At 69.0% G+C, this 57,671-nt stretch carries 50 protein-coding genes and 5 pseudogenes (1 of these 55 cut by a window edge); 23 read left to right on the top strand and 32 right to left on the bottom strand.

All coding sequences use genetic code 11. The features are described from left to right. The 6 genes from CU044_RS29980 to CU044_RS29950 form a co-directional block, all read left to right on the top strand. On the top strand, positions 1-92 hold the 3' end of the coding sequence (locus CU044_RS29980; RefSeq protein WP_129771881.1) for a DUF1048 domain-containing protein. It extends 235 nt beyond the left edge of the window; 92 of the gene's 327 nt are visible here — the last part of the coding sequence; the start codon falls outside the window, past its left edge; its stop codon occupies positions 90-92. A gap of 179 nt (positions 93-271) precedes the next feature. Continuing rightward, positions 272-1,273 carry an ATP-binding cassette domain-containing protein gene (locus tag CU044_RS29975; protein ID WP_193564111.1) on the top strand — a complete coding sequence of 334 codons (1,002 nt, stop codon included), beginning with the start codon at positions 272-274 and terminating at the stop codon, positions 1,271-1,273. Then, the gene (locus CU044_RS29970; RefSeq protein WP_129771880.1) at positions 1,270-2,061 is read left to right on the top strand and encodes an ABC transporter permease; all 792 of its coding nucleotides are present in this window, start codon (positions 1,270-1,272) and stop codon (positions 2,059-2,061) included. The genes CU044_RS29975 and CU044_RS29970 overlap by 4 nt, the downstream gene beginning before the upstream one ends. A 1,380-nt stretch (positions 2,062-3,441) precedes the next feature. After that, a complete protein-coding gene (locus CU044_RS29955) occupies positions 3,442-3,900 on the top strand; it encodes a hypothetical protein (RefSeq protein ID WP_240045933.1) in 459 nt (152 codons plus the stop codon). Between the two features lie 463 nt (positions 3,901-4,363). Beyond that, complete coding sequence (locus tag CU044_RS38835) at positions 4,364-4,501, top strand: hypothetical protein (RefSeq protein WP_165371998.1); 138 nt, start codon at positions 4,364-4,366, stop codon at positions 4,499-4,501. Positions 4,502-4,848: 347 nt separating this feature from the next. Next, positions 4,849-6,045 (top strand): IS110 family transposase, encoded by a 1,197-nt coding sequence (locus tag CU044_RS29950; protein ID WP_240045932.1) that lies wholly within the window; start codon positions 4,849-4,851, stop codon positions 6,043-6,045. A gap of 155 nt (positions 6,046-6,200) precedes the next feature. On the opposite strand, the gene CU044_RS29945 is transcribed toward CU044_RS29950, so the two are convergent. Beyond that, positions 6,201-6,437: a hypothetical protein gene (locus CU044_RS29945; RefSeq protein WP_129771879.1), complete on the bottom strand. Its 237-nt coding sequence runs from the start codon at positions 6,435-6,437 to the stop codon at positions 6,201-6,203. A gap of 210 nt (positions 6,438-6,647) precedes the next feature. Here CU044_RS29945 and CU044_RS29940 point away from each other — a divergent pair, with 210 nt between their 5' ends. Beyond that, the gene (locus CU044_RS29940; RefSeq protein WP_240045931.1) at positions 6,648-7,928 is read left to right on the top strand and encodes a peptidoglycan DD-metalloendopeptidase family protein; all 1,281 of its coding nucleotides are present in this window, start codon (positions 6,648-6,650) and stop codon (positions 7,926-7,928) included. Between the two features lie 166 nt (positions 7,929-8,094). Here CU044_RS29940 and CU044_RS29935 read toward each other — a convergent pair whose 3' ends face one another. From CU044_RS29935 to CU044_RS38830, 8 genes are all read right to left on the bottom strand, one after another. Beyond that, a complete protein-coding gene (locus tag CU044_RS29935) occupies positions 8,095-9,477 on the bottom strand; it encodes a zinc ribbon domain-containing protein (protein ID WP_129771877.1) in 1,383 nt (460 codons plus the stop codon). Next, positions 9,474-10,073 carry a phage tail protein gene (locus tag CU044_RS29930; RefSeq protein ID WP_129771888.1) on the bottom strand — a complete coding sequence of 200 codons (600 nt, stop codon included), beginning with the start codon at positions 10,071-10,073 and terminating at the stop codon, positions 9,474-9,476. The genes CU044_RS29935 and CU044_RS29930 overlap by 4 nt, the downstream gene beginning before the upstream one ends. Positions 10,074-10,135: 62 nt before the next feature. Further along, positions 10,136-12,094 carry a putative baseplate assembly protein gene (locus tag CU044_RS29925; protein ID WP_129771876.1) on the bottom strand — a complete coding sequence of 653 codons (1,959 nt, stop codon included), beginning with the start codon at positions 12,092-12,094 and terminating at the stop codon, positions 10,136-10,138. Beyond that, complete coding sequence (locus tag CU044_RS29920) at positions 12,094-12,537, bottom strand: GPW/gp25 family protein (protein ID WP_129771875.1); 444 nt, start codon at positions 12,535-12,537, stop codon at positions 12,094-12,096. Before CU044_RS29920 ends, CU044_RS29925 begins: the two co-directional genes overlap by 1 nt. Continuing rightward, on the bottom strand, positions 12,537-14,339 hold the full coding sequence (locus CU044_RS29915; protein WP_129771874.1) for a VgrG-related protein: 1,803 nt from the start codon (positions 14,337-14,339) through the stop codon (positions 12,537-12,539). Before CU044_RS29915 ends, CU044_RS29920 begins: the two co-directional genes overlap by 1 nt. After that, positions 14,339-15,061: a LysM peptidoglycan-binding domain-containing protein gene (locus CU044_RS29910; protein WP_129771873.1), complete on the bottom strand. Its 723-nt coding sequence runs from the start codon at positions 15,059-15,061 to the stop codon at positions 14,339-14,341. Before CU044_RS29910 ends, CU044_RS29915 begins: the two co-directional genes overlap by 1 nt. A gap of 3 nt (positions 15,062-15,064) precedes the next feature. Beyond that, positions 15,065-15,502 carry a phage tail protein gene (locus tag CU044_RS29905; RefSeq protein WP_129771872.1) on the bottom strand — a complete coding sequence of 146 codons (438 nt, stop codon included), beginning with the start codon at positions 15,500-15,502 and terminating at the stop codon, positions 15,065-15,067. Between the two features lie 135 nt (positions 15,503-15,637). After that, positions 15,638-15,787, bottom strand: a complete 150-nt coding sequence (locus CU044_RS38830; RefSeq protein WP_165372001.1) for a hypothetical protein — start codon at positions 15,785-15,787, stop codon at positions 15,638-15,640. Positions 15,788-16,373: 586 nt separating this feature from the next. On the opposite strand from CU044_RS38830, the gene CU044_RS29900 reads away from it, so the two are divergent. Then, the gene (locus tag CU044_RS29900; protein ID WP_129771871.1) at positions 16,374-18,113 is read left to right on the top strand and encodes a hypothetical protein; all 1,740 of its coding nucleotides are present in this window, start codon (positions 16,374-16,376) and stop codon (positions 18,111-18,113) included. A gap of 931 nt (positions 18,114-19,044) precedes the next feature. On the opposite strand, the gene CU044_RS38825 is transcribed toward CU044_RS29900, so the two are convergent. From CU044_RS38825 to CU044_RS29885, 4 genes are all read right to left on the bottom strand, one after another. After that, a complete protein-coding gene (locus tag CU044_RS38825; protein ID WP_014153881.1) occupies positions 19,045-19,203 on the bottom strand; it encodes a DUF6760 family protein in 159 nt (52 codons plus the stop codon). After that, positions 19,200-19,682 carry a hypothetical protein gene (locus CU044_RS29895; protein WP_129771870.1) on the bottom strand — a complete coding sequence of 161 codons (483 nt, stop codon included), beginning with the start codon at positions 19,680-19,682 and terminating at the stop codon, positions 19,200-19,202. Before CU044_RS29895 ends, CU044_RS38825 begins: the two co-directional genes overlap by 4 nt. Then, complete coding sequence (locus CU044_RS29890) at positions 19,682-20,125, bottom strand: phage tail protein (protein WP_129771869.1); 444 nt, start codon at positions 20,123-20,125, stop codon at positions 19,682-19,684. The genes CU044_RS29895 and CU044_RS29890 overlap by 1 nt, the downstream gene beginning before the upstream one ends. Before the next feature lie 77 nt (positions 20,126-20,202). After that, the gene (locus CU044_RS29885; RefSeq protein WP_129771868.1) at positions 20,203-21,831 is read right to left on the bottom strand and encodes a phage tail sheath subtilisin-like domain-containing protein; all 1,629 of its coding nucleotides are present in this window, start codon (positions 21,829-21,831) and stop codon (positions 20,203-20,205) included. Between the two features lie 333 nt (positions 21,832-22,164). Between CU044_RS29885 and CU044_RS29880 the strand changes: the two genes are divergently transcribed. Further along, on the top strand, positions 22,165-23,682 hold the full coding sequence (locus CU044_RS29880) for a hypothetical protein (RefSeq protein WP_129771867.1): 1,518 nt from the start codon (positions 22,165-22,167) through the stop codon (positions 23,680-23,682). A 93-nt stretch (positions 23,683-23,775) separates the two neighbouring features. Here the strand turns inward: CU044_RS29880 and CU044_RS29875 are convergent, their stop codons facing one another. The 3 genes from CU044_RS29875 to CU044_RS29865 form a co-directional block, all read right to left on the bottom strand. Then, positions 23,776-26,013, bottom strand: coding sequence for an ATP-binding protein (locus CU044_RS29875; RefSeq protein WP_129771866.1), 2,238 nt, complete (start codon positions 26,011-26,013; stop codon positions 23,776-23,778). Beyond that, entirely contained in the window at positions 26,010-26,696 is a 687-nt protein-coding gene (locus CU044_RS29870) for a DUF4255 domain-containing protein (protein WP_129771887.1), read from the bottom strand. The genes CU044_RS29875 and CU044_RS29870 overlap by 4 nt, the downstream gene beginning before the upstream one ends. 307 nt (positions 26,697-27,003) lie before the next feature. Next, positions 27,004-27,642, bottom strand: coding sequence for a response regulator transcription factor (locus tag CU044_RS29865; RefSeq protein WP_129771865.1), 639 nt, complete (start codon positions 27,640-27,642; stop codon positions 27,004-27,006). Between the two features lie 136 nt (positions 27,643-27,778). On the opposite strand from CU044_RS29865, the gene CU044_RS29860 reads away from it, so the two are divergent. The 4 genes and pseudogenes from CU044_RS29860 to CU044_RS39110 all read left to right on the top strand — a co-directional run. Next, positions 27,779-30,844 (top strand): LuxR C-terminal-related transcriptional regulator, encoded by a 3,066-nt coding sequence (locus CU044_RS29860; protein ID WP_129771864.1) that lies wholly within the window; start codon positions 27,779-27,781, stop codon positions 30,842-30,844. A 523-nt stretch (positions 30,845-31,367) separates the two neighbouring features. Then, positions 31,368-31,532 carry a hypothetical protein gene (locus CU044_RS39825; protein ID WP_240045930.1) on the top strand — a complete coding sequence of 55 codons (165 nt, stop codon included), beginning with the start codon at positions 31,368-31,370 and terminating at the stop codon, positions 31,530-31,532. Beyond that, positions 31,529-31,717 (top strand): hypothetical protein, encoded by a 189-nt coding sequence (locus tag CU044_RS39820; protein WP_240045929.1) that lies wholly within the window; start codon positions 31,529-31,531, stop codon positions 31,715-31,717. Before CU044_RS39825 ends, CU044_RS39820 begins: the two co-directional genes overlap by 4 nt. Before the next feature lie 238 nt (positions 31,718-31,955). Further along, a pseudogene (locus tag CU044_RS39110) lies at positions 31,956-32,470 on the top strand (transposase); the annotation flags it as partial. Positions 32,471-32,623: 153 nt separating this feature from the next. Here the strand turns inward: CU044_RS39110 and CU044_RS39105 are convergent. After that, positions 32,624-33,001, bottom strand: a complete 378-nt coding sequence (locus tag CU044_RS39105) for a nuclear transport factor 2 family protein (RefSeq protein WP_193564110.1) — start codon at positions 32,999-33,001, stop codon at positions 32,624-32,626. A 203-nt stretch (positions 33,002-33,204) separates the two neighbouring features. Then, complete coding sequence (locus tag CU044_RS29845) at positions 33,205-33,594, bottom strand: hypothetical protein (RefSeq protein WP_129771863.1); 390 nt, start codon at positions 33,592-33,594, stop codon at positions 33,205-33,207. Positions 33,595-33,664: 70 nt separating this feature from the next. Here CU044_RS29845 and CU044_RS39815 point away from each other — a divergent pair, with 70 nt between their 5' ends. Beyond that, positions 33,665-34,213 carry a hypothetical protein gene (locus CU044_RS39815; protein ID WP_240045928.1) on the top strand — a complete coding sequence of 183 codons (549 nt, stop codon included), beginning with the start codon at positions 33,665-33,667 and terminating at the stop codon, positions 34,211-34,213. 346 nt (positions 34,214-34,559) lie between these two features. On the opposite strand, the gene CU044_RS29835 is transcribed toward CU044_RS39815, so the two are convergent. From CU044_RS29835 to CU044_RS29790, 10 genes are all read right to left on the bottom strand, one after another. Beyond that, entirely contained in the window at positions 34,560-35,405 is an 846-nt protein-coding gene (locus CU044_RS29835; RefSeq protein ID WP_129771862.1) for a class II fructose-bisphosphate aldolase, read from the bottom strand. Then, positions 35,383-36,327, bottom strand: coding sequence for a 1-phosphofructokinase family hexose kinase (locus tag CU044_RS29830; protein ID WP_345790162.1), 945 nt, complete (start codon positions 36,325-36,327; stop codon positions 35,383-35,385). Before CU044_RS29830 ends, CU044_RS29835 begins: the two co-directional genes overlap by 23 nt. Next, positions 36,315-37,298, bottom strand: a complete 984-nt coding sequence (locus CU044_RS29825) for an ROK family protein (RefSeq protein ID WP_129771861.1) — start codon at positions 37,296-37,298, stop codon at positions 36,315-36,317. The genes CU044_RS29830 and CU044_RS29825 overlap by 13 nt, the downstream gene beginning before the upstream one ends. After that, positions 37,291-38,241 carry an SIS domain-containing protein gene (locus CU044_RS29820; protein WP_129771860.1) on the bottom strand — a complete coding sequence of 317 codons (951 nt, stop codon included), beginning with the start codon at positions 38,239-38,241 and terminating at the stop codon, positions 37,291-37,293. Before CU044_RS29820 ends, CU044_RS29825 begins: the two co-directional genes overlap by 8 nt. A gap of 68 nt (positions 38,242-38,309) precedes the next feature. Continuing rightward, positions 38,310-39,245, bottom strand: coding sequence for a carbohydrate ABC transporter permease (locus CU044_RS29815; protein ID WP_129771859.1), 936 nt, complete (start codon positions 39,243-39,245; stop codon positions 38,310-38,312). After that, positions 39,245-40,126 carry a sugar ABC transporter permease gene (locus CU044_RS29810; RefSeq protein WP_240045926.1) on the bottom strand — a complete coding sequence of 294 codons (882 nt, stop codon included), beginning with the start codon at positions 40,124-40,126 and terminating at the stop codon, positions 39,245-39,247. The genes CU044_RS29815 and CU044_RS29810 overlap by 1 nt, the downstream gene beginning before the upstream one ends. 268 nt (positions 40,127-40,394) lie before the next feature. Then, positions 40,395-41,666: an extracellular solute-binding protein gene (locus CU044_RS29805; RefSeq protein WP_129771857.1), complete on the bottom strand. Its 1,272-nt coding sequence runs from the start codon at positions 41,664-41,666 to the stop codon at positions 40,395-40,397. A gap of 869 nt (positions 41,667-42,535) precedes the next feature. Next, positions 42,536-44,221, bottom strand: coding sequence for a beta-N-acetylhexosaminidase (locus tag CU044_RS29800; protein ID WP_240045925.1), 1,686 nt, complete (start codon positions 44,219-44,221; stop codon positions 42,536-42,538). Between the two features lie 513 nt (positions 44,222-44,734). Further along, positions 44,735-45,523: a DeoR/GlpR family DNA-binding transcription regulator gene (locus CU044_RS29795; protein ID WP_129771855.1), complete on the bottom strand. Its 789-nt coding sequence runs from the start codon at positions 45,521-45,523 to the stop codon at positions 44,735-44,737. Positions 45,524-45,762: 239 nt separating this feature from the next. Continuing rightward, positions 45,763-47,304, bottom strand: a complete 1,542-nt coding sequence (locus tag CU044_RS29790) for an amidohydrolase family protein (protein WP_129771854.1) — start codon at positions 47,302-47,304, stop codon at positions 45,763-45,765. 347 nt (positions 47,305-47,651) lie between these two features. Here CU044_RS29790 and CU044_RS29785 point away from each other — a divergent pair. Next, positions 47,652-48,361, top strand: a pseudogene (locus tag CU044_RS29785) (IS5 family transposase); the annotation flags it as partial. A gap of 9 nt (positions 48,362-48,370) precedes the next feature. Here the strand turns inward: CU044_RS29785 and CU044_RS29780 are convergent. Further along, entirely contained in the window at positions 48,371-48,973 is a 603-nt protein-coding gene (locus CU044_RS29780; RefSeq protein ID WP_205124120.1) for a TetR/AcrR family transcriptional regulator, read from the bottom strand. Positions 48,974-49,189: 216 nt separating this feature from the next. Between CU044_RS29780 and CU044_RS29775 the strand changes: the two genes are divergently transcribed. Together CU044_RS29775 and CU044_RS29770 are read left to right on the top strand one after the other, a co-directional pair. Further along, positions 49,190-49,639, top strand: coding sequence for an amidohydrolase family protein (locus CU044_RS29775; RefSeq protein ID WP_205124119.1), 450 nt, complete (start codon positions 49,190-49,192; stop codon positions 49,637-49,639). Then, a complete protein-coding gene (locus CU044_RS29770) occupies positions 49,636-50,490 on the top strand; it encodes an alpha/beta hydrolase-fold protein (protein ID WP_129771852.1) in 855 nt (284 codons plus the stop codon). Before CU044_RS29775 ends, CU044_RS29770 begins: the two co-directional genes overlap by 4 nt. Positions 50,491-50,541: 51 nt before the next feature. On the opposite strand, the gene CU044_RS29765 is transcribed toward CU044_RS29770, so the two are convergent. Beyond that, a complete protein-coding gene (locus CU044_RS29765) occupies positions 50,542-51,486 on the bottom strand; it encodes an alpha/beta hydrolase (protein WP_193564109.1) in 945 nt (314 codons plus the stop codon). A gap of 100 nt (positions 51,487-51,586) precedes the next feature. Between CU044_RS29765 and CU044_RS29760 the strand changes: the two genes are divergently transcribed. Further along, the gene (locus tag CU044_RS29760) at positions 51,587-51,994 is read left to right on the top strand and encodes a helix-turn-helix domain-containing protein (RefSeq protein ID WP_026219708.1); all 408 of its coding nucleotides are present in this window, start codon (positions 51,587-51,589) and stop codon (positions 51,992-51,994) included. Between the two features lie 800 nt (positions 51,995-52,794). Further along, positions 52,795-53,073 (top strand): annotated as a pseudogene (locus tag CU044_RS29755) (IS701 family transposase); the annotation flags it as partial. A gap of 78 nt (positions 53,074-53,151) precedes the next feature. Here the strand turns inward: CU044_RS29755 and CU044_RS29750 are convergent. Next, positions 53,152-53,700, bottom strand: a complete 549-nt coding sequence (locus CU044_RS29750; protein ID WP_129771850.1) for a DUF302 domain-containing protein — start codon at positions 53,698-53,700, stop codon at positions 53,152-53,154. Here CU044_RS29750 and CU044_RS29745 point away from each other — a divergent pair. Beyond that, positions 53,699-54,980, top strand: a pseudogene (locus CU044_RS29745) (transposase). The gene CU044_RS29750 and the pseudogene CU044_RS29745 overlap by 2 nt on opposite strands. 73 nt (positions 54,981-55,053) lie before the next feature. Further along, positions 55,054-55,191, top strand: coding sequence for a hypothetical protein (locus CU044_RS38820; protein ID WP_165372000.1), 138 nt, complete (start codon positions 55,054-55,056; stop codon positions 55,189-55,191). Between the two features lie 81 nt (positions 55,192-55,272). Here CU044_RS38820 and CU044_RS29740 read toward each other — a convergent pair. Further along, positions 55,273-55,544 (bottom strand): annotated as a pseudogene (locus tag CU044_RS29740) (DUF6112 family protein). A 199-nt stretch (positions 55,545-55,743) separates the two neighbouring features. Between CU044_RS29740 and CU044_RS29735 the strand changes: the two are divergent. Then, positions 55,744-56,190: a hypothetical protein gene (locus CU044_RS29735; RefSeq protein ID WP_129771849.1), complete on the top strand. Its 447-nt coding sequence runs from the start codon at positions 55,744-55,746 to the stop codon at positions 56,188-56,190. Positions 56,191-56,281: 91 nt separating this feature from the next. After that, a complete protein-coding gene (locus CU044_RS29730; RefSeq protein ID WP_129771848.1) occupies positions 56,282-57,547 on the top strand; it encodes an IS701 family transposase in 1,266 nt (421 codons plus the stop codon). Positions 57,548-57,671 lie beyond the last annotated feature (124 nt).

Raw genomic sequence — 57,671 nt, 5'->3', positions numbered from 1 at the left:
CGTTCTGCGACGATCTGATCAAGGACTCACGCACCTACGCGGACGTCTATCAGGAGTCCATCAGCGGGGAATCCGGCACGGCCGAGATGTAGCACTCGTCGCCTCACACCAGTCGACTCAGCCCGCACGCGCGGTTCGTTCGCCTCGGCACAGCGCGCATAGATGCGGGCCGACCGGCCACCAGATGCCGCCGCGGATCCTGCCCACCGAGGTGGTCGAGCAGGTCTCCGGCGGCGGGTCGCTCCACACCATTTTCCGGAAGGAAGTCACCATGCCTTCATCTGTCATGCCCACATCCAGACAGAAGGACGGTCACCCGTCGCCGACCGCCGTCTCCGCCGTCGGGCTACGCAAGTCGTACGGCGGCAAGACCGTCCTCGACGGCATCGATCTGCGCATCCCGGCCGGGTCCGTGTTCGCGCTGCTCGGCCCGAACGGCGCCGGCAAGACCACCGCCGTCAAGATCCTGTCCACGCTCATCACCGCCGACGCCGGTGACCTGCACGTCGGCGGGCACGACCTGGCCACCGACCCACAGGCGGTCCGTGCCGCAATCGGTGTCACCGGGCAGTTCTCCGCCGTTGACGGCCTGATCACCGGCGAGGAGAACATGCTCCTCATGGCGGACCTGCACCACCTGTCCAAAAGCGAGGGACGACGGGGCGCCGCCGAACTCCTGGAGCGCTTCGACCTGGCAGAGGCCGCGAAGAAGCCCGCCTCGACCTACTCCGGCGGCATGAAGCGCCGCCTCGACCTCGCGATGACGCTGGTCGGCAACCCGCGGATCATCTTCCTCGACGAGCCGACGACAGGGCTCGACCCACGCTCCCGCCACAACATGTGGGGCATCATCCGCGGCCTCGTCTCCGACGGCGTCACCGTCTTCCTCACCACCCAGTACCTGGATGAGGCCGACGAACTCGCCGACCGCATCGCCGTGTTGAACGACGGCAAGATCGCCGCCGAGGGCACCGCCGAGGAGCTCAAACGGCTCATCCCGGGCGGGCACATCCGGCTCCGCTTCACCGACCCGGTCGCGTACCAGTCCGCCGCTGACGCCCTGCGCGAAATCACCCGGGACGACGAGGCACTGTCGCTGTCCATCCCCAGCGACGGCAGTCAGCGCGAACTGCGCTCCATTCTCGACCGGCTCGACTCCGTCGGCATCGAGGCCGACGAGCTGACCGTACACACCCCCGACCTCGACGACGTGTTCTTCGCCCTGACCGGCCCGGCAAACGTCCCCAACCAGCCCAAGGAGAACGTGCGATGAGCTCCCTCCCGCTCGCTGTACGCGACTCGAACACGATGCTGCGCCGCAACCTCCTGCACGCATGGCGCTACCCATCCGGGACCCTGAACCTGCTGCTCACGCCGATCATGATGCTGCTGCTCCTCGTCTACATCTTCGGCGACGTGATGAGCGCCGGCATCGGTGGCGGCGGCGCGGACCGCTCCGACTACATCGCCTATATCGTCCCCGGCCTGCTGCTGATGACCGTCGGCAGCACCGTGATCGGGGCCGCGGTGTCCGTCTGTGTGGACATGACCCAGGGCCTCACCGCCCGCTTCCGCACGATGGCGATCTACCGGGGCTCTCTGCTCGTCGGGCATGTCGTCGGCGGCGTGCTGCAGTGCGTGATGAGCGTGGTCCTCGTCGGCGCCGTCGGGGTGGCGATGGGCTTCCGGTCCACGGACGCCACGGCACTGGAGTGGATCGCGGCGTTCGGGCTGATCACGCTGTTCGCCCTGGCGCTCACCTGGATCGCGGTCGGCATGGGAGCGGCCAGTCCGAACCCCGAGGCGGCCGGCAATATGGCCATGCCGCTGATCCTCCTGCCGCTCATCTCCAGCGCCTTCATCCCGGCCGGTACGATGCCGGGCTGGTTCCAGCCGATCGCCGAGTACCAGCCCTTCACCCCCGCCATCGAAACCCTCCGCGGCCTCCTCCTCGGCACCGAAATCGGCGCCAACGGCTGGATCACGGTCGTCTGGTGCGTCGGCCTGAGCGCGCTCGGCTACCGCTGGTCGACGGCGCAGTTCAACCGCGACCCGAAGTAATCGAGACGACCGCATTGGTCGCCTCCCGCACCTCATCTCGTCCGGTCCGCGTGCAGATCCGCACCCATATGCCCGGCCGGTGGCGGGGCCGATCGCCCTGGCCCTTGGCGGGCTGGCTCTTGCCCGATCTCGGCACACCCCACTGCCCCCGTCCGGGCGCTTGGCAGTTGGGCCGTGCTTCCACCAGGTCTGATCGCCGTGCCGGGTGACTTCGCCGATACCCGTGCCCGCTGTACACCAGCCCCTCTGCCGTCCAGCCCGACAGGTGATCACGGGGCGGCGGAAGGGGCTGTGACGTGGGGCGGGATCTTGGTGTGGACGGGGTGGTGGACCACTTCACCCTGGCAGCGACGAGGCGGGCTGGTTACGGAACAAGACCAGTGCCACCAGGCTGTGCTTCGCCGTCCAGCTCAAGTTTTTGACCTGGCGCACCCGGTTTCCCAAGATGCGTCTGGAGCTGCCGTCCGACGCCGTCGAGCACGTCGCCAAGCACGTTGGCGTCGCCGCGGCCGAGCTGGGGTTCTACGACTTCACCTCCCGCGCCGCGAAGCGACACCGCAGCGAACTGCGAGACCTGACCGGCTGGCACGAGTGCACCACGACCGACCAGGTCAAGCTCGCCTCGCAACTGCAACTGGGGGACATGATCTGGCGAGAGGAACGCCGCGAAGAGCAGGTGCGGGCCGAGCTGATGCGGCAGATGTGCGAGGAACTGATCGAGCCGCCGACCGCAGCCCAGATCAACACGGTCATCCGCTCCGCGAGACCGGTTCGGTGTACGTCATCCGCTCCAGCATCGTGGGCCGCCCGTCCAGCAGGCGCAGCCGCAGGAGTTGTCGTACTCGGCCACCTCGTCGCCATCGAGGTAATCACAATCGCTGGACACAGTGTTCTCCTCGGTAGGCGGCTGCCACCCGCGACCGCCGTCAGGACTTGCGACCGGCGAGCCGCATGCCGTGATGCGGCGCGTCGAAGCGCACTCCTGAGCGTGGCGGTCCGACCGTCGTGCCGATGCCTTGGAGAGTGCGCTCACCTTGGGGAACACAAGCAAATCTGTTTGCTTTTACGGCAAATAACCGGCCCGCTCCCGGCAGATCTCCGACACCCGCCGCGGGTAGCCACCCGGGGGAACGAAGGCGCCGCCCCCACTAGTCGGCCTTTGCCTCGCGACATTCCGGGCATCGGCACCATGCCGTCGGTGGGTCGAGAGGGACCGTGATCGAGCGCCGGATGCATTGTCTCTCACGCGGGTGCCGGCCGTTCCTCAATCCATGTTGTGCAGGGCGTCTCTTTGGGTGAATAACTCGTTGGAATCGCCCGGCGCCCCTCGGGCCACTTCATGGTGAGGCGGAGGAACCACCAACAGGGAGGAACGGAATCATGCATTCGATGCGTATCGGAGCGATCCTGGGAGCGGCGGCGCTCACCATGGTGACCGTCCCGGCGAGCGACGCGCAGGCGGTGACGATCGCCTGCGGCGGGGGTGCGTCGACCGGTCGCGTCTCCGTCCACGGCTGTATCAGTTCGGAGACGGGAGGCATTGACAATCCCTTTCGTCACGTGACGGCGTACGTCAAGCTGAAGAACACGGGAAACAGGGCGTTGACCGTCTCGTACGAGGCGTTCGGGATGGTCGAGGGTGCCACCGGCTGGACGAAGATGGGCAACAGTCGCACCAACGTCGGGCCGGGCCAGGAGTTCGGCCCCGAAGCGGTGGGGACCGTGACCCGATGGGTGTGCCAACCGGGCAAGAAGGTCTCCATCCGCGTACATGCCCAAGCCGCCGGTGCCGCCTGGAGCGCGTGGTCTCCCGCGTCCACGAAGCAGTGCACCACCTGAGCACCTGACTCAAGGGGAAACCTTCACATCACCGACGACCGAAGCCGGGCGCTGCTGGAGCGCGCGGCCGGCGCCCTGGTCGACGACTGTCAGGCAGGCCGGTGGCTGCCGTACCAGGACGAACAGCATTGGGCGCAGCGCCTGGACTCCGCGGCCTGGACTCGGCGTTCGGTCAAGCAGGCGTTGCGCGACACCACGGAACACGTCCGGGCCGGTCGCCTGAGGCGCGCGGTCGAACGGTTGCCACCGCTGCTCGCGCTCGTCGACGACGGAGACCGGTCGCCGCACTCGGCCCGCCGGCTCCTGGACGTCCTGGCCACCGGGCCGGCATAGCCGGCGCGGCCGAGGTTCGTCGTCCTGGCGGGCGGTTTCAGGAACATAGCCTCACGTGAGGTCGAGTTTTTTGAAACCGCCCGTCCGTCGTCGTCCGGAGCGGTGTGTGGGGGTGTCACATCCAGATGCCGTGCCTGCCCGAACATCATCGTCGGAGACGCGACTGAGCACCGGGAAGCTGACCATCGAGCGCGTCTACCTGATCACCAGCCTGAGCGTCTTCGACGCCACGTGCACTGAACTCGCCACCTACATCAGAGGCCACTGAGGCATCGAGAACCTCCCGCACCACGTGCGCGACCGCACGTTCCGTGAGACCAGCCTCAACGGACTACAGACTGACACGCCCCTTGTTGTCGCCTACAACGATGCTGCCCCGGCTGCGGCGAGTGCGTGCATGAGGTCGGGTACGCCCTTGGCGGTGGTGTAGGGGCGGAATGAGGGGAGGAGGTCGCGGGTCATGGCGACGCAGCAGCCTCAGTACGAGCCCTCATCTACGCATCGTACGAGCTCCAGGGCACGTGCGTGACTGGTTTCGTGCTCGTTCACCATCAGCGGTAATCGCCTGGATATCCCTGTTCCTTGTAGGGCTTGTAGGCGTCGAGAATCCGCCGGGTGCCCATCCCAAGCGTTTCGGACCGCTGGCCGAAGGAGGGCGCGAGTACGGGTACGTACCTGTCGCTGGAAGGGCGGCAATGGGGGGACGGCCGCCTCAACAGCGAACCCAAGCTCCGCGAGGTCTTCGGAAAACTGCAGGCCAAGCACGGGGCCGTCCTCGTGGTGGTCGACCAGCCGGCCTCGATCGGTGCCCTGCCACTGGCGGTTGCGAGGGACATGGGCTGCCCGGTCGCCTGCCTTCCGGGCCTGACGATGCGGCGGATCGCCGACCTCTACCCGGGCGAGGCGAAGACAGATGCGAGGGACGCGTTCGTCATCGTGGACGCCGCCCGCGTCATGCCCCACACACTCCGCTCGGTCGACCTCGAGGACGAGACCATCGCCGAGCTGGAGATGATCGTCGGCTTCGACGACGACCTTGCCGGCGAAGCAACAAGGATCAGCAACCGGCTGCGGGGCCTGCTCGCCCAGATCCATCCGTCGCTGGAGCGGGTCCTGGGGCCGCGAGTGCGGCATCCGGCCGTGCTCAAGCTCCTCGACCAGTTCGGTTCCCCGGCCCAGATCCGCAAGGCCGGACGACGGCGACTGATCACATTGATACGTCCGAAGGCACCGCGGATGGCCGAGCGGCTGGTCGAGGACATCTTCACCGCGCTGGACGAACAGACGGTCGTCGTCCCGGGCACGGACGCGGCCGCACTGATCGTCCCCAGCCTCGCCAGCTCGCTCCAAGCAGTGCTTGACCAGCGAAAACTCCTCGCTTCGAGAATCGAGGAACTGCTGGAGGCACACCCTCTTTCGAAGGTCCTGACGTCCACGCCGGGGATCGGCGTCAGGACCGGAGCACGCATCCTCATCGACGTCGGCGACGGATCCAGCTTCCCCTCCGCCGCCCACCTCGCCGCCTACGCCGGCCTCGCCCCGGCGACCCGCAGCTCGGGTTCCTCGATCCGCGGCGAACAACCCTCCCGGCGCGGAAACAAGCAGCTCAAACGCGCCTTCTTCCTCTCCGCATTCGCAGCCCTCGCCGACCCGGCCTCCCGCACCTACTACGACAAGATGATCAGCCAAGGCAAGCACCACAAGCACCACACCCAAGCCCTCCTCTGCCTCGCACGACGACGAGCCGACGTGCTCTTCGCGATGCTCCGCGACGGCACCATCTACGAACCCCAACCCGCCCCATCAGCTTGACCGAAGACATAGGGGCACCCCCCTGCGCGTATCTCACTCCCCATGAGCTACCTGAGCCGGCAGGCTGCCGTCCAGGCCAACGGGTCTGCTCCCCCGATCGGTGAGCTCACGCGACGCGACGCGACCTCCCCTGCCCGTGAATCGCGGACGCGCCATCAGGGAGCCGATGCCGAGACATCGAGCTGCCGGTCGACCTCGGCCCTGATCGCATCGAGGGTGGCCGCGAGGCGTTCGAGTGACCGGGGCAGGAGCCGGGGCCCACGCTGCCAGCCCCGGGAGCCGAAGACTTCCCATACCGGATCGGTGAGATCGACCAGCAGCTCGGCCTTCCGGTCGTCCTGGCGCTCGGAGATCACCACCGCGCGGGCGTGCGTCACGTAGGTACCGATCATCGTGCGCAGGACGTGGAATCAGATCGACCCCGCCAGCACCAACCATCCACCACACTCAACTGCTGGCCGGATCAGCCGCCGCGCTCGGGGACTGGCCACCGGACGCAACTCCCCCTGCAACTGACTCAGTTGGGCTCCGAACCGGCCCATCGCCGGGGGCGCGGGGTCCGTGGGGGCCGCCCGGTAGGGGCTACCGCGGCGGATGGCATAGTGAGGCTCACCGCGACGGTCGACGTAGGGGGTGTCGGGCCTGTGAGGATCGCCCGCTGGATGGTACCGGTCATCGTCGGGGTCGTGGTGACGCCGATATCGATCGGAGTCGGAGCCGTGCTGCTCGGAAGCCTCGACGACAATGAGGCGGCCGGTGGAGACGTACCCGCGCCGACGGGCACCGCGCTGAAGGCGGGCGACGTGGGTGTGCCCGTCATCTACGCGAAGCTCATACGCGACGCCGCGGCCGACTGTGACGACAAGCTGCTCACCGCGCCCGTGCTGGCCGCGCAGTTGAAGCAGGCAAGCAACTTCAACCCGAGGGTCCGCTCGGTCGCGGCCGACGGACCGGCGGACGGCGGGGGCTCGCTGACGGACCCGCGGACCGAGGAACAGCGAGCAGCGGAGAACAACACGGAGACGGACAAGAAGACGGACGAAGAGAGTCTCTCCGAGGAAAGCCTTCGCGGCGAACTACCCGCCGAGGAAGGCTCGTTGGGCGACGAACTCTCCGACGGGTCGCGGGCCGACCGGCCCGTCACCCGAGGTATCACGCAATTCTCCGACGCCGACTGGGAGACCGAGGGGGTCGACGGCAACAACGACGGTGTCAGGGACATCCTCGACCCGGCGGACGCCATACCGTCACTGGGCAAGAAGATGTGCGGACTCCTGCGTACCGCCAAGAAGAACCCCGGATACCGGGGCGCCCCCCTGGAACTGGCCCTGGCCGGGCACCACGTGGGCTGGAAGACGGTCGAGAAGTACGGGGGTGCGCCACGCGCGAGCGGGGCGGATGGGGCGACCTACGAGTACGTCAAGGCCGTCGTGAAGTCCGCCCCCCAGATGGTCGTCCCCGTCGGCGGCAAGGTGGCCGGCGGCTGGTCCCTGCCTGTTGAAGGAGTGGCCGGCACCCCGTACCACCAGCGGGGCTCCTCCTGGTCCACCGGCGTGCACACCGGCGTCGACTTCGTGGTTCCCACCGGAACGCCGGTCCAGGCCATCGGCCCCGGCGAGGTTGTCACGGCCGGAGCGAGCGGCGATTACGGCAACCAGGTCGTCGTCCGCCACGAGGGCGGTACGTACAGCCAGTACGCCCATCTCTCCGAGGTGAAGGCCGTCGTCGGCCAGAGCGTCCGGGGCGGCACGCTCATCGGCTGGTCCGGCGCGACCGGCGAGGTCACGGGGCCGCATCTGCACTTCGAGGTGCGCACCGGACCCGCTTTCGGGTCCGACATCTCCCCCGTCCCGTACCTGCGTGGCAAGGGCCTGGTCAGCTGAGGACGGACTCGACGGCGTCTCGGCGGCGGTGGGCTTCGGCGGGGGCCGACCCACCGGCGCCCTGGCGCACGGACTGCTGAACACGTCCGCCTCCCCGACCTGACCTTCGGCAAAGGTCTGTCGGGGAGGCGGGTCTGCCCGTGTGGAGCGGCGGTGGGCCGGGGGCCTACGAGCCGCTGCTCGTGGCGCGGGTGAAGAACTCGATCTCGGCTATCGAGACCTGCTTGTCGGTGCCGACGTTGAATGCCGAGCGTATGACGAACCGTACGCTGATGACGTTCTGCGCCCGGAACTTCCGCTGCTGAGGGCCGCTGACCTGGTCGAGTGTGATGTGGCGCGTGGTCTTCTTGCCGTCGGACGTCGTGATGACCGCGTCCATCCGGTGCGGCAGCGCGGCCTCGGTCAGGTCGGGCGCCTTGGTGGAGATGCCGGACGTGATGAGGATGTCCAGCAGACGGGTGGGTTCCTCGAAGCGCGCCTCGACCCACTCGCCCTCGGCGCTCCCCGAGATGCCGGGACCCCACCAGCTGTTGCTGACCTTGTCGAAGATCAGCTTCGGCGGGTGGCTGCCGAAGGAACGGGACGCCGCGGCGGAGTCCGGCGTGATCTGGGCCCGCTTCGAGAAGTGGTCGCGCGCCACGTTCCACGCCGTACTCACGTTGAACGCCGCGTAGATCACCAGCCCGAGCGCGAGGCCGTAAGCGATCCAGCTGAAGACGCGGCCGATCCCCCGGCGCGTCCTCGGACGGTCGCCCGCCCACGGCGTCGGGCCGTTACCGAAGTCCCACATCCGGCGCCACCAGGGGCGCCGGGCTTCCGTGACACCGAGGCGCCGCGCGAGGGACATGCCGCAGCGCCGGCAGAAGTGCCGGTCGGGGCGGTTGCCGACCTCGCACCAGGGGCACGGGGGGCCGGTCTCGTCGGCGGGTTCGCCGCCGGGGGCCTGGATCCGGGGGCGGGCGGCGGCTGGCATGCCCGGGAGGACCGGGGCGACTTCCGGTACGGGCGCGGCGCGCTGGTCGGCGACCGGTACGAGCAGTGCCCTGGCCCGCGCGCTCGCGTCCGGGTCCGGGGCCGGGCTCGCGGCGGCCGGGGAGGCGGTCGTCGCGGCGGGGGTCACCGGGATGGTGGGCAGGGTGTCGTCGTCCTCGGACGGCACCGGAGGCGAATCGGCGCGTACGGGCTCGCGAAAGGGCTCCTGTACGGGCTCGTGCGTGGAGTCGCGCTCGGGTTCGTGTACGGGTGTGCGCACCGGTCCGTGTGCCGGCTCGCGCACCGGGTCCGCCCAGGCATCGGCATCCGCATCGGCCGGCGTACCCCTGCCCGCGCCCGAGCCGGGAGCGTCCGCGGCGCCCTGCCGACCTGCCGCACCCGCATCCCGTGCCCGTGTGTCCGGGGTCCAGCTCAGTACCGCGCCGCAACCGTCGCAGAAGGACTGCCCCGGAGTCGGCCGCGTGCCGCACTCGGCGCAGTGGCGTGGCTTGTTCCCCGTGTCGCCCCCGCCCTCGGAGGAGGGTGGCGTGGAGGAGGAAGCCTGCTGACTGGTCACCTGTCGGAAGTCCTTTCGGCGGCGGTCACCTGGACCGTGTAGGGCATGTGGGCGGGGCGAGACGCCGCTACGAGGCGCTCCAGCCGGTACTCGGCAGCGGGGCCGGGCTCCGGCAGCCGTACGGTGACGTGCAGGTGCGGGCGGCTCTCGCCGGGGACCGGGCCCAGGGGCCTGGCGTCCCAGGTGGCCGCGCCGCTCTCGGTGATCTCCGGCTCCACGCCGAAGGCGAGCCGTACCGCTTCGGACAGTCCGCGCCGGGTGCCGCGGATGCGGTGCAGCCGTACGGCGGCGGTCAGCGCGGCGCGCAGCGCGACCGTCGCGTCCGTGTCCTGCGGGTGGCCGGTGGCCGGTGCGGTGAGCGGGGATTCCGAACCATCGCGGCCTGCGGGTCCGTCGGCGCGTCCGGCCGCGTCGTGCCCCTCGGTCTCCGCGCCCACCCAGCTGCCGAGCCAGCGGGTGAAGTCGACGGGCGCGAGCGACGGCATGAAGTAGGCGTCCAGGCAGTCGAGCACGTTGTGGAGCGGCGCGAAGACCTCGTCGATACCCGCGACGAAGCGCTGGGCGAGATCGTCGTCGGCGAACACCGCGGGCAGCATGACGCCCAGCGGGGCCGAGGAGCCGAGTCCGTCGACGGAGCCGCGCGCGCTCCCACTCGTGGTCACGACGCGTCCCCGATCACCCGGACGCGGTGGTCGAAGGAGAAGACCAGCGCGGGGGGTTCGAGATCGATCCGCTCGGTGGGGTCACCGCGTCTGCCGCTGAGCGGGTCGGCGGGGTGCAGCAGCACCTCGTCCACCAGCTCTACGCCGGGCACCCGTTGCAGCACCGCGAACACCTCGCCCGCCTGCACCGGGCGGCCGAAGGGCCAGCCCGTGCCGTGCGCTCCCCCTGTCAACGGGTCGAGATGGCGGTACAGGGCGTCGTGCGCCTGCCGCCTGACCCGGTCGGTGTCGGTGCCGCGGAACGCGTGCACGGTCGCGACGACCGTGACCCCCTGGTAGAACGGCGGTCCGACCGCGAGCCGGGTGCCGATCAGCCGCCGCTCGTCCAGGTACCGGGTGATGCGCCCCAACAGGGCGTCGCCCGGCACGAGTTGTTCGAAGCGCAGCCGGCCACCCGGATCGGAGACGGCCTGCGGGACGACCAGTACCCGTACGGCGTGGGCGCCGTGCTCGTCCGGCTCGGCCGCGAGGCAGGTGATGCGCGCGGTCTCGGGCGCCGCGCGCCGGGCGAGTTCCTCGTAGTCCCGCAGGGTCACGGCGCGGTCCTGCGCACTCAGCGCGATGGGCGCCCTGAGCTTCGCCTCCTCGACGGTCTCGCCGTCGACCCCGCCGCGCGCGGCTTCCCGGTTGACGACGTCGGAGACGTACGGGATGGAGTCGCGCAACACCTGGATGGCGCCCCTGGCGACATTGCCGGCCTTTCCGCCGCCCGTGCGGTAGCGGCGGGCCCGGACGGGCGCGCCCTTGGGCGGTACGGCCCCGTACTGGCGCAGAGTGCCGTCGGGTTCGCGTACGGACGGGCCGAAGGCGATCTCGCCGGTGGTCGCGTCCAGGGTGATGTGCCGGTCGGTGGGACCCGATGCGGCGAAGTGGCCGACGGTCTCCCAGTCGACCCAGCCGTCGCGCTCGGCGATCTGCAGGAGCAGCGGCTGCGCGTCGCCGACGACGGGGCTGTTGGCCAGCCGCAGCCGATGTCCCGGCAGCCCGGTGGACTCCCCCAGCGATTCGTCCCGCACCGTCTCGGCGTGCACGACGCCGGTGGTGCCGCCGATGCTGAACGCCTCGGCGGAGCGAATGGTGGGCGAGGTGGTGTAGAACGGCCGGCCCTGGTCCGGCTCGGTGACCCGGCAGCGCAGCCAGCCCGCCTCGCGCCGTCCGGTGCGGGAGAGCGCGTGGCCGCCGGGGACGTGCAGCACGACCTCGCCGGGGCGGTTGAGTCCGCCGGTGGTGTCCCGGTCGACGTCGCAGGCGGCCCAGCCGTCGGCGGTCCACGCCTCCCAGGCGAGCGGCGGCTGCCTCGGGTCGACGCCGACACCGTCCACCTGGCTGTCGAGCTCCAGGACGACGACGCACTCCGGTACGGCGGCGCTGAGCCCGAACAGCATGAGGTCACCGGGGCGCGGGGCCTCCGTGAAGCAGTGCACGTCCGTGGACTCGGCGAGGTCCGATGTGCGGTCGGTCGCTTCCTGTCCGGAGGGCTGGACCACGAGATACGACAACTCGCATGGCACCACGGTGAGTTCACGCTCGGTGGCGAAGACCACCGCGTCCTCGGTCTGGGTACGGACCGTGGCGACCTCGGTGCCCGTCGCCAGTACGACGGGCTGCTGTTGCGGCGCCGACAGCCAGAAGGTGACGTCGGCGCGCGCGGCGGAGGGCGGGAAGAGGGTGATCCCGATGAGGTCCAGGAACGCCAGGTGGTTCTTCTCGGGCACCCGGTTGAGCCGGTACACGATCTGGTCGGCCATGTGGGCGACCGTCTCGACGAGGGTCACGCCCGGATCGGAGACGTTGTGGTCGGTCCACTCGGGGGCGCGCTGCTGTATGTAGCGCTTGGCGTCGTCGACGAACTGCTGGAAGCGCCGGTCGTCGAGGTTGGGAGAGGGCAGGGCCATCAGCGGTCGCTTCCAAGGTGCTCGTCGGACGTGCCGGACCCCTCGGGCCCGTCGTGGGAGGGGATCACGTAGAACGGGAAAACCAGACTGCGCGGGTTGTTGGTGCCCGTGATCGAGTAACGGACGTCGATGAAGAGCACGCCCTGTTCCGATCCTGCGGTCACCGCGACATCGTCCACCTCGATGCGCGGCTCCCAGCGGTCGAGGCAGCTGTGCACCTCGTGCTGGATGCGGCCCGCGGTGGCCTCGTTGACGGGGGCGAAGACCATGTCGTGGATGGCGCAGCCGAATTCGGGGCGCATCGGCCGCTCACCAGGCGCGGTGGACAGGACGAGCCGGATGGCCTCCTCGACCTCGCGTTCCCCGCTGACCAGGGCGATTCCGCCGGTGGGGCTGATACGCATGGGGAACGCCCAGCCGGAGCCGACGAACTGTTCTGCCATCAGACTCCTCCTACTGTCAGCACCGGCTTGAAGTTGGAGGTCAGGATGCCGCTGGATTTGATCGTGGCCGCTTCCAGACCGATATTGATGCCCGCGGAGATCTGGAGCGAGACACCGGCGCTGATGTTCATCGGTCCGCCGCTGCGGATCGTCAGGGAGCCCACCGCGTTCAGCGAGAGGTTGCCGCCCGCGTTGATGGCCACGGCGCCGGTGCCTCTGATGGAGACCTTTCCCTTGCTGTCCACGACGATCTCGGTCTTGGTCCGGTCCAGGTTGATGGTGAGCCTGTTGTCTCCGGTGGAGAGCCGCACCCCGCGCTTGAGGCCGACGCTCTGGTCGAGCAGGTCGACACGGTTGTTGCTGCGGTCGGACAGGGTGCGCCGGGTGACGTTGCCGCGCGTCGCGTCGTACACCGGCACGTCGACCGGGTCCGGCTTGTCGACGCCGTTGTAGAGGCCGCCGATGACGTACGGGTGGTCCAAGGCGCCGCGGTCGAAGGCCACCAGCACCTCGTCGTCCACGTCCGGGGAGATCATGCTGCCGCCCTTGACCCCGCCGAGTTGGACGGTACGGGTCCAGTCGCTGACGTACATGTCGTCCAGCCACGGGAACTTCAGCTTGACCCTGCCCTGACGCAACGGGTCCTTGATGTCGGTGACCAGGGCGTTGGCGACGCTCGGCAGCCTGGCCGGACTCCCCGCGCCGCCTCCGGAGGCGAGCCCGTACAGCGAACGCCACTGCCGCCCGCTGACGTTCAGGAACGTCTGGTAGTGCTCCTGGTCGCCGAAGGTGTGGCGGGCGGCCGTGACCGTGTACTTGCCCTGGAACGGCTTGCCCACGTCCTTGAGGGTGACGGCCAGGCCGGGACGCAGTTCGGTGTTGCCGCGCGCCGTGATCTCCACCTCGGCGAAGGAGGAGGTCACATCGCCCGCCAGGGCGTCGGCCGCGTGCTTGACCTCGTCCAGCTTGTCGTAGGGCGTGTCGGTGTGGACGAGTTCGGCCTTGCCGAACGACTTGGACACCTCGGCCGGCGTCGTACCGATGGCGAAGCCCGAGTTGTCCAGGGCGGCTGACTTGGAGACGAGGGGCTGCTTGGTGGTGACGTTCCAGCCACGCGCCTCGACAGCGGTCACCTGGTCGGCCGAGGTGACCGCCGCGCGACAGCGCAGGATGTCCTCGCCGCCCTTCAGAAGAAGGGCGCTCTTGTCGCTCGGCATGCTCTCGGGGGGAGCCATGGCCGCGTGTTGCCGCTTGACGAACTGGAACTTGCCCAACGAGTTGATGGACATCACCATCTCGTTCTCGTCCGCGAGCCGCTGGACGAAGTCCCAGTCGGTGACGTTGGCCTGGCTGATGAACTCGTACTGGCCCTTGGTCCGTTGGGTCTTGCCCATCGGAATGCCGTTCTTGCGTGCCAGTTCGACGGCGATCTCGGTGGCGGTCTTGTTCTTGTACGCCGCGACCCTGAGCTGCCGGAGCATGCGGTGGCCCTTGTCGTAGCCGCGGATGACGGTGAACGTACCGGTGCGGTCGTAGTCGGTCTCCAGCGCGGTGACCTCGCCGGTGATCAGCGGGGTGCCCTTGCCGTCCGAGAGGGGCGAGATGACCACGGGCACGCCGATCTCGACATTCAGCTTGGAGAGGACGTCCTTCTTGTCGTCACGGAAGCTGAGCTGGAACGCGCCGGGGACCCCCGCGCCGAAGTCGACCCAGCCCTCCACCAGTTTCTTGTCCTCCGGGGACGTGAGCTTCTTGCCGGCGATCTTCACCGACAGGATGTTGGAGAAACCGATGTCGGACATCAGGCGCCGACCTCTTCAGCGGCGGGAAGCATCAGTTCGACACCGGGTGTCAGCACCTTCGGGTCGTCGATGTCGTTGGCCTCGGCGATCGTGCGCCACTCGGTGGCGTCCCCGTACTCGCGCCAGGCGAGGAGCTGGAGCGAGTCGCCCGCCACGACCCGGTGCACCCGGCGGGTGGTGAGCGCGCCGGAGGTGGGGTTCTGACCGGGAGTGCTGCTCGGGATCTCGTGCAGATTCACCTGGCAGGCGGCGCGGATCGGCATCCCATTGGTGTTGAAGAGGGTGTACTGGGCTTCCACGGAGCTGACGTAGGCGTTGAAGCGGGCGGTGGAGAAGGCGCCCCACTCGAAGATCACCCACGGCGTCGACGGCTGTTTGGCCGCGATGCTGGCGCTGGTCGTCTCGCAGCAGGAGAACAGCGCTTCGACCTTCTTGCGCACATCGCTGCTGTCCGGGTTGTCGGAACGGTCGAGGAAGATCTCCACCGTCATCTCCCGAGGCTCGGGACCCATGAACTCCGGTACCGCGCCGTCCCGCACCGCGGCGGTGGGCGTGGTCTTCCACTGGGCCCTGCGGGTCAGCGACAACTGGGACGGGTTGAAGTCGAAATTGAACGTCTTCATCAGTGCGCCCGGACGGGTGCTGCTGCCGATCGGCGGCTGATGGATGGCGAGCGTCGCCCGTACCAGGCTGTCGCCGATGCCGAAGCTGGAGAGGTTCATCGGCTACGCCTCCCCCGCGTCCGTGAACCCGTGATGCGCGATCTCCAGGACCTCGGTGGCCACGGCGGGGCTCGCCGGATCGAAGGAAGGACCGCGCCAGCTCACCGGGAGTACGTCGATCAGCCCCCACTGGGCGACCATCGAACCGTCGGCGCGCAGCGCCGCGATCTGCCCGGTGGGCCGGGTCACGCCCGTGGTGACGGAGGAGATCCACTCCGCGACCTTCGCGGTTTCCTCGGTGAGGGGGCGGGTCAGCGTGATGTTGGAGAAGGTGACACGGGACGGCAGCTGCCAGACGAATCCGTTGTTGCCGCCCTCCTGCCGCTGCTCGATCTCGACCTGGGAGGAGAGCCCTTCGCAACCGTTGAAGTTGCCCAGGCTCTCACCGTCGATCGTGAGGTTGAAGAAGATGGTGGAGCCTGCGTCGAGTTCCGTGGGCATCGGGTGGGGCCTTCCTGCGGTTCCACATGCGTGGGGTCGGGGTCCGGCGGGGTCGGTCTTGCGGAGGTCGTGGGCTTACGGGTGCACGGTTCACGGGCCGGATCGTGTGCCTCGGCTCGGCTCCCGCGGGGCCGGTCAATGGCGTGGGTCGCGCAGCTTGCCGATCCGCTCGCGGTCGAGCCGTAGTTCGGTGCGCAACAACCGGGTCATCGGCCCGATCAGCCGGTGGACCAGCTCGGCCATCTGGTCCTCCTCCAAGTCACGCGGTTTGAACTGACTGGTCACGGAGGGCACGGGCCGCTCCGGAGAACTCCCGCCGCCACTGCTGCTCCGTTGCACCGCGACGGACGGGGCGCGGCTCGGCGCGGATACCCGCACGGGCGCGGGTGCGGGTGCCCGGGGTGGCGGCGGAGGCGGCGGTGGGGGCGGTGGGGGCGGAGAGGGCCGCGCGTCCAGGTTCGCGGACGACCTCTGGACAGGGAGCGCGGCGGCCGGAGCGGGCCGCGCGGGCACGAGGGACACGACAGGGCTCCGGTCAGGTCCGGCCACGGAGGTGGCGGGAGCATCCGTCACCGAGGTACGGGCGATCCCGCCCGGAATGGGCGGCGCCGACGCGGACATGGATGCGGAGCGCTGAACGACGGGGAATGCCTCGGCCACACCATGGAACTGGTGTCCCGCGTTGCCGGGTTGCACAGGCGCGGACGCTGTGGCGGGAGCCACCACGGGGTGGGCGGAGTGGGCGGCTGTCCGCGAAAGCGGACGGAGGGCGGCAGGCGGCGGCGTCGACGACGATGCGGAACGCTGTACGGCGAGCCGGGGAGCTCCAGCGGTGCCGATGCCCGTGACCGCGGGTGCACCGGCGTTGCCCGTGGCCGCACTTGCCTCGGCGACGGCCCTGACGCGGTGCGGACGCACGGCGTTCGGGGCGGTCCTCGGGTCGCTCGTCGGCGACGGCGTGAACCCGGCGGCCGTGACCGGCCGTGACGAACCCACCAGCGGGGCGACCCGCGTCGGCATCGGCCTCGACACCGAAGGCGCGTCGGCCGACGCCAGGGGCACGGCTGAGGTCGCGGACACAGCGGGCGACCGCACCACGGACGGCAGGGCGGTCGTCGGAGCGACAGGGGTGCGGGAGGCCGGCACGGATGTGGTGCCCGAGGCAGAGGCGGAGGGAGAAGCGGAGGCGGGGACGGGGGCCTGGGCCGAGGGCCGGGGCCGTGCCGAGGCCGGGGCGAGGGACGACCGCCGCGCGGGCGACGCGCCGTCCGGACGGCCGGATCCCGCCCCGTCGTTCACGGCGGGCAGCACCGGCTTCCCCACCGCAGAAATGGGCTTGGAACCGGGCGCGGGACCGGCGCCGACCACGGGCACCGACCGTGTGGAACCCACCGGCGAGGTGGGCGGTGCTGCCCGCTGGACGAGCGGCTGGGCGGCCGACCGAGCGGCTCCGTGGCCGCCCGTGACCACGGGGTGTGTCGAACTCGCCGACGGAGTGGTCCTGTTGGCGCCGCCGCCACCGGAACCCGCCGGCGGTCGAACGGAAACACCGGACACCTGCGCGCCACCGGTGGCCGCCGGGGCGACGGCTGCGGGACCGGAGCCGCGAACCACCGCCGGACGCGTGGGGAGCGAGAGATCACCGGTACGGGCACCGGCTGCCGGTGCGGCGAGCCGCTGCACCGGGATCGGACCGCTGGTCTTCCCGGTGGGATCGGCCACCACCGCGGAGTCCGCACGCGTCGGTACGACGGGCTGTCCAGCGGCGGTGCCGGACCCCGGCACCGCGCCGCTCGCAGCCGTACCGGAGCCGGAAGAGCGGGAAGTCTCGGGCGACTTGGTGGAGTGGGAGGAGTTCGAGGCACCAATCCCGGAGACCGAACCAGCCCCGGAGACCGAACCAGCCCCCGCACCCGTCGGCCGACTCCCACCCGACGACGCACCGTCAGACGCGTCGCGCCGCTGTACGGGCAGCGCCGGTGCGGGAGGAGTGGCGGGCACGACGGGTGTGGCAGGCGTCGCGGGCCGCGAGGACGGCCGTACGGACGGTGGCACCGGGGCGCCCACAGGCCCGCCGAGCGTCGGTGAACGCTGTGCGGGGGGTGTGCCGCCGGAAGCCGGGGCGCCGGTCGGCCGACGCGCCGCCGGGGAAGCCGGCGGGTTCGCCGCCCGACCGCCGACAGGCCCACGAAGCGGAGCGCCCAGCTTCGGCCGGACGGCCGGACGAGGTGCGGGCGCACCGGCGCCCGACGTACCTGCTCCCGACGCGACGGCCGGGCGCGTAACAGCTCCTGGCCCGGCCGCCGGTGTCCTCTGTACAGGCGGCGTTCCGCCGTTACCGCCACTGCTGGACGCACGCGCCGGCCCCGACGCCGCTTCGCCCCCGGAACCGCCCGGAGGCGGGACGGCGAGCGTTGCGGGCCCTTGCGGGGCCGGCCGCACGACGGACCCTGCGATGCCACGACGCCCCCGCACCGGTGAAGTCCGCGAGGTGTCCGGCGCCGGTGACGCGGGCGGAACCGCCGGTCCCGGCAACGGAGGCCCGAGCAGCGGGCGCCGGGGTGGCGTGGCGCTCGCCGGTTCGGCCGCCCGACCGGGAGCATTCGCCTGACGTCGTTGTACGGGAAGTGCGGAGGTGTGGGCGGGGGGTGTCCGGTCCGCCGGCGGCGCCGCCTTGGGCGCCCGCGTCGGGCCGGGCCGCCGGGGGCCGGACCCCGGCGGTTCGATCCGCGCCGACCCGCCGCGCGTGCCGTCCTCGTCACCCTCGGAGCGCTGGACGCGAACGGCGGCAGCCGGAGTCACAGCATGAGTCACAGCAGGAGTCGGGGCCGGAACAGGAGCCGGAGAAGACGCAGCGGAAGACGAAGACGCAGGCGTCGACATCCGCGCGAGCGTCGTCGCCGATGTCCGCGCGGCTGCGCCCGAAGCCGCCGGGGCGGGCGTCGTCGCCCTGCTCGGCGCCACCGCGGGCAGCACCCTGCGCCGCACCGTGCTCAGGGCGGAGGCCCGTGTCAGCGCCCCAGGCGCGTACGGCCCCGGCCGGGGCCGTACGGGGGCGACCCGCGGACCCACGGCACGCTGGACCGAAGGCCCCTGGCCCCGGCCGCCCGCGTCGCCGCCCCCTCCGTCACCGTCACTGTCGTCGACGACAATGACCGGCAGGGAGAGCCTGGCGGCGCCGAGGCCGCCCGCCGCAGGGGCCACGGCGGGAGACAGCGAGTCCTTGAAGAGACCGGTCGGAGCACCGTCCAGGACGGCATGTGAGAGCGTCCCGGAGAATGAGTGGTTCTGCCAGGCGGTCAGCGAACCGCCGAAGTCCGGGGACGCGATGGTCTGCCGCGCGGGCGCCAGCGTCACACGCTGGATCGGCGGCAGAGAGGCCCAGCCTCGTCCCCCACCGGAAGCAGCGGCACCAACACCCTTGCCCGCACCGGCGGATGCCTCAGGGGCGGGGTCCGGAACCGTACCGTCCCCGCCCCCGGCCACACTCCGCTCCCGGTCCCGGCCGTGGCTCCGGCCCTTGAGCCGGTCGAATATGCCCATCAGCGCTCCGTTGCCGCACGCGTCACCAACGTGGCGATCTGCTCGGCATATCGCCGCCGCTCACGGTGTTCGAGGTCCAGAATGTCGTCCAGATTCCAGTGGAAGTGGTAGGCGATGTACGCGATCTCCTCATGGATCCGGTCGGTCGCGTACGTCACGATTCCCCCAGGCGGCTCCCGCCGAGTTCGACCTCGAACGGCTGCTCGCAGTGCGGGCAGGACACTCCGGCCCTGGTGTGGCCCTCGGCGTTGACCTGACGGTAGAAGTCCTGCAGGAAGGCGAGGTCGGAGGCGAACATGTTCTCCACCACACCGTCGTGAATGTGTGCCACGGTGCCCAACTGGGTGATGACCCGGCCGAGCAGCACCACCGAGAGGTACGCGGGGTTCTCCTGCACCCGCATGTCCCGCAGCGGGATCAGCTCGTCCCGTGCGGTCGCCAGCCGCATCACGCCCTCGCGATGCACGGTTCCCATGTCGTCCACGTACCCGCGCGGCAGCTCGAACGCGAACTCGGTCCGCAACTGCTGCCGTACGGGATGTGCTTCCGCCGGTGCGACGGCCGGGGCCGCCACGTCCGCGAGAGCGGAGGTGGCGGCAGCGGCGTCGGTGGCGGGCCTGGCGGGTCCGCGGCGCATTACTCGGTGACCAGCTCTTCGTAGACGATCGTGACGGTCTCGGTCATCACGGATGCCTCGCCCGCCGTCGCCGCCGCGCCCATCACCTTGGTGCACCAGGCGTTGCGCAGGTGCTGCCGCCTGACCGGGTTGTACTGGTAGTCCATGTAGATGATGCTCGCGTTCTTACGGGCCGAGCCCATGTCGCCGCGCAGCGAGGCGTTGATCCACTCGGTGAAGGCGGCGGACTGCTCCATACCGCGCGTCACGGTGGTCTCACCGGCCTTCTGCACGCCGGGCATCTTCTTGGTGATCGGATGGCCGTTCGCCGAGACCTGCTGGTACTCGATGACGTCCTGCTCCATGCCCACCTCGCCCACGGCGTGGAGGTACTCGACCATGACTCCGTCGATCTGGAGGCCGAAGTTATGGGTAGTGAGGGCGTCACCCTGGGAGAGAGTCATGAAAGCCGTTCCTTCCGTTGATGCGGGGACCTGTGGCTGTACGCGCGGTCAAGCGGGGGTCGGAGGTGTGTGACGGTCTACTCCTCCAGCTCGCCGCTACCGCCGGAGAACTGCGCCAGCCGGAAGATCACGAACTCGGCGGGCTTGACCGGCGAGACACCGATCTGGCAAACGACCCGTCCCAGGTCCACCGACTCGATCGGGTTGGTCTCGGCGTCACACTTCACGTAGTAGGCGTCCTCCGGCGTGGCGCCGAACAGCGCGCCACTGCGCCACTCCGTCACCAGGAACGCGGAGATGTTCCGGCGGATCCGGGCCCATAGCGCCTGGTCGTTGGGCTCGAACACCACCCACTGCGTGCCGTTGAGGATCGACTCCTCCAGGTAGTTGAAGTACCTGCGGACGTTGAGGTAGCGCCAGGCCGGGTCGGAGGAGAGGGTGCGCGCGCCCCAGACGCGGATGCCGCGGCCGGGGAAGGTGCGGATGCAGTTGACGCCGATCGGGTTGAGCAGGTCCTGCTCGCCGCGGGTGATCTGCATCTCCAGGTCGACAGCGCCGCGTACGACCTCGTTGGCGGGAGCCTTGTGCACGCCGCGCTCGGAGTCGTTGCGTGCCCAGATGCCGGCGATGTGGCCGCTCGGCGGGATCAGCCGGGTCTGGCCGCCGGCCGGGTCGAAGACCTTGATCCACGGGTAGTAGAGCGCGGCGTACTTGGAGTCGTAGTTGGACGTCTCCTGGCGCCAGACCCGGACCTGACGGGCGTTGAGGCCGGGCGGCGGGTCGATGATCGCCAGTCGGTCGCCCATCAGTTCGCAGTGGGCGATCAGACCGAGCTGGACGGCCTTCACGGCCTCCAGGTCGATCGCGCCGCGCTGGTAGGCGGCCATCAGGTCGGGGACGGCGACCATCGAGATCTCGTCCACCGCTTCGAGACCGCCGAAGCCGGTACGGTCCGAGGAGTCGCCCAGGTACTCGGCGATGCCGACCGACTCGCCCTCCACCGCGTCCGGCACCGCGGGGGTCTGCGCGGTGGCGACGGGGACCGGGAGTGCGACCGTCTGGTTGTCGGGGCGGGCGAGCTGCGAGGCCGCGACCGCTTCCTGCACGGAGATCAGCTTGGAGCGTTCCTTGACCTGCGTGACCACATAGTTGCGGGCGTTCTTCTTCGCCGAGACATCGAAGGTCTCGACGGGCTTCGTGCCGTCCTTGACGACCAGCCGGAAGCGCTCGGCGGGACCCTCGCCCTCGGCGTCCGTGACCTCGACGCTGAGCGTGCCGCTCTCGCCGGGCGCGACGGCCGACACCTTGAACGTACCGAGGGCCTGGGGCTCCCCGGCCGTCAGTTCGGCGGGCGCCGCGGCACCGCCGGCGACGGCCGACCGGCCGCGCTGTCCGTTGACCGGGTCGGTGCCCTCGCCCGGCGCGCCCGTGACTCCGCCGGGCGCCCCGCCCACACGGACCACGTAGGCGGCGGAGCCACCGTTGTTGAAGAAGCCGTACACCGAGTGGGCCAGGAAGTAGCCGTCGGTGAACTCACCGAAGGAGGCGACGTACTGGGTCCAGTTGGTGACCAGCGTCGGCTCGTTCAGAGGACCGCCGGGCGCCAGCCCGACGAATGCGGCCACCGAGGTACCGACCCCCTCGATCGGACGAGAGCCGCTGGCCACCTCTTCCACGTACACGCCCGGCGACAGGTAAGACGGCATGCTCTGCTCTCCTCGGGGTACCAATATCAGGACCAGACTTAACCTTCGCCGCCCCTGCGCGACCGGGTAAATGTCCTTCAGTGCCTTGTCAAGGGCATTGCGCATGCCCTCATGGGCAATGGGAGGAAGGCTGCGCGGCGGGTCCCGCCACCAGGGGCTCGCAGTGGGGAGGTACCGGGGGCGCACCGCGGGGTTCGGCAACGGTGGGAGCCCGCCTCCCCGGCCCGGGATTCACGCGGAGGGGTTTGAGGGCAACGAGCGCCACCTTTCGGGCAGCGAGGCTACCCGGTGGCCCCTTACGTCGCCTCTCCGGTGGGAAGTAGCGTCGATCGGGTGACCACCTGGACATCTCTGGAGCCCGCCTCGACCACGGTCGACCCGGGCAGCAGCACCACCGTACGACTGCGTCTGCGCAACACCGGCGACGTCGTTGATGAGTACCGCTTCGAGGCGGTCGGCGACGTCGCTCCGTACGTCACGGTGGAACCCCCGTCCATCAGGCTCTTTCCGGGAACCACCGGAATCGTGGAGCTGAACTTCGCCCCGCCCCGTACTCCGGACGCGACCGCGGGTCCGCATCCGTACGGTGTGCGCATCCTGCCCACAGAGCACCCTGAGGCCACCACGGTCGCCGAGGGGAACGTCACGTTCACCACGTTCATGGAAGTGCGGGCCGAGCTGGTCCCGGAGACCGTCAAGGGACGCTTCAGGGGCCGGCCCAAGCTGGCCGTCGACAACCTCGGCAACACCCTGCTCACGGCGTCGATCGGCGGCGACGACAAGAGCAGCGACGACCTTTCGTACGAGATCGTCCCGTCCAACGTCCAGATCGAACCCGGCCGCGCCGCCTTCGTCGACGCGACTCTCAAGCCCCGGCAGATCACCTGGATCGGGCAGAAGCAGGAGCGGCCGTACGAACTGTCGTTGCGGCGCTCGGGGTTCAAACCCGTGGCGGTGAGCGGGACGTACGTACAGCGCAGCCTGCTGCCGCTCTGGATGATGACCACACTGAGTCTGCTGCTCGCGCTCACCATCACCGGCCTCGTGCTCTGGTTCGCCTACAAGGCGCCGGTCCGCACCATCGCGCAGGAGAAGCTCCAGAAGGCCGCGGCCACCGCGCTGCCGGAGGAGCCGGAGCAGCCGAAGGACGAGCCCTCCAAGGACGCCGCGCCCGCCGATGAGCCCAAGGACGACGGTGGCGGCGGCGGGGAGGAGAAGAAGGAAGAGGTTGAGCGGGGTCCGCTGCCCATCACGTCGGAGGACCCGCCGAACCTCTTCGTGCAGTTCGCACAGGTGCGGCTGGTCGAGGGAGCGGGCGACTGCAAGCTGACCGCCACGCACGCGGTGGGCAAGCTGGACCCTGCGACCGCGGAGGCGCTGAAGTGCTTCCAGCAGTCGCACAAGGCGGCGAACGGCGACTTGAGCCGGCTGACGGAGAACGACGGGCTCGGGAACCTCGGCCGTTCCACGATGACCGCGCTCCTGGCAGCGCACTTCGCCGGCATGAAGTCGCTGGACCTGAAGGATGACGAGCCCAGCCCGGAGGTGCCGTGGGTACGGAACGTCCTGCTCTGGGGCACTCAGGCCGAGTTCGACGACGGCGACCTGGCCATGACGGCGAAGTACACCAAGATCAACATAGACTATCTCCAGAAGCACATACAGCTCAAGGAGAAGCCGACTCAGCCCCTCAAGAACAGGATCAAGGAGTACCAGGGCCTGTTCGCGGCTGAGCAGACCGGGGTGCTCGACGAGCTGACGCTCAGTAAGACGAAGCTGGGCTGGATCAATGAGCAGGACGCTCCCGGCACGGTGACGGCCGAGGACTGGCTCCCGGCACCGGTGGAGTAGACCGGCTTCGCTCTCAAGCCGCCGCGGTCGCCCTGCGGGCCGTGGCCGCCGGACAGAACGTGTCCGGCGGCCACGGCCCGCAGGGCGACCGGTCTACCAGGTCGCGTCGTCCAGGACCAGTCGGCCCGACTTGCGGTATTCCCGCTGGGCGCCCGCCAGCAGGTCCGCCGTCGACACACCGTCACCCCGGCCCGCCGCCGCGTACGCGGCCGTCACGACCGCGCTGCGGATGGAGCCGCCCGCCAGCTCGAACTCCCGCGCACAGGACGCCGGATCGATGTCGTCGGCGCACGGGACATGGGCCAGGCTGTGCCGCCAGAGCGCCAGGCGCTGTACCTCGTCGGGGAAGGGGAAGTCGACCACGAGGTCCAGCCGGCGCGTGAAGGCGTCGTCGATGTTGGAGCGCAGGTTGGTGGTGAGCAGGGCGATGCCGTCGAACGACTCCAGGCGCTGGAGGAGATAGGCGCTCTCCATGTTCGCGTGGCGGTCGTTGGAGCTGCTGACCTCGGAGCGCTTGCCGAATACGGCGTCCGCCTCGTCGAAGAGCAGCACCGCGTCCGTACGGTCGGCCTCGGTGAAGATCCGCTCCAGGTTCTTCTCCGTCTCGCCGACGTACTTGTCCACGATGGACGGCAGCTGCACGACGTAGAGATCGAGGCCGAGTTCACCCGCGACCACCTCGGCGGAGAGCGTCTTCCCGGTCCCGGAGTCGCCCGCGAACAGCCCCACCACGCCCCGCCCGCGCCCGCCTCCCGCGCTCAGCCTCCAGTCGCCGAGCACCCGGTCGCGGTGCCGGGCGCGCAGGACCAGTTCCCGCAGTTGTGCCAGCGGGCGGTGGGGCAGGACGAGGTCGTTCCAGCCGACGTCGGGCCGGATGTGGCGGGCGTGGCGTTCGAGGCCCGACGCGGACTGCTGCCGGGCCGCGAGCCGCAGATGCGTTGCGGACAGTTCCGTACCGTCGAACGCGGCGAGGTCCAGTGCCGCACGGGACGCGCGGTCGATACCGCCGGGTCCGAGCCGGTAAGCGGCGACGACCGGCGCGAGGTCGAAATCCGGCTCGCCGGGACCGAGCGCCGCCCGCCAGGCGTCGAGGTCACCGGCACGCTGCCGGGGCGCCTCCAGCACGATCGGGTCGCGCCCGCCGTCGTACCACTGCGGGTCGTACGGGCGCGGGTCCGCGAACACCACGGGTACGTCGCTCACGGCGAGCGCCCGGATCAGCTCATCGGGCTTCTCGGGCAGCGGGGTCACCACGATGGCGCGCCCCGTCAGCCGCGCCTCGCGCAGCAGCTCCCGGTAGGGGAGGCGCTCCCCCGCCGTACGTTCCACCGGCGCGTAATCGTCGGGGCGTTGGTCCACCGGGTGTTCGCCCGGTGCGAGGTACAGGGCCGGGATACCGGCCGCGCCCAGGGCGACGGTGGCGCAGGCGAGCCCGTCGCCTGCGCGGTGCTCACGGAGGTAGACCGTGAGTGGGCGCTCCGTCAGCTGCTCGGCCAGTCTCCCCACCACCGGGTCGACGCCGTACGCGGTGCCGATGGCCTCCGCGCCCTCCGCGCCCTCTCCATCCGCCGTGCCCGTCGTGTCCGTTTCCATGGGCCGGTACGGAAGGGGGCGTACGGTCCTGTCCAGCGCCGGGTCCGGGGTGTCGTCGCCCAGCAGATGCGCCACGACCCGGTCGGGAACGCGCAAGGAGCGGCTGAGGAAAGGGCGTTCGGGGTCGTTCACCTCGATCAGGCCCCACGCGAGGAGCCTCGCGGCCGGACGGAACCGGGACCGTCCGGCGGCGGAGTGCACGGGCACCCCGCAGAGGTCGAGGGCGAGCGCGACGGTCGCCCGGCGACGGGTGACGTCGTCATTGAGGTAGCCGTACAGCGACTCGAAGGCGCGGTCCAGGTCGGGCGCCAGCGCGATCAGCAGGATCTGGGTGTCGAGCGGGCCGAGACGCAGCGAGTGGGCGAGCCAGTGGAGGCGATCGTCGTCGGGCTGCTCGAACGTGCCGGAGTCGTCCGGCGTCTCGACCGCTTCGGGCTCGTCAGGACCGCCCGGCCCGTACGCCGTACCCGCGGTTTCCCGCTCGTTCGGCGCTTGCGCGGTGCCCCGCTCCGCGGTCCCGTCCGGCCCGCCGGGCCCGCCCGACGCCTCCGGGACGGCGGGATACGCACCCGCCGCAGGCCCGTACAGCAGGCGCCGCACCGCGTCGTCACTCAGATACAGCCCGCGCATCGGATCGGCGGCTGTCGGGTCGTCGGCGCTGCGCCGCTCGACCAGGAAGGCCACCCGCTCGCGCAGTCCCGCGAGCCGTTCGAGCAACGGCGAGGTGCGGTCGTTCACTTGCGCTGCTCCCGAAGCGTTCCCGTCGTTCCGTGCTGCTTCGCGAAGTCCGCCTTGGCGGTGTTGACGATCTCGGCGTTCTGGTAGCGCGTGGGACTGCCTTCGGGCCTGTCCGTCGCCCGCACCTGGACGCCGAGCCCTTCGGTGACCGGCGGACCGACACTGTACTCGGGGAAAGCGAGGAAGGGCGCGGTGATCACCACGTCGAGCGAGGGTTTGAGTTCCCCACCGAGCGCGGACCAGACGTCCGCGAGCGAGCGCGCCTCGGTGTGCACCCCCGCGACGGTCAGCGGGACGGAGAGCCCCAGTCCGGCGAGAGTGCCGGTCAGGTCCTCCTGCGGGAGGATCTCCTTGGGCAGCAGCGTGTGCAGTACGGCGGAGAGCATCCGGTGTTCGTCCTGCGGACGCTTGGTCCAGGCCGTCACGAGATACGAGAGCCGGAACCAGCGCGGCGGCTGGTGCTGCTTGACGACGAGGCCCTGCTCGTCACGGAGCGACATCTTGCCGCGCTGGCGCCGCTTGGTGTCCTCGCGGATGTCGTAGAGATACGCGTCGATGGTCGGGGCGTTGCGCCGGGCCGCCCAGTCGCGGGTCGGGGCGTCGAAGGTGACCTCGACCTCGGACCCCGCGAAGGCGCCGCGGGTGAGCAGCCCTTTCAGGATGTCGTCCACCTCGTGGATCACGGTCGCGCTGCCCTTCACTTTCGCCGTTCGTCACGGAACCGTTCGCCGTTCGTCACCGAACGGACCGTCACGCAGCGACTCGCTACGCGACGATCTGTCGCGTAACAGCCTGTCACTTCATCCGGCGGAACCGTCCGTGGTCCCGCCGGTCGTCCGGCGCCCTCGGCACAGAGCACCCGGTCGAGTCCATCGTGGTCGTCCTGACGCTCACCTCGCGAGGCACCGGGGGGACGATCAGGGGGCAACCCTGCTGCCCCCGCGTCGCCCTTCGCCTGCCCTCAGGGGCCTTGACCCGGCGCACGGACCATCAGATGTAGCCTTCACGCAAGGCATAGGCCACGGCATGGGAACGGTTGCGGAGCTGCAGACGCGTCGTCAGACCGTGCATGACGTTCTTGACCGTGCGTTCGGAGTACGAAAGTTTGTTTGCGATCTCCCCGGTATCCATCCCCTCGGCCACCAGTCGGAGCACATCGACCTCGCGTGGCGCCAAGCCGGACGCCGCGCCGCCCGACAGGCTGGTCGCGCCGCGCTGCAACGTACCGATCTGGGCTATCAGCCGCCCCAGCAGGTCCGACGGCAGATCCCCGTCGCCCCGAGAGGCCGCGAGGACCGCTTGGAGAAGCCGGTGGCCGGTGGCCTCGCGCCGCCAGACGATCGCGCCGACGCCGTACTCGATCACCTGAAGCAGATCGGCCTCGCGGATCAGAGTCGTGACGAGGACGGCCTTGGTGCCTTCCGCGCGGGTCAGCCGCCTCAGCCGCGACAGCGTGGGTTCGTCGAGCACCTCGGCGAGCAGCAACGCGACCGTGCCCGGCCGACCCGCGCCCGCGTCGACCAACTCGACCTCGGAGTGGCGGCGAAGCTGGCTGACCGCTCCGTCGTGAGAGAGCGGGTCCGACGCAAGGATCTCCACCGGGATTCTGGCCGGGGTTCCGTGAACCATGCCTGTACGTCCTCGCGTCTTGTCTCTTGCCCCAACAGAACACGCCTTTCATGCACTTCCACCCTTTCTCCGCCGACAGGACGACCACAACCGTGGCCCACCACGAGACCGACCACGAGATTGGCGGCAAGTGTTCATGACAGCGATAACAGCGACAACGAGTCAGCCGCCGGCCCGTCGGCCCGTCCCGGCCCCGCCGTCGGCCCTGGTCCCCGCCTCGGCCGGACTCCTGGAACGCGGGGCCGCGCTCGACCTGCTGGCCGCGGAGGCCGACCGGGCGCTGGGCGGATCAGGACGGCTGGTTCTGTTCCGCGCGCCTACCGGTATGGGCCGCAGCGTCCTCCTGGAGGCCGCCGCCGAACTGGGCGTGAAACGCGGCATGCGGGTCCTGCGTGCCCATGCCTCCGCCGAGAACTCCGGCGTCCCGCTCGCTCTCGTACGGCAGCTCCTGGACCCGCCGCCCGGTCTCGGCGGCCTCGACGACGACACCCCTGAGACCCCGCACCACCTCAGCTACCCTTCCCGCCTGTGGCAGTTGCTGTGCGAGCACGCGGCCGAGTCGCCGCTGCTGGTCACCGTGGACGACGCGCACCTCGCCGACCATGCCTCCCGGCGCTGGCTGACCGAGGGTGCCCGACGGCTGACCGGGATGCCGGTCCTGATGGTGGTGACCGAGCGCGGGCAGTACGACATCGCTCCGCCGACACCGGGCCTCGCGCACTCACTGTCCCCCGGCGTGGTGCGGGCGCACGCGGTGACACCACTGAGCCGTTCCGCCGCCGAGGAGCTGGTACGCGGCGCCCTGGGCGCGGACGCCTCCGACGCCTGGGTGGACGGCTGTGTACGGGCGGGCGCCGCCAATCCGCTGCTGCTGCTCGCGCTGCTCGACGATCTGCGGGCGGTCTTCCCGTACGGCGGCCGGGACGGCGCCGCGGCCGGCGGCGGACCGGAACCACGGCTGCCCGAGAACTGTGCCGAGCTGTATCCGGGTGCGTTCGTGGCGGCGGTCTCGTGGTGGCTGGAGAGCGCCGGCCCCGGCAGCACCATGGTGGCGCGCGCGCTCGCGGAGCTGGAGCACTCGGCACCGGCACCGGAGTCTGAGTCTGAGTCGGACGGCGCCGGGAAGAGGGAGGAACAGGCGGAAAGGGAGGCAGAGTTCGGGTCCCCCGCCCCTCCCCGATTACCCCGCCCCCGGCCGGGGCGGCCCGCGGGGCACGACGAAGCCGGGCCGGACCACGGTCACGGCCACGGCCAGGGCGAGGACTTCGGCTGTTTCCTCTCCGAGCTGACGCGGGCCGACCCCGACCGCGTCGGCGGCTGGATCACCGCGATGATCCGGCTCGGGCTGCTGCGCCGCGCCCCCGACACCGGCGTCCCGCGCTTCGCGCACCCCCTGCTGCGCGGGGCCGTCCTTGACGGCTGGCCACGCTCACAACGGCAGGCCCTGCACCTGCGCGCGGCCGAACTGCGCCAGCGGCGGGGCGACAGGGCCGAAGCGGTGGCCGATCATCTGCTGCGTACCACGCCCGGTGATACGGCCGGGGGTTCGGTGTCCGTCGGCAGGACGCTCCTCGACGCGGCGGCCGAAGCGTCCAGGGCCGGCCGGACCGGCGCCGCCGCGCGGTATCTGCGCCGGGCGCTGGACGAACCGATGCCGCGTGAGCACCGGGCGACGGTACTCAGCGCACTCGGCGAACTGGAGTTCACCACCCTGCGGACCGGCGGGACACCCCGGCTGGCCGAGGCGCTGCGCCTCCAGGAAGAGCCCCGGGACCGGGTGCTGGCCGCGGTCACCCTGAGCAGCGCCCTGACCAGTGGGGGAAATCCGCACGCCGCGCTCGATGTCCTGCGCGATCTGGGTGAGTTGGACGGGGAGCCCGTCCTCGCCCGTACGGTCCAGGCGGCGTTGGCGTTCTTCTCCAACCACGATCCGGAGATCCGGCGGGCCGCCTACATCGCGCTGCGCGAGCGCGCCGAGCGCACTCCGGAATGGATCAGTCCGGCCCTGTGCGCCCTGCTGATCCGTTACGAGTCGGCGGCCGGGCTGCTGTCCGCCGGATCTGCCGTACGGCAGATCCGGCAGCTGCTGACGGCCCCCGAGGATCCGCTGCTGGTGCCGTATCTGCTGGGTACGGCGGCCGCCGTGGCGCAGTGGGCCGACGCGCCGGACTACGCCGAGCGACTCATCAGGACCGGGCTGACCGAGCACCGGCTGTCGCCACTGCATCCCGTCCACCAGACGCTGCTCAACGCGCGGGTGGACACCGCCGCCGCACGCGGACATTACCGGCGGGTGCTGGAGGAGACCGCCGGCACGTCAGGGGCTCGGGGCGACGCGCCCCCTACCGGTGCGAGCAACTTCCTGGCCCAGCGCGTCATCGCGCTCGTCGAGCGCGGCCGTCCCGCCGAGGCCGAGCGGCTCATCGCAGGCATCAAGGTCGATGACGCGCACGACATTTCCGAACTGAACCGGTTCCTCTACGCACGTGGTCGGCTGCGCGCGTCCGCCGGCGACCCGGCGGGCGCCCTGGACGACTTCCGGGAGTGCGGCAGGCTCCAGCTCAGCCGTGACGCGGAGAGCCCCATCGTCACACCGTGGCGCTCGGCCGCCGCCGAATGCCACCTCCTCCTAGGAGAACCACGGGAGGCTCTCGCGCTCGCCGAGGAGGAGAGCCGGTACGCCGCCGTATGGGACACGCCCCGGGTCCGGGGCCGCGCGCTGCGCGTCCTGGGCGCGGCCACCGGCGGCCGACGGGGTCTCGAACTCACCGGCGAGGCCGTCGGCATCCTGCGCGGCGCCGCGCTCGACATCGAGCTGATCCCCGCGCTCATCACCCACGGCCTCCAGCTCACGGCGGGCGGGCAGCCTCGCCGTGCCCGCCCCCTGCTCAGGGAGGCCGCGACAACGGCCGAACGGCTGGGCGCGGTACGGCTGTCGGGCGACGCGGAACTGGCCCTGCGCGCCAGTGGCGCCCGCCGCAGGAACACCGCCCTCACGGGCCGGAGTTCACTGACCACGAGCGAACGCCGCATCGCCGCGCTGGCCGCCGACGGCCGGACGAACGCCGAGATCTCCGAACTGCTGCACCTGGCACGGCGTACCGTGGAAACCCATCTGACCAGCACCTACCGGAAACTCGGCATACGACGGCGGGGGGATCTCCCGGCCGCGCTGAACGACGTTACGAAAAAGCTGACTTGACGCACCCAGGGCCGACCGCCCTACCCGTCGAGCCAGGCATGAGGTGTCGGTAGATCTTGTCGCAGGCAAGGCTGGGGGCCTTATACGGCAGCTGGATGGGAGGTAGAGAACGCACCTGTTCAGCGAGGGGTTCGCGGAGCGCCTGACCGGGCGAGGGCCACTGCGTCGTTCGGGCAGAGGAGAGCACCCAACAGGGCCTGTAAGAATGCCCGTTCGGATTTGACCCCGCGCCTTTGGGGCTCCGGCAGTCGTGCGACGCCGGCGCTGGAGACGGGGAGCAGGTCTCAACGCCTCAAGTCCCAGTGGCTGCACGGTCCCCGGCGCCTTCCCGCGGCCGGGCCCGCGCTTCTTCTGTTCGACGCCGTGGTCCCCGGCCCTGTCCCATGCGTGCGCGGAGCGATTCCTTCTGCGTGGAGAACACCGACTCTGCCTGGATACGCCACCACCGGCGCGGAGACCAGGTATGGCGGGGCAGGGCATGGGTCCGAAAGGACACACTTCCCGCCCTCGGGGGGACGCGGTCGTGACTGCTGCCGGGGTCGTCGTCCTCGCGACGAAGGTCTCCCGGCGGGCTGCGCTGAGTGAGGATGAGCGCCTCGGTGCCCTCGGCCGACTGCTGACCGACACGGAGATACCGATGCGGCTGCGTGTCGCGGGAGTCATCGTGCTCCTCCAGCACAACCCGTGAGTCGCATCGTCCGGCTCAGCGTCGACGACGTGATCAGCGATGGCGACACCGTGCTTCTACGACTTGGGAAGCCGGCCTCACCCATTCCCGCGCCGGTCGCTGCCCTGCTGCTGGAGTACATCGACAACCGCGACAATCCGTGGGGCGCGGCCCCGGACTCGTGGACGGCAGCACGTCAACGGTGATCCCGGTGAATCCGGCCTCGTCCAGGACCTTCACCCAGACGTGTTCCTGGAGCACCCAACGGCGCATCGTGGTCGTTTCACCCCTCCGGAGTTTTCGCCGGGACGTCGGCGGCCACGACGTCCGGTTGGGCGGGGGCGCCGTTGAGGTAAGGCGCCAGGGTGGAGAACACCAGCCGCCCGTCCGGCTTGAGGGCGGAGGCCGCCGCCAGCAGACGCTCGCGCGGGCCGGTGAAGTCGAGCGCGCAAACACTCCGACCGGGTGCCGGCCACCTACCACCGCACCCATGGAGTCCGGTACTTCCACGGCTCTACTCGGTCACCGACGACATGTTGTGGGGCGTCAACCGCCGCAAGAAAGGTGCCACGAACACCCTGGCCGCGCTCAAGTCGATCCGCGACGCCCGGCCCGACGGCGCCCCCATCTACGTGATCCTGGACAACCTGTCCGCCCACAAAGGCACCGACATCCGCCGCTGGGCTACAAAGCACAAGGTCGAGCTGTGCTTCAGCCCGACCTACGCCTCTTGGGCCAACCCCATCGAGGCCCACTTCGGACCGCTGAGGCAGTTCACCATCGCCAACTCCAACCACACCGTGCAGACATGAGCCCTGCACGCCTATCTACGCTGGCGCAACGCCAACGCCAACGCCCGCCACCGCGACGTCCTGGCCGCCGAACGCAAGGAACGCGCCCGCATCCGAAGCCAGAAGGGCACCCGTTGGGGCGCACGCCCCCTCGACACCGCAGCCTGACCAACCGCGAACTTGCACAGCCACAGCGCATCATCGGTCCGCTCGTGGCCAAGCGCGGACGACCGAAGCGTTGTGAAGGTGATCTCGGCTGGGCAGACCCGGAGCCCCGAACGGGGCCGGTTCAGGAGAAGGACGGCGCCAGAGGAGAACGACTCAGGAGGCGGACGACTCGATCTCCCCCGCGAAGACGATGACCTGGTCGATGAGGCTCCGCCGCAGATGGACGACGTCCGTTCCCGCCAGGCGGGGGCCTCCATCCGGCGTCATGAAGACCCACTGGTACCGGGCCCACTCGTCCGGCATGTCCACCGCCGAACAGCGCACCATCGTGCCGGTCCCCGCGGGGTGGCGCCGGATGTCCAGCACGAACCGCTCGACCGCCTCGATCCCCTCACTGCGGCCCAACGGTCCCCAGAAGACCACGTCCGAGGTTAGGGCCTGGGAGAGCAGCGCAGTCACATAGCTGTCGTCCGAGGCGTTGAACGCGGAGATGAACGTGTCAATCGCGGATCGCGCGGTCTCTTCCTGCATGCACCAGTAATACCAGTTGCCTCGCGGACCGCGCTCGTCCCGTGAGCCGTCTCCCGACCACGGTGAACCATCCCGGTCACAGCACTAGACGATCAATTCCAGTGGATGCCTGCGGAGGGTGTGGGGTGGGCGGCGGCCGAAGCCACCGCGAGACGGTCAGGCGGCGGGCTGCCGGCCCTGGTTGTCGAGGTGGCAGCGGGCGGTCAGGCGTCAGGGGCGACTTCGGGGTGCGTGAACCGCACGGGCTTGCCCAGCGACCGGGCATAGGCGATTTCGGCTCGGGTGCTGTCTCCGATGTAGTCGCCGACTACGAGCACTTCATCAGCGAGCCGGATCTTCGCCCGGTGCAGATCGTCGAGTCGAACCTTCAGCGCCTCGGCCTCGACAGGATCGGACCAAAGTTCGTGCGGCGACTTCATGTCACAGCCCGGTTTGACGACAATCTTTCCGGCTTGGGTCTCCCGCAGATCGGCCTCGTTCATCTCGGTCATGAAGCGGGTGGAGCCGCAGATCACGACGATACGCGGGAGGCTCAACAGCTTCTTCGCGTCGGCGAGCTTCTCCTCGGGAGTGAGCAGTTGCGGGTATGACACTGGTTCCTCCTGGTGGTGTGGTCCAAGGGGTGCCTGCGGAGACGAGAACGAGGGTGCCCAAGATCGTTTTGTGACGAACGACGTGGCCACCCTCGCGACAGCACTCTATGCGACGACCGACGACATGCTGAAGGAGCATCCCGACCTGGCGCCGTGGCGCCCGCCGGTCGGTATTACGCACCGCCTGAGCGATGCCGAACTGGTCACCCTCGCCACGATGCAGGCCATAGTCGGCTACACCTCCGAGGCCACATGGCTCCGCCGTACCTGTGCCCACCTGCGCCACCTCTTCCCCTGCCTGCCCCAGCAGCCCGGCTACAACAAGCGGCTGCGCAAGGCCGCCGGTCTGATGCGAAGCGTCAACCGGATCCTGGCCACCACCACCTCGGTGTGGAGCGACGACGTACGGGTCGTGGGCTCCACCCCGGTGGAATGCGGCCGCTCCCGCGAGACCGTCGAACGCTCCGACCTGGCAGGTTGGGCCGAATACGGCTACTGCGCCAGCCACAGCCGCTTCTTCCGGGGCCTGCGCCTGCACCTGGTCTGCACCCTTCAGGGCCTGCCCATCGCCTTCGCCCTGACCCGGGGCCCAGGCCGACGAACGCGAGACCCTCCTTGACCTCCTGGCAGCCGAATGCGGGCTTCTGCGAGAGCGCCTCCGACCGAACGCGAACTGTCGGAGCATGGAGTCCAGTTGCTGCGGCCTGCCCGTAAAGGTGAACGGGAACGGCCTGGCGCAGCCCTGTTCAAGCCGCTGCGACAGGTCATCGAATCGATCAACGAGACCTTCAAGGGACAGCTTGACCTCGAAACAGCACCGAGGGCGCACACCCGGAGGTGTCATAGCCCGCGTCATGCAACGCATCCTCGCGCTGACCGCCGCGATCTGGCACAACGACGCAGCCGGGCAAACCGTCCTACACTCACTGATCGCCTACGATCACTGACCCCTTGGAATAGATCATCTAGTGCAGTTCGGCACCGCCGAAGACCCTCAGAAGGCGGGCGACCTCCGCCGCGACGGCGTCGCGAGCGGGTCCCACGTATGTGCGTGGATCGGCGACCTGCGGGTTCTCGGCGAGACACTCCCGGATCACACGGGTGAACGCCTTGTTGAGATGGGTGGAGACATTGATCTTGGTCATTCCCGCACGGGCCGCCCTGACCAGTCCGACATCATCGACTCCGGAGGAGCCGTGCAGGACCAGAGGCACGCTCACGGCTTCCCGCAGCACGCTGATGAGATCGACGTCCAGGACGGCGTCCCGCGTGAGCATCGCGTGGGAACTGCCCACCGCCACGGCCAAGAAGTCGACACCGGTGGCCGCGACGAACTCACGGGCCTCGTCCGGGTCGGTACGGACACCCGGAGCATGCGCACCGTTCTTGCCCCCGATCTCGCCGAGCTCCGCCTCGACGAGGACATCGCGCGCGTGGCAATAGGCCGTGACGTCCCTCGTGGTAGCGACGTTCTCCTCGTACGGGAGCTTGGCACCGTCGAACATCACCGAGGTGAAGCCGAGTTCGGCCGCGTGCCGTACAAGCTGCACCGACTCGGCGTGGTCCAAGTGCACGGCCACCGGGACCTCCGCTGCCCGTGCGACAGCGAGTGCGGCCATGCCTATCGGTTCGAGCGAGCCGTGATACTTGGCCGTGTTCTCGCTGATCTGAAGTATCACCGGAAGTCCGACGGCTTCGGCACCGGTCACGATGGCGGTGGCGTGCTCGATCTGTATGACATTGAACGCGCCCACACCCACGCCCTTCTTTCTGGCGATGTGCACGATGTCATGGGTGAATGTGAGCGTCATCGGTTTCCTCCACTTGCACTGCTGTACGGAATCGCTGGTAGACATCAGCATCGAAGTCGCCGGCGGCGAGGCAGGGGACCGCGGCCGCCGAGAGCGCCACAGCCTCACGCAGCATGTCCGGCCATGGCGTGCCCGACGCGAGTCCCCGTGCGAGCGCGGCGACACAGGCGTCGCCCGCACCGGTGGGGTTGCCGGCCAACCGCTCCGGTGGCGCGGCCCGCCAGCCGCTTCGCGATGTGGTGGCATACAGTCCCTCTGCGCCACAGGACACCACCACGGCACGGGCGCCCAGCGCCCGCAGCTCGGGAACCGCCTCCACCAGCTCCGACCTGCCTGTTATCTCGGCGAGTTCGACAGCATTGGGCTTGATCACGTCAGGCCCCGCTGGAAGTGCCGCGCGCAGCGCGGGCCCGCTCGTGTCGAGCACCGTTGCCACACCGGCGGCCGCGGCCAGCGAGATGAGCACCGCGTATGCGTTGATCGGCAGCCCCGGCGGAAGACTTCCGGAGAGCACGACCACGTCGGCGTCGCGAATCAGCCCTCTGTAGTGCCGGGTGAAGGCGCTCCACTCGGTCGGCCTCACGAGCTGTCCGGCTTCGTTGAAGACGGTCGCATCGCCCTCCTCGCGCGAGACGACGGTGAGGGTACGCCGTGAATCGGCTGCGATGGGTACGAGTTCGTCCGTGAGCCCGACGTCGAGCAGTTCCTCGCGCAGACGGTACCCGGTGGTTCCGCCCCAGAATCCGGTGACGACCGAGGGATGCCCCAGGGCGTTGAGTACCCTGGCGACATTGACGCCCTTGCCGCCCGCCCGTTCGTGCACCTCGCGGACCCGGTGCGATGTCCGGGGCACCATGCTGTCGACGACGTATGTCACGTCCAGTGCGGTATTGAGGGTGACGGTGAGAATCACAGCGGACACACCGTCGCCTCCACCGATTCGGCCGGCTGGGTTCCCGGGGCGTCGTACACCGCTCGCCAGGCATACAGACCGGCGCCCAGACACCCGGCCGCATCGCCCAGCGCGGCACGTACGACACCGGGGCGCCGCTGGAACGTGAACCGTTCCTCCAGTCGAGTGCGGACCGGCTCCAACAGCAGATCCCCCGCTTCCGCGAGGCCGCCTCCGAGCACGATCAGCTCGGGGCCGAGCAGTGTCGTGGCCATCACGAGGGACGTCGCGAGCGCATCGGTCGCGCGGTCCCAGATTCTCTGTGCCTCGGCATCGCCCTCGCCGAGCAGAGTGGTCACATCACTGGCGCCTTTGACGGTACGGCCGGTGCGGGCGGTGTACGACGAGGCGATGGCCGATGCGGTAGCCACGGTTTCCAGGCACCCCCGGACACCGCAGACACACAGTGAACCGCCCGGCTCGACGACGAGATGGCCCAGCTCCCCCGCGAATCCGCCGGCCACGACGGGACGGCCGTCGCAGATCACGGCGGCGGAGACGCCGGTCCCGATGGCCACGAACAAGACGTCCTTCGCGCCACGAGCGGCTCCGAGCTCGGACTCGGCACATCCACCCGCGCGCACGTCGTGTCCAAGTGTCACCGCGAGCCCCGTGTCTGATTCGAGCAGTTCGGCGAGCGGCAGGTCCCGCCACCCGATGTTCCCGGACCACACCGCCCGGGCCGTGTCCTCGTCGACGATTCCGGGCACGACGACCCCGGCTCCACGGACGGTGAGGTCCTGGTCAGCTGCTTCCTTTGCCAGCGACGTCAGCGCGGCGGCGATCTCGGAGACGACCACGTCCGGTCCGTCGCTCCGGGGGGTCGGGCGACGTGCCACGAACAGCGGCCGCAGATCCCGGTCCAGGAGCGCGCCCTTCATTCCGGTGCCCCCTACGTCGAGACCCACCACACACTCGCCCGGACCGAACCTGTCACGCATCACGGGCCCCGAGCACGACGGAACGGGTCAGGTTGCGGGGCCGGTCCGCGTCGAGGCCACGGGCGTCGGCGGTCGCGACCGCGAGGCGCTGAGCCCTGATCAGATCGGCCAGCGGGTCGAGGTCCCCGGCAGCGTCCTGGGATGCGGCGACCGGAGTTCCTCCGGCCTGCTCGATGTCGTCGACAAGGCCGGCGGGCAGCGAGCCGAATCCCCAGACCAGCCGGCCCGGACCGGCGACGCTGATCGGTCCGTGGCGGTACTCCATCGCCGGATACGCCTCGGTCCACGCGCCGGCGGCCTCGCGCATCTTCAGCGCCGCCTCCAGCGCGAGCCCGTATGTCCAACCGGCGCCGAGGAACGTGATCTGACCGGCGCACAACCACGCGGGCGCCAGCGGCTCGGCGAGTGCGCGCCGGGCGTCCTCCACCGCCTCGGCAACGGTTCTCACACCGGCCGGAAGCATGCCGTCGGACTCCAAATGGGCCCGCAGCAGGACCAGCGCGGTGGTTGCGAACCGGGTCTGTACGACCGATTCCTCATCGGCGAAGTCCAGCACCACGACCGCGTCGGCAGCCTTCGTCACCGGTGTCGTGGGGGCAGCGGTGATCGCGGTGGTGAGCGCCAGGCCACGCACTCGGTCGAGCAGGTCCAGCACCTCGGTGGTGGTCCCGGAGCGCGTGATGGCCAGGATCCGGTCGTAGCCGCGCTCTTCAGGGAATTCGGAGGCCGCGAAGGCGTGCGTCTCGCCATGGCCTCCACTCTCGCGCAGGACGGCGTACGCCTGCGCCATGAACCAGGAGGTGCCGCAGCCCACGACCGCGACCCGTTCGCCCGGGCGGGGCAGGGCCGAGGTGTGCTGGGGAAGTGCCTCCACCGCCCTGCTCCAGCAAACGGGCTGGGAAGCGATCTCGGCTGTGCTGAGAGATGACCTGGTGGTCGACATGCGACGGCTCCTTCGAGGGACCGTGGGCCGGATGAAGAGGGATATGCGGATGGAGCGTGGAGTGGTCGCTACTTCACCGATCCGGCGGTGAGCCCCGAGACGACATGCCGCTCGATGACAGCGAAGAGCACGACCACCGGCACGATGGCGACGACCGATCCGGCGAACAAGTAGTTCCACTGGACGGTGTAGTTGCCGATGAAGTTGTTGATGCCGACGGTGAGCGGCTGATTCTCGGGAACGGTCGACAGGGTCAGGCCCATGACGAACTCGTTCCAGGCCGCGATGAAGGTGAAGATCACCGCGGTCACCACGCCAGGCATGGCCAGCGGCAGCGTCACCTTGAGCAGGGCGCGAACCCGGCCGAGACCGTCGATCATCGCGGCCTCCTCCAGCTCCACCGGGATGGACCCGATGTAGGCGGTGAGAATCCAGATGGCGAAAGCCAAGTTGAAGGCGGCGTTGCAGAGGATCAGCGTCCAGACCGAATTGAGCATCTGCAGCTGGTAGAACTCGCGGTACAGACCGACCAGCAGCGAGGTCGGCTGGAACATCTGGGTGACCAGGACCAGGAGCAGAAAGAGCGTGCGGCCACGGAACTTCACACGCGCGGTGTAGTAGGCGGCGGGCAGTGCCACCAGCAGCACGAGCAGTGTCGAGCCGCCGGCGACGAGCAGTGTGACGCGGAGGTTCGCGCCCAGGCTCGACTCGCGCCACACGTCGATGAAGTTGGACCAGGCGAACTGCCTCGGCAGATACGTGGCGTCGCGCAGTTCGGTCGCCGGACGCAGAGCCGTGATCACCATCTGCACATACGGCAGCAGAAACACGGCTGCCAGGAGCCAGGCGGTCGCGGCTATGACGAGTGTGCGGGGCCTGATACGGCGACCTCGACCGCTGTTCGACGAACCGTCAGTGGATGCCGCGGGTTTCCGCACCGCCGTAGACGGCGATGTCACCGATGGGCGAGTGAGGCCGCCGATCGTCTGTGATTGCTGAGCCATCAGCTCTCCTCCTCGTTCCAGCGGCTGACCTTGAGGAACACGAGCACCATCACGACGACGAGTGCGAAGTTCACCACGGACATGGCCGCGGACTCACCGATGTCCGTGTCCTTGAGCTGGTACATGAACACGGTGGAGGTGGCGGTCTCGCTGGCCGGGCCACCCTGTGTCATGCCCCAGATGACGGGGAACGAATTGAAGACATTGATCAGGTTGATGACCAGGCCGACCAGGAAGGCCGGGCGCAGCAGCGGCAAGGTGATCAGCCGGTAGGTCTGCCAGGTGCTGGTGCCGTCGACCTTCGCGGCCTCGTACACCTCCGCGGGCACGGTCTGGAGACCGGCGAGCAGTGTGTATGTGGTGAAGGGAAGCGACACGAAGACCGCGACGAACATCATCCACGGCCACGCGGTGGCGGGGTCACCGAGCCAGTCCTTGGGGCTGTCGATGAGACCGAGGTCGGTCATCGCGGTGTTCAGGACCCCCGCGGTCTGGTTGAGCATCCACTTGAAGCCGATGGCCGTCATCAGCACGGATGCGGCCCAGGGCGCGATCAGCGCCCAGCGGGTGAGCCGCCGCCCCGGGAACCGCTGGTTGAAGAGTTGGGCCAGCGCCAGCGAGAGGAGCATTGTCAGCCCGACAACGCCGACCGTCCAGACCACGGTGGAGATGAGGACTTTGCCGAGCCCGGGCTCGTCGAACAGCTCGCGGTACTTGTCCAGTCCGGCTGAGCCACGAACGAATCCGCTGGCGCTGATCCGTTGAAAGGATGTGTGGACCATCTCGTAGACGGGCCAGACCACAACACCCAGGATCAGCAGGACGGCAGGGGCTATCCAGGGCAGCGGACCGAGTGCGGCAAGGCCCGACCGCCTGCCCACGGGCCTTTCCGGGCGCGATCCCCGGGATGTGGTGGTGGCAGAACTGAGAGACACGGTTTGTGCCTTCCGTGTGTGCGGCAGATACCGCGCGGTGAGCGACGTGCTGATGGAGGACGGTGCGAGGAGGCTCCTCCGCGGCCTCCGGCCGTGCCCGGGTGCCGGAACCATCACAGCACCTGGGCAGGCGCTTCCTGAGCAGTGCGACTCCGACAACGCTACGAAGTGCGTGCCAGGCGTCGCGGGCCCATGAAGACCGACCGGACAGGGCCTAGTTTCCGGCGGGGGCTTCCTCCGCCTTCTTCTGAAGGTCGCCCAATACCTCGCCTGGATCGCGGGAAAGGGCGGTGCCGACCGTCTTCTTGATCTCGGCCGAGACGGCGTCCCAGCTGGTGTCACCCAGCGGATAGAAGGCCGCCTGGGGCAACAGGGCGAAGAACGGCTCCAAGTCCTTGTGCTTCCCGCCGGAATTCATCTCCCGCAGGCTGTCCTTGGTCACCGGCATCAGGTTGTACGTCTCGTCGAACTTGGTGATGTTCTCCTTGGAGTAGACGAAGTCCAGGAGCTTCTTGATCTGCTCCTTGTGGCCGTTGTCCTTGAAGGCCATCATCCAGTCGGCCACGCCCAGGGTGGACTTGAGGGCCCCGGCCTTACCGGGGATCGGCGCGACGGCATAGTCGATCTTGCCGTCCCGCGACATCTGGATCAGCGACGGATGCCCGTTGAGCATCGCGGTCTTGCCGGCGGCGAAGTCCGCGAACGCGGTCTTACGGTCCGTCGTCGCGGGGTTGGTGTATGTGAGCCCCGGATCCACCAGATTGGTCTTGAGCCAGTTGAACGTCTCCACGTTGGCCCGGCTGTTGATGGCGTACTTCCCGGACGCGTCCGTGATGCCACCCCCGTTGCCCAGTTCCCACATCATGCTCTCGCCCTGCGCCTCCTCCGGGCCGAGCGGCAGGGCGTAGGGAGTGATGCCGGGGACCTTCGCCTTGATGAGCTCGGCGTCAGCCTGTACCTCTGCCCAGGTCTTCGGGGCCTCGGTGATGCCGGCCCTGGCGAAGATCGCCTTGTTGTAGAAGAACGCGCGGGTCGAGGACACAAAGGGGATGCCGTACTGGACGCCGTCGACCTCCCCGGCATTCGAGAATGTGTCGAGGAAGTTGGCGTGCGTGGCCGGCGACAGCACGTCGCGAGCCGGGTAGAGAAGGTCGTCGGCAACCTTCTCCGCGTAGCCACCGGTCTGCAGTACATCCGGCATGTTGCCACTCTGGATCATCGTCTTGACCTTTTTGTCGATGTCGTTCCAGTTGACGATCTGGACATCGACCTTGATCTTCGCGTTCGCGGCCTCGAATCTCTTGGCCACATCGCCCCAGTAGATCTGGGAGCTGTTCGTCGCCTTGTCGCCATAGTCGGCCGCAACGACCTTGAGGGTGACGGTTCCGTCGCCGGAAGCGCCGTTGTCACCCCCGCCGCCGCACGCCGTGAGTGTGAGAGCACCGACCGTGGAGACCGCCACGAGGGTGAGCACCCGCCTGTTCACAACAGTTACCTCTTTCAAGACAGCTTCCTGTGCGCGCTCGCGGAGCGCGACGGAAGCGGCTTTCGAACCATGCCGCTTGGACGGCGGTCACGGCGGTCTTGACCGCACCCGGACCGGGCCTCGGCGTGTTGGTTCCTGAAACCTGACGCTCGAAGGTGCTCGATCAATGAGCGACACCTTCAAGCGATGCGCCCCTGATCCACAGGTGCGAGCGAGGGCACGTGGCCCAACGTCGATCATCGATCATGAATGCGCAAGTCTGTTGCTTTCAAAGCCAATTCTTGCAGCAAACGTCATCATGTCAAGAGGTGTGATGCGTCGAGAGCAGGCTATTTCGGCACCAACTCGGAGGCCACGACACGGAAGTGAACCTTGACTCGTCGCACAGCAGGGCATGGCCGATGTATGTGGCTGCTTGTTCAGACCAAAGGATGAACTACATCGCGCATGTCGCGGGCAGTGATGGGGCAGAACGAGTCGTGTGCCGACGAGCCCCGATCAGGGTGCGGCGATGTCCGTCACCGGTACGTCAACGTCCTCCACCGCGCACATGTGGGCGAAGGCCGGCGTGGCCAGTTGGACGCTTCGGCGATCACAACGACTCGCTGGGGCGGCGCCGGTGTGATGCCGGCCTCTCCCATGTCCCGAGCCGTCGCACCGTGCGTGGCAGCCATGTCCCGGGCCTTGTAACGCTGAATCCCCGGTCACCCAAACCGGGGATTCACGGCGCGATTGGCAGTCCACCACCACTACCCGACCGCCCCGTCGAGCGACCAGCGAGGCCACTACCGGGCATCGCGGACACCGGAGGTGTCGACGGGCGCCCGACCATCCTGGTCACTTTCTGGTTCTACGGAACTGCCGGCACGTCAGCTGCCGTTCGCCCAGGGGACGTCAGGCGCGGCGTAGAAGCCGATTCCCGCAGCCTTCCAACGCGGACCCTGGGCTGCCAGGCGGGAGCTGAACCGCGTCCAGTCGTGCGTGGACTTCGGAGACCAGCCGATCTCGGCGACCGCGGGCAGCCGAGGGAAGGCCATGAAGTCCGTGTAGACCGAAGGCTCGACGAACTGTGACGTCGACGTCGGCAATTCATTGCTGCCGGTGTATGCGCGGTCGGCCCACAGCGCCGCCTCCACGCCCGCGATCTGGTTGGCGGGGACAACGGGAGAAGTCCCGTCCGGCTTCGCGGTCACCGTGGTGGGATCCCAGTCGTACGCGTTCTTGACCGGCACATAGCCGGCCCACCTCAGCCCGTAAGGTGTGGAGCTGTCGTACTTCATGTCGAGGTAGGAGCGGTCGGCCGGGGACATGATGAACGATGCGTTCTGCGCGACACCCTTCCTCGCCAGGAGGATATCCTTGTGCTCCTCGGCCGTGCCGATCGTTTCCCTTGCGTCTTCGTCGCCCCAGTACTGCATCAGACTGCCGGCGGGGATGGTGCCCGCGCTGAGATCGTGCCAGCCGATCACCTTCTTGCCCTGCGCCTGCACGGCGGAAGTCGCCGCCTGGACATAGGCCTTGTACTCCTCAGCAGGCCTCGCCGGAACCTCGTCACCACCGACGTGGATGTACGGGCCGGGGGTGAGCGCGGCCACTTCGGTCATCACTGTGGTCAGGAACTTGCTCACATTGGCGATGTGCTGCGGATCGCGGAGACACACCACACTGATTTTGACGTCGAAGCCCGAGTACGGGGGAATGGTCTTGTCGTCGCAGTTGATATCAGGCACCGAGGCTTGCGCGGCGCTGGTGTGGCCGGGGCCGTCGATCTCGGGGACCACGGTGATGAACCGCGACTTCGCGTAGGCGACGATCTCCTGGTACTGCGCCTTGGTGTAGAACCAGGAACCTCCCGTGAAGCCGCTCTGCGTACTCGCGCCGGCCTTGGTGAGGTTGGGGAGCGCGTCGATGGCGATCCGCCAGCCCTGGTCATCGGTCAGATGAAGGTGCAGAGTGTTCATCTTGTACGCGGCGGCCTGGTCGATGTAGCGCTTGACGTCGGCAACCGGGTAGAACCGTCGGGCCACGTCCAGCATCGTGCTGCGGTAGCCGTAGCGCGGTTTGTCGGTGATGTGGACGGGGGCGACAGTCCAGCGGGCGCGCTGGACCGTCGGCGACTCGACTGCGGCGGGCAGCAGTTGACGTAGCGTCTGAATCCCGCGGAACAGACCTTCGGCACCGCGCGCGGTGAGCCGCACCCCCTCGGCGCGAGAGGTGAGTGTGTAGCCCTCTTCGCCCAGCGACTTCGGTCCGCCCCGGTCCAGGGTGATGGCGGGACGGTGATCCCGCCTGCCCGCCTCCACCTTGAGGTCGTAACCCGTCGCGGGACGGAGTAGGCGACCCAGGTATCTGCCCACCTCTCGCGAGTCGGGGTCAGAGCTCTTCACGATGATGGGGGTTTCCGCCCCGATGGTGAACCCGGGCCCCTTGAGAGCCCGCTCGGACTCCGGCTGCGGCACGACCGGCGGCAGCACGGCGGCAGTGCTCCGGGTATTTGGCGCACCGGCTGCCCCGGGCATACCAGCGTAGGCGAGCGCTCCGGTCAGGGCCGTCACGCAGATGAGGCCTCCAAGGGAACCCGGGGAAGTGAGCGAGCGTCGGTTGAATCGATACCGAGGTGGACGGGACTGCATAGCAACTCCATGACGTGTAGGGGCTATGTGACCGTACGGTGAAGCGAGACTCCACCCTCATGCTCGATACTGTCAAGGATGCTGCCCAAACAAGCAATAATGAGCAGTCCGCGCTGCTGGAGCTCACCCTGACACTTCCGGCTCACGTCGGGGAACGGTGAAGGGTGTTTTCCCAGTTGGAAGGCCACATCGTTCCGATAGGTCTGAATCCGCCCACGGATGATGGCGGCCGGCACGATCGGCGGCAGCCGGCAGTACTGAGCCGAACCAGACAGGTTCCGACACTCCAGCGCCGGCCGGGACGCGGACGCCAGGCGGCGGGGCGCCGCTCGGCAGGCGCTGGAGCGGGACCGTGGGCGTACGACGGCACCGGTCCTGAGAGCCCGGGAGTGACAAGCCAGGAGAGGAAGGCCGGGGGACGACGAGTCCCGGAGGTCAGGCGCGGATGACGTCCACGCCAACAGCACTGAACGGCTCGGTGAGTTCGGCCGCCGCGCCCTTGTCCGTCACCAGCACATCGACGTCCCGCGCCGGACAGATCCTGGCGAAGGCTCGCTGGCCCAGCTTGGTCGAATCCGCCACCACTACGACCTGCTGGGCCCGCTGGGCCAGCGCCCGGTTGATGCTTGCCTCACCCTCGTGCCGCGCCGTCGCGCCATGCGTGACGTCGATCGCGTCAACGCCCAGGAAGACCTGGTCGAGGGTGATCTCCGCCAGCAACTCGGTAGCCAGCGGGCCGACGAGCTCGTAGGACGCCGGTCGCGCCACGCCACCGGTCACAACGATCTTCACATGGCGTCGTACGACCATTTCGTTGGCGATGTTCAGCGCGTTGGTGACGATCGTGAACGAGGCTTCGGCGCCATTCGAGGTCAGATCGGCGCGGGCGGACAGGGCTCGCGCGATCTCGGTGGTCGTGGTGCCGCCGTTCAGACCGACTACCGCACCGGCCCTCACCAGGCCCGCCGCGGTCTGAGCGATCCGCCCCTTCTCCGGCGCATTGCGGGCCGCCTTGTAGCGCAGGGGCAGATCGTATGCGATCGCGTTGATCGCGGCACCGCCATGGGTGCGCGTGACCATGTTCTGCCGGGCGAGCTCGTCGAGGTCCCGGCGGATCGTCGCGGTGGAGACGGCCAGTTCCGTTGCGGCAGCGTCGACCTCGATGCGGCCGTCACGCGTCAACATTTCCAGCAGGGCACTCCACCGTGCCTGCACTGACGCCATCCGCAGTCCCCTTGTCTGTGTACCTACCAGCCAATCAAACCACAGGCCGACACGCATGAACCTGTCCAGTAGAGTTCATTTCTTCAGCGTTTCGCGCACAAATCGTCACCGGTCGCAGAAAGTTGGCCACTCCGAGGGCTTGACGGGGAACCGAGCCTTGTAGAGGACAGGCGCCGCATCCGCGCGTCTCCGACCTGCGGCTGGCTCCACTCGTCGGTGAGGCAGCCGCCGGAGGGCTGTCAGGGGTGTCCGCCGCAGCCGCATCCCGTCATGGTCGCCCCCTCCTGGGGCGGTGGGGTCTGTGCGGCGGCCTCTTCCACCGCCGCGAGCAGCCGGCGGCGTTCCTGCGGTGGGATCCACCTGCCGTCGACGACCACGCCATGGATGCGGCGGGTGTTGCGGATGTCGCGCAGCGGGTCGGCGTCGAGGACGAGCAGATCGGCGGCCTGTCCGCGGGCCACGGTGCCGACGGCGGGCAGGCCGAGGGTGCGGGCCGCGTCCCGCGTGGCCGTGCGCAGGGCCTCAGCCGGGGTGAGGCCCGCCGCCACGAGCAGCGCCAGCTCGTCGTGGAGGGCGAAGCCCGGGACGAGGTATCCCGTGCCGGTGTCGGTGCCCGCCGCCAGCCGCACACCCGCGCCGTGCAACTCGCGCACCAGCCGGAGCCGGTGCGCGAAGATCTGGCGGATCCGCCGGTCCTGCTCGGGGGTGCGCCCACCGGTCAGGGCCGCCAGCTGGTCCGGCCAGCTCTCCACCTGCCAGGCAGGCAGGTACTTCCACTCCTCGGCCCGGGACGGAACGTCGTCGGGCAGCTCCAGTGTGCGGTGCACGCTGAGTGTGGGGACGACCGCGGTCCCGTCGGCCGCCAGGCTCCGGAAGAGGGCGTCCGCCCGGTCCCGGTCGTAGCCCTGCACCGCCCGCCATTCGAGGGGATGCACCTGCTGGAACCAGTTGTGGTAGCGGGACAGGCTGCTCGGGTCGCGCGGGTCGATCCGTACGGCGGCCAGGCGGCGCCGTATCTCCTTCTCGTGCCGTGAGGTCGCCAGGAGCAACGCGTGCAGGTGCTCGATGGTGCGGTGTCCTGTGGCGCTCGCCTCCGCGATCCGTACGGTGTCGGGGCAGTGCCCGAGGTGGGGGATGCCCTGGCGCCGTGCCTCGTCCGCGATAGCGAAGTAGGCCTCGCGGGACAGGCGGGAGTACACCTTGACGAAGTCCGCGCCCTCGCGCTTGACGTGCCGTACGGCGCGCCGGGCCTCGGCCGCGTCGCGCACCTCGATGGTCGGGCCCACGTCGGCCGCCCACAGTGAGGGCGCGCCGTCGACGATGGGGCTGCCGACCACCCAGCGGGGGCCGAGCAGTGCACCGCTGCGGATCTTCTCGCGCCACGCGTGGTGGACCTGCTGGCCCCGCATCTCCCGGACCGTGGTGACGCCGGCGAGGGCGTACAGCGCCGGGATCACTGTCTCCGGGCCATCGCTATGGGTGTGCGCCTCGATCAGTCCCGGGATCAGGTACTTGCCGGTCAGGTCGACCGTACGGGTCCCCGGGCGGAGCCGGGTGCGTCCGCTCGGGGCGAGTCCGGTGATGCGGCCGCACTCGATGACGACCGTCATGCCGGGGGCCGGGGGTGCGCCCGATCCGTCGATCACGGTGACGTGGGTGAACGCCAACGGGCCGTTCCCGGCCCTCGTCCCGGCCGCGAGTGCCGTGCCGGCGGCCGCCGTGCTCGTCAGTGCCGTACCCGTCACGGCGGCGGCCCCGGCCAGGAAGCCTCGTCGGGCCATGCCGCGATGTGCCCCAACTGTTGCTTCGGACATGCTGTTTCCCCTCCCGCTTGTGATTCCGTCGGCCGTGTTCGCCGACCCCCACGACTCTGGCGGACACGAGGCGACAGGACAGTGCGGCCAGACAGTGCGTGTGGGGGTGTTGCCGGGACCACCGAGGGCCGTCCCCGGCGATGAGGTTGCCCCTTCCGTGAACCGGCCGCCAGCCGGAGTGATCACGCCGCGTCGCCCCGACGGCGTCGGCTTACGGCCTGTCTGCTTACGGACTGTCTGCGGTGGAATCCGGCCCTTCTCCGATCCGCCTGTCCGGTACCTGCGCCTTGTCTCTTGAGTACCTGTTTCTACGGCGTCGGCACGGGGATCGCGAGGTACTGGCCGCGATCGTGTTCGTGGCGACGTCGGGCTGTACGTGGCAGCAGCTGCCATCGGCGTCGTTCGGACCGTCCGGTGCCACGGCTCACCGCCGGTCGCCGAGTGGTAGAAGGCCAGGGCGTCGGCCACATTGCACCGGCTGGTCCTGGACGAGCTCGGCTCCCGTAGTGAGCTCGACTGGTCGCGATGCGCGATCGACCCGGTGAACACGCGGGCCGTGAAAAGGGGAACCTGACCGGTCCGAATCCTGTCGACCGGGGCACGTACGGCTCGTAGATCCATCTGATCACCGAGCGGACCGGTCAGCCCATTTCTGTCGGGATCTCCGGCGCCGACCTGCACGACGGACCAGCCCTGATCCCGCTCGTGAAGGGCATACCTCCGATCCGCTCCCGCCGGGGCCGGCGACGCCGCAAGCCCGGCAAGCTCCACGCCGACAAGGGCTACGACCACCGCCACCTGCGGCAATGGCTTTCCCGGCGAGGCATCCGGCATCGCATCGCCGGCACAGGCGCCGAAACCTCGCAGCGGCTCGGCCGGCACCGGTGGATCATTGAGCGAACGATGACTTGGCTCGCCGGATGCCGTCGCCTCCACCGCCGCTACGAGCGCATGGCCGATCACCTTCCGGCCTTCACGAGCATCGCCTGCACTCTGAATCTGCCACCACAGACCGACCGAATGAGATGATCTCTTACCGCTCCGGACGTGATCGTGGAACGGATCGGCCCTCTCTCATGCGCAGGATCAAGGTGACCGCGTCCTCCGAGCGGGTTCCGGGAGTCAGGACTTCCTGCAAGAGGAGGCCGCGAATCGCGGCAATGGCGACGGTGGCCACATCCCGCGCTTCCTTCGTGTCGAGCCCTTCGCGTTCCGCGAGTGAGGACAGCATCACGGTCAGGTCGCCGATCGACTCTACGAACTCGCGGAAGTCCTCGGGGCCGTACGCGGCCAGTCCGACGACGTAGAAGAAGCCGCGGGCACGCGACAGTTGCTCCGGCCGGGTGTAAGTACGCCAGATCGCCACAACGAAATCGTCGAAGGTGCCCTGCTGGGCGGCCTCCAGAAGTGCCTCGTTGTCACGGGATCGCTGCGCCTTGAGCATGGCGGCCAAGACGCCCGAGAGTGACCCGAAGTGGTATCGCAACAGGGCGTGGCTGGTCTCGATCCGGGCGGCGATCTCACGGAGCGACATCTCCGGCGGGGGAAGGGCCTCGCCGAAGGCGTCGAGAAGCCGTGCCAGGAGTCGCTCGCGCGCGCTGCCCTTGCGTTCCGAGGTTGACAGGATCACTCCCACAGTTTATCCATTGGAAAAGAAGGATGGGCGGTTCCGTGTTGCTTCGCACATGGTCGCAGTCAGCTCACAACGGCGGAGGATCGACTATGGGACCGGCTCATGTAGTCGGCGCGGCGGTCATCGACGGATCGGGGCGCGATCCCAGCAACCTCGACATCACTGTCGAGAACGGGTGTCGAGCACGGCACCAGCCTCGACGAATCCACAGCGACCCTGATGGCCGCTCGCGAGGTTGCCCTCGTGCCCACGTTCGCTGTCGTCGAGCAACTGCTGCACGACACCGCAGGAGCCGGTCTCGCCGAGTCGACCCGCGACCGAGCCAAGGGCGCACGCGAGCAGATGACGAAGGCGCTCGCTGTCGCCAAGCACGCAGGAGTACGGATCGGGCTGGGTTCCGATCTCATCGGTCCGGCCCAGGACCGTCGTGGCAAAGAACTCAGCCTGCGCGCAGCCCTCGAGACGCCGATGGAAGCGCTCGTGGCGGCGACCCGGACCAACGCCGAGATCCTCGGCCTGTCCGGCCAGGTGGGTGTCATCACTCCCGGCGCGCAGGCAGACCTCGTTCTTTGGAACGGCAACCCGCTCGAAGACCCAGAACTGTTCTCCGACCCCACCAACGCCGTCCTCGTAATCCAGGCCGGCCACATCGTGAAGGACCTCAGATGAGCACCATGTGGCAGGGCTGCCTCGCCCACACCGACTACTTCGAGATGCGCTCCAGCGGTGGGCACGACTACGGCGTCTGGGTCACCACGCCACCGCGCTACGACCCTGCCGCGGCGCAAGCGCCTGTCGTGTACGTGCTCGACGGCAACTGGGCCGTGGGCCTGACCGCCCCACTCATCGTCACGCAACTGGACCCCATGCAGGCGATTCAACCCTACGTCCAGGTCAGCGTGGGTTACGCAGGCGAGGAAGCAGAGCACTGGGACCGGTTGCGCAACCGCGACCTCGTGCCCCCCGGCGAACCCATCGCCAAGGAGTACATCGATGCGGTGGAGATGGGGGTCGAAGCGGGCACGATGACTCGCGAGCAAGCCGACGCCTACCTCGCTGAATTGAGCGACAGCCGCGGGGATATGTTCCTGAACTTCCTTACCGATGACCTGCACCCACGGATCGAACGCGACTACGGCACAGCCCCGAGCGGTCACGGCCTCTTCGGCTATTCCTACGGCGGACTCTTCAGTCTCTACGCCTGGCTCACCAATAGCACCTTCTTCGAGAGCATCGGCGCTGGCAGCCCCGGCATTGTCAATGCAGACAGTCAGGTCTTCGCCCGTCTTCAAGCAATGGGTGACACCCTGCCTGCTACCAAGCTTCACGTGACCTTCAACGACCGAGAGATCCTCGGAGACTTGGCGGTCTACCAGAATCTCGCGAAGAACGCGGCCACGTTCCTTCACCGCCTCACCTCACGCAGCGGATCCGTCACCAGCGCACTCATGCACGAAACGCACGTGACTGGGCTGCAGGCATCGTTCCTCAGCTACCTCAGGACCTGCCGTGCCCAGTAAGCCTGGACGCCGCGGCTCTGCCTGACCGCAGCGCTGCTGGGCGGACGGAAGTCACGTGCGCGATGGCGGCACAGGCGCGGGCAGAGCGGCTCCTGAGTCCGCGCGAGGCTCGAGGGTTTGCAGCGGCGAGGCGAGGAATGGTTCCAGAAGGCTGAGCAGCCTCTTGGGGCGGTGCAGTGGGATGATGTGGCCGCAGTCGTCGATGATGTGGCCGACGAGATGATCGGCGAGCGGCCGCAGTTGCTGTTCGAGGGCTCTGCCCACGGGGCGGGCCCCGATGGCCATGGTGGGTGCGGTCAACCGGCCGGTATTGGCGGCTTCCTGGATCTGTTCGTTGCTCGTGGGCAGTGCCCGGTAGTACGAGAAGGCGCAGCGCAGGGCCTCAGTCCCGGTGTACGCGTGGACGAAGGCGTTTCGGACGGCGGGATCCACGCCCTCTCCGTTGGAGCCCGCGCGCAGGAACCAGTCGATGTACTGGGCTTCGTGTCCGGTGAGTACGGTTTCCGCGAGGCCGGGTACCGCGTGGAAGCCGAACCACCACGGTGCTCCATGGGCGAGGAATTCCTCGGCGCCCGGCAGAAGTGTGCCCAGAAGTGACTCCATGACCACGAGTTGCCGGACGAGGTCGGGGCGGCGCATGGCAAGAAGAAAGGCCGGTGGGGTTCCGGCGTCGATGCCGACCACGGACGCCGAACTCTCCCCGAGAGCGTCGAGTAGGGCTTCGGCGTCGGTTGCAAGCGTTCCGGCGTCGTAGCCGTCCCTTGCGTGCGTGCTCGCGCCTGTTCCTCGCAGGTCTGGTGCGATCACTCGGTATTGCCCGGCGAGGCCGTCCAGGACATGGGTCCACAGTTGCCAGGTGTGCGGGAAGCCGTGCAGCAGCAGCACGGCCGGCCCCTCGCCGGCGAGAGCCACGTTGAGGTCGACGCCGTTGGCCGTGACCCGCCGTAGTTCGATGTCGGACGGGCGATTGGGTATGTGGCGCGGTGCGGCAGGCACGGCGATCCCCCTGTGTGGTTACGAATAGTGACAACAAAACGATAGGTAACTATGGTGAAGGGGCCAAGACCGCACTTCTGCTACAGGTGGTGAGTTCCAGGTGACCTCCTCGACGCGGCGCCCCCCTCACGGGAATCGTGGAGATCTGTTCGATCCGCAGTGTCCGACCCGGCGTCTGCTTGACCGGATCGGCACGAAGTGGACGTCCATGACCATCAAAGTGCTGGCGGAGGCTTCCCCGCAGGAGGTGCGCTTCGCGGAACTACAGCGCAGGATGGCCGGCGTCTCGCAGAAGATGTTGTCGGTCACTCTTCAAGGGCTGGCCCGTGACGGCCTGGTCAGCCGCCGGGTGGAAGCGTCAGTGCCACCACGCGTGTACTACGGGCTCACCCCGCTCGGCACGACACTGGAAGAACCGCTGGCCAGGCTTCGTGAGTGGGCCGAGGAACACATGGCCGAGGTCGACCGCGCAAACCAGCGCAGCCAGGAACGCACGGCCGACGACTGATCACACCCGCAAACCGGCAGACCGAGCACCTCACGAGCGGGGATCGAACCCCCCGATCGAAGCAAGATCCAGTACGAATCGGCCACCCTGACCGCGAAGCATTGCGAATCTGCCAACTGGACCGCGACGGGAAAGCAGCGACTGGGTTCGCTGCCAAAGGACAGTCGCTCAGTGCGTGACGCGGTGAGAATCCGACATCGTCGGGATCGAGCTTTGGGGGCGGAATCCCGGACAGCGGCCTTGGGCGCATATGCGCAGATGGTTGGTGAGGATCTGGCGCAGGCCGGCCACTACGTGCGCCAGGCGGTGCGCCTTTTCGAGTCGATGGAGGTCACGTTCCTGGGGACTGCGGTGATGGCCGAGCGGGTCCGTGGCACCGGATGGGAGACCATCGCGGAGGCCCTCTGCATGAGTGCAGCGGATGCGGAGGAGCGGTGGGCAGACGCGGAAGCAAGGTGGCGCCGGGCCACCGGGGCAAGCAGCCCCTGGCGGAAGAAGCCCGGAGTGTATGCCGTGGGGGCCGACCGGTACATCACCACCGACGTGCCACACCGATTCCGCACGGCCACGCGTCGGCCCTTGTCCGCGTCGCTGGACGCGGCCGCACATCTCACCGGCGGTGACATCGCCTCCGCCGACCAGGCGTTCGCCGGCACCGCCTGTACGCACTGCTCCCACTGGTCCCTGCGAGGGTTATGCGTTCCAGCCGACGGAGGAGACGTGGGTGCAGGCGTCCCAGTCGCTGCCGAGGCCGCCGCTGATGATCTCGTCCCAGACGCTTCGATTTCTCGGGCGTCGTCAAGGGGCTGGCCGACCTGGACGAGCACCAGCTCCGCCGCTACCCCTCCTGGGCCCGCTGGGTCACCCTCGCCATGCTCGCCGACGCCTTCCTCGCCGTCGACCGCGCCGACGAACACACCCGCCCGGCCTCCGACGACCTCATACCGCTGACCTGCAACGAGATCCAGCACCTGTTCATCGCGCTCGTCGTCCAGCCCCTGTCCAACGTGGCCCACCGCCGCAGCTGGTCCGAGTGGAGACGACGTCATCAAGCCCGATCACGCACCAGTCACTACCGGGACAAGCCGCAACTCAGACATGAAGATCATGATCTACGGCTGGAGTATTCACGCCACATGTCATATCTAGACGCCCTCTCAGGAGTACTGCAGTCCGGGCGGCACCGGAACGTCAAGGAACCCCAGGAGCGCGGCGAGTTCGTGGTCCAGCTCCAAGCCGACCTTGGTGATCTGCGGGGTGTTGAAGCTGCCGAAGGCGGTGCTGGGCTGGTCGACAGTGAACCAGGTGGCACCGTCGGCGTCCTCGAAGATCGCGGTACGCAGCGGCGCGTAGAGCATGACGGCCGGGTTGTAGCGGTACATCCGCTGCGCGAAGGTGTGGTTGCCCATCAGGTACTCCACGCAGCGGCCCCGGTCGCCCGCCAGCCGCATCAGCGATGTGAACTCCGCGCTCCAGTAGATGATGAAGCTGTGCGGAGCGTTCTCCTTCGTCGCGTCGAGGACGGTCTGCCAGTCGGCGCCCTCCTCGACGAGCTTCGCGAATCGCTCACTCCGGAACACGGGAACGGCGTGTTCGTAGCGCTCCCGGAAGGCGTCGAACGACTCGTTGACCTGGACGGTCAGCCGGTGGACCTCGTGCGGCACGGTCTCGATCGTGCCGTCCGACGGCCGAGCAGTCGTTGTCATGATCCCTCCACTCCTGGCCCGGGCGCCCCCGCGGCCGACGCGAGGGCTGGCGCCGTGGCTGGGCCGGCGGATACCAACTGTCGGCCGCCACGCTCCGCAGCGGCTCCCAGAGCCGACGGCCGAACTGCGCTGGGCGCCCTTATTTACGCTACGCCCGCCGCAGGGGGCGGACAACCCAGGTGATCGTGGGGGCCGGCCGGTGATCGCCGGACCCGTGACAGGTGGTCGAAGACGACACAGCCTCTGGCGGGCACGCACCACCTGGACCTCGGACACACCATTTGGGGGCAGGCGCGAGCGCCGGCGAGGTGTCAGGTGTCGACCTGGCCCGGGTCGCGCTGCGGTCCGCGAGGTCGTCGAGCGGCTCGTCGCCGCAGGCCAGTGGAGACCAGGGGCCCCGGAGGTCCTGGTCGTGCTTGACGCCGGACACGACGCCCCGCGCATCGCCCACCTGCTGGACAGACTGCCCGTCGAAATCCTCGGCCGGCTCCGACCCGACCGCGTGATGCCACGGCCGACACCACCGCGGATCTACGACCCCAAAGGCGGCCGACCGCCCAAGCACGATGGCGAGTTCGTCTGCGGCGATACCAGCACCTGGGGCGCTGAGCAGACCGTGACAACCACGGACACCCGGCTCTACGGGAAGGCGACCGCTCAAGCGTGGGACCGGCGGCACCCACGACTCACCCGCCGCGCGGCCTGGATCGACTACGACGGCCCGCTGCCCGTCATCGAGGGCACCGCCATCCGCCTGACCGCGGAGAAGCTGCCCAGCGGTGGGGTGAACAACCGGGTCTGGTTGTGGTGATCGCGCACCGGCGCCACCGAGGCGGATATCGACCGCTGCCGGCAGTCCTTCCTGCGTCGGTTCGACATCGAGCACACGTTCCGTCTGTTGAAGCAGACACTCAGCTGGACCAAGCCCCGGCTTCGCAGCCCGGAAGCGGCCGACCGGTGGACATGGCTGGTGATCGCCGCCTACGCCCAGCTCCGGCTGGCCCGCTGGCCACCGACCTGCGGCCGATCCGAACAAACTGACACCCGTTCGCGTCCGCAGAGGGTTCAGAAGCCTGCACACGAGGACCGGTTCCCCAGCCGGTGCACCGAAATCGTCCCGGCCCGGGCCAGGTCGACCACCGGGTTCGAAGAACCGCCGCCCAGCCACCCGTCATGACGTGGGCCGAGTGCTCGCCACCGGTGAGGCGTTCAGCCGTCCCGCCCACCACAACGTCGGCACCAAGCCCCGGCGCGGAACGCTGACCCCACCCCAGAACTGAAAGCTCCCACCCAATCGGGTTGGATCGCAGCATCGCGTGACTCGACTGCGGTCGCGAGCAAGGGGAAAATGGGTTGTTCATCTTCGGCGTGCTGGCCCTGGTGCTGTACATCCTGGCCATCATCTGGGCCGTCCTCGGAGTGCGCGGTCTGCTTCTCGGCCGCAAGCCGGGCCACTGGCTCCAGCAACGAGTGCGCCAGCCGAGGCTCTGAGGAGCAGGCGCCCTACTGATGCTGGTCAGCTGGAACGCGCACTCACCATCACTCCTCGTCGTAGGAATCGGCCTCGTCGTACTAGTTCACGGCCTGGCCGACGGTCCAGAAGAAGTTGATCAGCGTGACCGCCGCTCCGCACAGGATCGCGGCACCGCACGAGACCAGCACCCCGGTCTTGCCACGGGACGCGAGATGAGGGTTGCTGCTGTTGGCTCCGAAACCCCAGACGATCGCCGAGATGATGAGCGCGAGCACGCTCAGGAACGGGCCGACGGTCATCACCGCGCCCACGATGTCGCGCAACTGCGCGATCCCGGAAGCCCGCTGCTGTTGGGGCCAATATCGATCACGGCTTGGTCCTCCTGTCGGCGTGCGGACGTGGCTCGTCCGACAGACAGGTGCACCGACCGAGCCCGTCCGCGACCGCAGACGGCGACCCCATCGGGACGGGGCGATGCGACGGAGGTCGGGAATGGCCGCGACGTACAATCGCAGTGAGGGCGAAGCGCCAGGCCGAGATTCCGGCACCGGTGTGAGGGAGGGGTCAGGATGTTCGGTTGGAAGAAGAAGCTCAACGATCTGAACGATCTGATGGCGCAGCTCAGGCCCGACCTGAGTCGGGAATCGCTCGGCGTCGGGCCCGACTTCCCGGGCGTCGCCCCGAACCCGCTCCTGAGCAGTGATGCACGGAAGCGCAATGCGGAACTGCGTACGGGGGCGCTTGCCCTCGGCGTTCTCGTCGACTGGCGGGAGGTCAACGGCAATCCACGCGTGGTCCTGATGTTCGACGTGGAGACCGCCGACGGCATCTCGTTCCGCGGTATCGCGGACGAAGACCTCACGATCACCGAGCTCACCCGACTCGCCCCAGGACAGACGTTGCCCGTGCGCTACCGGCCGGCCGTCATGGACCACTACGTCGCCCTTGCCCGGGACACGGACCCCGCCCACGTGCAGCAGCTCTCTGACGAGATCGCGAGCCGCAAGCGGACCTGACCCGAAACCATTGGCCGGATCCCTAGTAGGGCTTGGTCATGTGCGGTCTGTGATGGCGTGTCTTCTTGATCGGTCGTGTCGTTGACCGGGTGTGCTGGGTGGGGAGTTGGCTGCGGTCCGGTGTGATCTGGAGGACTTCGCGGCGGAGATGTTCGAGCCGTTCGCGCGGGCGGATCAGCGACGGTGGGGCCGGGTCTATCCGCGGGGCCTGCTGCTGGACTGCGGGCGTAAGTCGGTGGAGCCGATGGCCGCCCGTCTGGGCGAGGACGGGAACCGGCAGGCCCTGGCCCACTTCGTCACCTCCAGCCCGTGGGATGCGGCGCATGTGCGGGCCCGGCTGGCCTGGCGCATGCAACCGGTGATCAAGCCCACCGCGCTGGTCATCGATGACACCGGATTCCTCAAGGACGGGGACGCGTCCGCGTGCGTGACCCGGCAGTACACCGGCACGGCGGGCAAGGTCACCAACTGCCAGGCCGGGGTTTCGCTGCACCTGGCTTCCAACGGCGCCTCGGCGGCGGTGAACTGGCGTCTGTTCCTGCCCGGGAGCTGGGATCCCGCCTCGCCGAAGGCCGATCCGGCCAAGGTCGCCCGCCGTGACAAGTGCGCCATCCCCGCCGGGGTGGGTCATGTCGAGAAGTGGCAGCCGGCCCTCGACATGATCGACGAGACGCGGTCCTGGGGCATCGAGGTGCCCCAGGTCATCGCCGACGGCGGCTACGGGGACACTGCCGCCTTCCGGCTCGGCCTGGAGGAACACGGTCTCGACTACGTGGTGGGCATTTCGACTACGACCACCGCGCAACCCGAAAACGCACAGACATGCATCCCGGCCTACTCCGGCCGCGGCCCCCGTCCGGTTCCTGCCTGCCCCGAGCCGGTGCAGACCGTGAAGAGCCTGGTCATCGCGGCCGGCGAATCTTCCGCGCGGCCGGTGCGGTGGCGGGAAGGATCACGGCCGGGCAGCGGCCGCAGTGGACACAAACGCATGTACTCCCGCTTCGTGGCCCTGCGGATACGGCCCGCCGGACGTGAGATCCGCAAGGCCACAACAGGCACCGAGCTTCCGGTCCGCTGGCTGCTGGCCGAATGGCCTGCCGACCAGGACGAGCCCGTGCAGTTCTGGCTGTCCGGCCTGCCCGCCGACACCCCACTGGCCGTCCTCGTGCGCACCGCGAAGCTCCGCCGGCGCATCGAGAACGACTACCGCGAGATGAAACAGGCCCTGGGCCTGGCCCACTTCGAAGGCCGAACCTGGCCGGGCTGGCATCACCACGTCACCCTCGTCTCGGTCGCCCACGCCTTCTGCACCCTTCAGCGGCTGAGCCGATCCCCAAAAGAGACGGCGTCGGCCTGAGCCTCTACCGGGTCGTCCGCGAGCTGCAGATACTCCTCGTGATCTGGACCGGCGCCTGCCCCACCTGTCACCGCGACATGCCGGACCCCGCACCAACTTGGCCAAGCCCTACTAGGTGGTGGTG

The organism is Streptomyces sp. L-9-10 (assembly GCF_004151105.1).
GTDB lineage: Bacteria > Actinomycetota > Actinomycetes > Streptomycetales > Streptomycetaceae > Streptomyces.
The sequence above is the reverse complement of the archived record's forward strand: the minus strand, read 5'-3'. Positions and strand labels throughout refer to the sequence as shown.

What these genes read in the sequence shown, in the direction of transcription:
- CU044_RS29975 (WP_193564111.1), top strand. Translation starts at nt 272, where the DNA reads ATGCCTTCATCTGTCATGCCCACATCCAGACAGAAGGACGGTCACCCG.
- CU044_RS29970 (WP_129771880.1), top strand. Translation starts at nt 1,270, where the DNA reads ATGAGCTCCCTCCCGCTCGCTGTACGCGACTCGAACACGATGCTGCGC.
- CU044_RS29955 (WP_240045933.1), top strand. Translation starts at nt 3,442, where the DNA reads ATGCATTCGATGCGTATCGGAGCGATCCTGGGAGCGGCGGCGCTCACC.
- CU044_RS29945 (WP_129771879.1), bottom strand. Translation starts at nt 6,437, where the DNA reads ATGATCGGTACCTACGTGACGCACGCCCGCGCGGTGGTGATCTCCGAG.
- CU044_RS29930 (WP_129771888.1), bottom strand. Translation starts at nt 10,073, where the DNA reads ATGCTGCCCGCGGTGTTCGCCGACGACGATCTCGCCCAGCGCTTCGTC.
- CU044_RS29925 (WP_129771876.1), bottom strand. Translation starts at nt 12,094, where the DNA reads ATGGCCCTGCCCTCTCCCAACCTCGACGACCGGCGCTTCCAGCAGTTC.
- CU044_RS29920 (WP_129771875.1), bottom strand. Translation starts at nt 12,537, where the DNA reads ATGGCAGAACAGTTCGTCGGCTCCGGCTGGGCGTTCCCCATGCGTATC.
- CU044_RS29915 (WP_129771874.1), bottom strand. Translation starts at nt 14,339, where the DNA reads ATGTCCGACATCGGTTTCTCCAACATCCTGTCGGTGAAGATCGCCGGC.
- CU044_RS29910 (WP_129771873.1), bottom strand. Translation starts at nt 15,061, where the DNA reads ATGAACCTCTCCAGCTTCGGCATCGGCGACAGCCTGGTACGGGCGACG.
- CU044_RS29905 (WP_129771872.1), bottom strand. Translation starts at nt 15,502, where the DNA reads ATGCCCACGGAACTCGACGCAGGCTCCACCATCTTCTTCAACCTCACG.
- CU044_RS29895 (WP_129771870.1), bottom strand. Translation starts at nt 19,682, where the DNA reads ATGCGCCGCGGACCCGCCAGGCCCGCCACCGACGCCGCTGCCGCCACC.
- CU044_RS29890 (WP_129771869.1), bottom strand. Translation starts at nt 20,125, where the DNA reads ATGACTCTCTCCCAGGGTGACGCCCTCACTACCCATAACTTCGGCCTC.
- CU044_RS29885 (WP_129771868.1), bottom strand. Translation starts at nt 21,831, where the DNA reads ATGCCGTCTTACCTGTCGCCGGGCGTGTACGTGGAAGAGGTGGCCAGC.
- CU044_RS29865 (WP_129771865.1), bottom strand. Translation starts at nt 27,642, where the DNA reads ATGGTTCACGGAACCCCGGCCAGAATCCCGGTGGAGATCCTTGCGTCG.
- CU044_RS29860 (WP_129771864.1), top strand. Translation starts at nt 27,779, where the DNA reads ATGACAGCGATAACAGCGACAACGAGTCAGCCGCCGGCCCGTCGGCCC.
- CU044_RS39105 (WP_193564110.1), bottom strand. Translation starts at nt 33,001, where the DNA reads ATGCAGGAAGAGACCGCGCGATCCGCGATTGACACGTTCATCTCCGCG.
- CU044_RS29835 (WP_129771862.1), bottom strand. Translation starts at nt 35,405, where the DNA reads ATGACGCTCACATTCACCCATGACATCGTGCACATCGCCAGAAAGAAG.
- CU044_RS29825 (WP_129771861.1), bottom strand. Translation starts at nt 37,298, where the DNA reads ATGCGTGACAGGTTCGGTCCGGGCGAGTGTGTGGTGGGTCTCGACGTA.
- CU044_RS29820 (WP_129771860.1), bottom strand. Translation starts at nt 38,241, where the DNA reads ATGTCGACCACCAGGTCATCTCTCAGCACAGCCGAGATCGCTTCCCAG.
- CU044_RS29815 (WP_129771859.1), bottom strand. Translation starts at nt 39,245, where the DNA reads ATGGCTCAGCAATCACAGACGATCGGCGGCCTCACTCGCCCATCGGTG.
- CU044_RS29795 (WP_129771855.1), bottom strand. Translation starts at nt 45,523, where the DNA reads ATGGCGTCAGTGCAGGCACGGTGGAGTGCCCTGCTGGAAATGTTGACG.
- CU044_RS29790 (WP_129771854.1), bottom strand. Translation starts at nt 47,304, where the DNA reads ATGGCCCGACGAGGCTTCCTGGCCGGGGCCGCCGCCGTGACGGGTACG.
- CU044_RS29775 (WP_205124119.1), top strand. Translation starts at nt 49,190, where the DNA reads ATGGCCGCTCGCGAGGTTGCCCTCGTGCCCACGTTCGCTGTCGTCGAG.
- CU044_RS29770 (WP_129771852.1), top strand. Translation starts at nt 49,636, where the DNA reads ATGAGCACCATGTGGCAGGGCTGCCTCGCCCACACCGACTACTTCGAG.
- CU044_RS29750 (WP_129771850.1), bottom strand. Translation starts at nt 53,700, where the DNA reads ATGACAACGACTGCTCGGCCGTCGGACGGCACGATCGAGACCGTGCCG.
- CU044_RS29735 (WP_129771849.1), top strand. Translation starts at nt 55,744, where the DNA reads ATGTTCGGTTGGAAGAAGAAGCTCAACGATCTGAACGATCTGATGGCG.